This is a genomic window from Kitasatospora sp. MMS16-BH015 (genome assembly GCF_002943525.1).
Taxonomy (GTDB): domain Bacteria; phylum Actinomycetota; class Actinomycetes; order Streptomycetales; family Streptomycetaceae; genus Kitasatospora.
Genome location: NZ_CP025394.1, coordinates 6,958,090 through 7,015,760 on the forward strand (window position 1 = coordinate 6,958,090; position 57,671 = coordinate 7,015,760).

The 57,671-nt window shown below is 73.2% G+C and carries 41 protein-coding genes (2 of these 41 only partly in view); 24 read left to right on the forward strand and 17 right to left on the reverse strand.

Translation table 11 applies throughout. The annotated features are described in order from the left end of the window. Positions 1–1,171, forward strand: partial view of an ADP-ribosylglycohydrolase family protein gene (locus CFP65_RS29660; protein ID WP_104819067.1) — the 3' portion only. Its footprint begins 122 nt before the window's first position; the window shows 1,171 of its 1,293 coding nt (coding positions 123–1,293); its start codon lies off the left edge, out of view; the stop codon is at positions 1,169–1,171. A gap of 16 nt (positions 1,172–1,187) precedes the next feature. Here the strand turns inward: CFP65_RS29660 and CFP65_RS29665 are convergent, their stop codons facing one another. Beyond that, positions 1,188–2,153, reverse strand: a complete 966-nt coding sequence (locus CFP65_RS29665; RefSeq protein ID WP_254552633.1) for a TIGR03619 family F420-dependent LLM class oxidoreductase — start codon at positions 2,151–2,153, stop codon at positions 1,188–1,190. A 211-nt stretch (positions 2,154–2,364) separates the two neighbouring features. Here CFP65_RS29665 and CFP65_RS29670 point away from each other — a divergent pair, with 211 nt between their 5' ends. From CFP65_RS29670 to CFP65_RS29680, 3 genes are all read left to right on the forward strand, one after another. Then, positions 2,365–3,819, forward strand: a complete 1,455-nt coding sequence (locus CFP65_RS29670; RefSeq protein WP_104819068.1) for a glyceraldehyde-3-phosphate dehydrogenase — start codon at positions 2,365–2,367, stop codon at positions 3,817–3,819. Positions 3,820–4,043: 224 nt separating this feature from the next. Next, the gene (locus tag CFP65_RS40285; protein WP_217368201.1) at positions 4,044–11,351 is read left to right on the forward strand and encodes a SpaA isopeptide-forming pilin-related protein; all 7,308 of its coding nucleotides are present in this window, start codon (positions 4,044–4,046) and stop codon (positions 11,349–11,351) included. Positions 11,352–11,582: 231 nt separating this feature from the next. Then, the gene (locus CFP65_RS29680; RefSeq protein WP_158702423.1) at positions 11,583–12,320 is read left to right on the forward strand and encodes a hypothetical protein; all 738 of its coding nucleotides are present in this window, start codon (positions 11,583–11,585) and stop codon (positions 12,318–12,320) included. Positions 12,321–12,324: 4 nt separating this feature from the next. On the opposite strand, the gene CFP65_RS29685 is transcribed toward CFP65_RS29680, so the two are convergent. Continuing rightward, positions 12,325–13,671, reverse strand: coding sequence for a nitrous oxide reductase family maturation protein NosD (locus CFP65_RS29685; RefSeq protein WP_104819070.1), 1,347 nt, complete (start codon positions 13,669–13,671; stop codon positions 12,325–12,327). 198 nt (positions 13,672–13,869) lie between these two features. Between CFP65_RS29685 and CFP65_RS29690 the strand changes: the two genes are divergently transcribed. Then, complete coding sequence (locus tag CFP65_RS29690) at positions 13,870–14,892, forward strand: Dyp-type peroxidase (RefSeq protein ID WP_104819071.1); 1,023 nt, start codon at positions 13,870–13,872, stop codon at positions 14,890–14,892. A 16-nt stretch (positions 14,893–14,908) separates the two neighbouring features. Here the strand turns inward: CFP65_RS29690 and CFP65_RS29695 are convergent, their stop codons facing one another. The 6 genes from CFP65_RS29695 to CFP65_RS29720 form a co-directional block, all read right to left on the reverse strand. Then, a complete protein-coding gene (locus CFP65_RS29695; RefSeq protein ID WP_104819072.1) occupies positions 14,909–17,227 on the reverse strand; it encodes an arylsulfatase in 2,319 nt (772 codons plus the stop codon). Continuing rightward, positions 17,224–18,918 carry an ABC transporter ATP-binding protein gene (locus CFP65_RS29700; RefSeq protein ID WP_254552634.1) on the reverse strand — a complete coding sequence of 565 codons (1,695 nt, stop codon included), beginning with the start codon at positions 18,916–18,918 and terminating at the stop codon, positions 17,224–17,226. Before CFP65_RS29700 ends, CFP65_RS29695 begins: the two co-directional genes overlap by 4 nt. Positions 18,919–18,920: 2 nt before the next feature. Next, a complete protein-coding gene (locus CFP65_RS29705) occupies positions 18,921–19,772 on the reverse strand; it encodes an ABC transporter permease (RefSeq protein ID WP_104819073.1) in 852 nt (283 codons plus the stop codon). Between the two features lie 4 nt (positions 19,773–19,776). Further along, on the reverse strand, positions 19,777–20,721 hold the full coding sequence (locus tag CFP65_RS29710; protein WP_104819074.1) for an ABC transporter permease: 945 nt from the start codon (positions 20,719–20,721) through the stop codon (positions 19,777–19,779). Positions 20,722–20,724: 3 nt separating this feature from the next. Then, positions 20,725–22,314, reverse strand: coding sequence for an ABC transporter substrate-binding protein (locus CFP65_RS29715; protein WP_104819075.1), 1,590 nt, complete (start codon positions 22,312–22,314; stop codon positions 20,725–20,727). Positions 22,315–22,413: 99 nt separating this feature from the next. Further along, complete coding sequence (locus CFP65_RS29720) at positions 22,414–23,364, reverse strand: TauD/TfdA family dioxygenase (protein WP_104819076.1); 951 nt, start codon at positions 23,362–23,364, stop codon at positions 22,414–22,416. 564 nt (positions 23,365–23,928) lie between these two features. On the opposite strand from CFP65_RS29720, the gene CFP65_RS29725 reads away from it, so the two are divergent. From CFP65_RS29725 to CFP65_RS29740, 4 genes are all read left to right on the forward strand, one after another. Next, positions 23,929–25,101: an enolase C-terminal domain-like protein gene (locus CFP65_RS29725; RefSeq protein ID WP_104819077.1), complete on the forward strand. Its 1,173-nt coding sequence runs from the start codon at positions 23,929–23,931 to the stop codon at positions 25,099–25,101. 64 nt (positions 25,102–25,165) lie between these two features. Next, positions 25,166–25,936, forward strand: coding sequence for an SDR family NAD(P)-dependent oxidoreductase (locus CFP65_RS29730; RefSeq protein WP_158702424.1), 771 nt, complete (start codon positions 25,166–25,168; stop codon positions 25,934–25,936). Between the two features lie 62 nt (positions 25,937–25,998). Then, positions 25,999–28,098, forward strand: coding sequence for a right-handed parallel beta-helix repeat-containing protein (locus CFP65_RS29735; RefSeq protein WP_104819079.1), 2,100 nt, complete (start codon positions 25,999–26,001; stop codon positions 28,096–28,098). A 32-nt stretch (positions 28,099–28,130) separates the two neighbouring features. Further along, positions 28,131–28,970: an SMP-30/gluconolactonase/LRE family protein gene (locus tag CFP65_RS29740; RefSeq protein ID WP_158702425.1), complete on the forward strand. Its 840-nt coding sequence runs from the start codon at positions 28,131–28,133 to the stop codon at positions 28,968–28,970. Here CFP65_RS29740 and CFP65_RS29745 read toward each other — a convergent pair. Further along, positions 28,967–30,307, reverse strand: a complete 1,341-nt coding sequence (locus CFP65_RS29745; RefSeq protein WP_254552635.1) for a serine hydrolase — start codon at positions 30,305–30,307, stop codon at positions 28,967–28,969. The two genes, CFP65_RS29740 and CFP65_RS29745, sit on opposite strands and share 4 nt — an antisense overlap. A gap of 434 nt (positions 30,308–30,741) precedes the next feature. On the opposite strand from CFP65_RS29745, the gene CFP65_RS29750 reads away from it, so the two are divergent. After that, positions 30,742–31,683 (forward strand): triacylglycerol lipase, encoded by a 942-nt coding sequence (locus tag CFP65_RS29750; RefSeq protein ID WP_104819082.1) that lies wholly within the window; start codon positions 30,742–30,744, stop codon positions 31,681–31,683. A gap of 10 nt (positions 31,684–31,693) precedes the next feature. Here the strand turns inward: CFP65_RS29750 and CFP65_RS29755 are convergent, their stop codons facing one another. Together CFP65_RS29755 and CFP65_RS39300 are read right to left on the reverse strand one after the other, a co-directional pair. Beyond that, complete coding sequence (locus CFP65_RS29755) at positions 31,694–33,424, reverse strand: alpha/beta hydrolase (RefSeq protein ID WP_158702426.1); 1,731 nt, start codon at positions 33,422–33,424, stop codon at positions 31,694–31,696. Next, positions 33,421–33,744 carry a hypothetical protein gene (locus CFP65_RS39300; RefSeq protein ID WP_158702427.1) on the reverse strand — a complete coding sequence of 108 codons (324 nt, stop codon included), beginning with the start codon at positions 33,742–33,744 and terminating at the stop codon, positions 33,421–33,423. Before CFP65_RS39300 ends, CFP65_RS29755 begins: the two co-directional genes overlap by 4 nt. Before the next feature lie 146 nt (positions 33,745–33,890). On the opposite strand from CFP65_RS39300, the gene CFP65_RS29760 reads away from it, so the two are divergent. The 3 genes from CFP65_RS29760 (at position 33,891) to CFP65_RS29770 (ending at position 36,899) form a co-directional block, all read left to right on the forward strand. Next, entirely contained in the window at positions 33,891–34,418 is a 528-nt protein-coding gene (locus CFP65_RS29760) for a GNAT family N-acetyltransferase (protein WP_104819084.1), read from the forward strand. 127 nt (positions 34,419–34,545) lie between these two features. Beyond that, the gene (locus CFP65_RS29765; protein WP_104819085.1) at positions 34,546–35,916 is read left to right on the forward strand and encodes a peptide ligase PGM1-related protein; all 1,371 of its coding nucleotides are present in this window, start codon (positions 34,546–34,548) and stop codon (positions 35,914–35,916) included. Beyond that, positions 35,913–36,899 carry a zinc-binding dehydrogenase gene (locus CFP65_RS29770; protein ID WP_254552636.1) on the forward strand — a complete coding sequence of 329 codons (987 nt, stop codon included), beginning with the start codon at positions 35,913–35,915 and terminating at the stop codon, positions 36,897–36,899. The genes CFP65_RS29765 and CFP65_RS29770 overlap by 4 nt, the downstream gene beginning before the upstream one ends. An 18-nt stretch (positions 36,900–36,917) precedes the next feature. Here CFP65_RS29770 and CFP65_RS29775 read toward each other — a convergent pair whose 3' ends face one another. The 3 genes from CFP65_RS29775 to CFP65_RS29785 are packed head-to-tail and all read right to left on the reverse strand — an operon-like array spanning position 36,918 to position 39,641. After that, positions 36,918–37,442: a MaoC family dehydratase gene (locus CFP65_RS29775; RefSeq protein WP_104819086.1), complete on the reverse strand. Its 525-nt coding sequence runs from the start codon at positions 37,440–37,442 to the stop codon at positions 36,918–36,920. 42 nt (positions 37,443–37,484) lie between these two features. Continuing rightward, positions 37,485–38,717: an aminotransferase class I/II-fold pyridoxal phosphate-dependent enzyme gene (locus CFP65_RS29780; protein ID WP_104819087.1), complete on the reverse strand. Its 1,233-nt coding sequence runs from the start codon at positions 38,715–38,717 to the stop codon at positions 37,485–37,487. A 60-nt stretch (positions 38,718–38,777) separates the two neighbouring features. Continuing rightward, on the reverse strand, positions 38,778–39,641 hold the full coding sequence (locus CFP65_RS29785; protein WP_104819088.1) for a CoA ester lyase: 864 nt from the start codon (positions 39,639–39,641) through the stop codon (positions 38,778–38,780). A gap of 249 nt (positions 39,642–39,890) precedes the next feature. Here CFP65_RS29785 and CFP65_RS29790 point away from each other — a divergent pair, with 249 nt between their 5' ends. The 9 genes from CFP65_RS29790 to CFP65_RS29830 all read left to right on the forward strand — a co-directional run bounded on the left by CFP65_RS29790 (position 39,891) and on the right by CFP65_RS29830 (position 53,454). Beyond that, positions 39,891–41,621 (forward strand): ATP-binding protein, encoded by a 1,731-nt coding sequence (locus tag CFP65_RS29790; protein WP_104819089.1) that lies wholly within the window; start codon positions 39,891–39,893, stop codon positions 41,619–41,621. A 306-nt stretch (positions 41,622–41,927) separates the two neighbouring features. Further along, positions 41,928–43,010: a scyllo-inosamine-4-phosphate amidinotransferase gene (locus CFP65_RS29795; protein ID WP_104819090.1), complete on the forward strand. Its 1,083-nt coding sequence runs from the start codon at positions 41,928–41,930 to the stop codon at positions 43,008–43,010. Positions 43,011–43,201: 191 nt separating this feature from the next. After that, positions 43,202–43,723: a hypothetical protein gene (locus tag CFP65_RS29800; RefSeq protein WP_254552637.1), complete on the forward strand. Its 522-nt coding sequence runs from the start codon at positions 43,202–43,204 to the stop codon at positions 43,721–43,723. Between the two features lie 343 nt (positions 43,724–44,066). Continuing rightward, positions 44,067–44,156, forward strand: coding sequence for a K(+)-transporting ATPase subunit F (kdpF, locus tag CFP65_RS29805; protein WP_104819091.1), 90 nt, complete (start codon positions 44,067–44,069; stop codon positions 44,154–44,156). Positions 44,157–44,158: 2 nt separating this feature from the next. Next, on the forward strand, positions 44,159–45,820 hold the full coding sequence (kdpA, locus tag CFP65_RS29810; protein WP_104819092.1) for a potassium-transporting ATPase subunit KdpA: 1,662 nt from the start codon (positions 44,159–44,161) through the stop codon (positions 45,818–45,820). Further along, positions 45,820–47,916 carry a potassium-transporting ATPase subunit KdpB gene (kdpB, locus tag CFP65_RS29815; protein ID WP_104819093.1) on the forward strand — a complete coding sequence of 699 codons (2,097 nt, stop codon included), beginning with the start codon at positions 45,820–45,822 and terminating at the stop codon, positions 47,914–47,916. Before kdpA ends, kdpB begins: the two co-directional genes overlap by 1 nt. A gap of 13 nt (positions 47,917–47,929) precedes the next feature. Then, positions 47,930–48,559 (forward strand): potassium-transporting ATPase subunit KdpC, encoded by a 630-nt coding sequence (gene kdpC, locus CFP65_RS29820; RefSeq protein WP_104819094.1) that lies wholly within the window; start codon positions 47,930–47,932, stop codon positions 48,557–48,559. An 87-nt stretch (positions 48,560–48,646) separates the two neighbouring features. Then, positions 48,647–51,277, forward strand: a complete 2,631-nt coding sequence (locus CFP65_RS29825; RefSeq protein ID WP_104819095.1) for an ATP-binding protein — start codon at positions 48,647–48,649, stop codon at positions 51,275–51,277. Positions 51,278–51,570: 293 nt separating this feature from the next. After that, positions 51,571–53,454, forward strand: coding sequence for an amino acid transporter (locus CFP65_RS29830; protein WP_254553147.1), 1,884 nt, complete (start codon positions 51,571–51,573; stop codon positions 53,452–53,454). Between the two features lie 68 nt (positions 53,455–53,522). Here the strand turns inward: CFP65_RS29830 and CFP65_RS29835 are convergent, their stop codons facing one another. Further along, positions 53,523–54,752: an FAD-dependent monooxygenase gene (locus CFP65_RS29835; RefSeq protein WP_104819097.1), complete on the reverse strand. Its 1,230-nt coding sequence runs from the start codon at positions 54,750–54,752 to the stop codon at positions 53,523–53,525. A gap of 121 nt (positions 54,753–54,873) precedes the next feature. Between CFP65_RS29835 and CFP65_RS29840 the strand changes: the two genes are divergently transcribed. After that, the gene (locus tag CFP65_RS29840; protein ID WP_104819098.1) at positions 54,874–55,425 is read left to right on the forward strand and encodes a hemerythrin domain-containing protein; all 552 of its coding nucleotides are present in this window, start codon (positions 54,874–54,876) and stop codon (positions 55,423–55,425) included. Here the strand turns inward: CFP65_RS29840 and CFP65_RS29845 are convergent. Together CFP65_RS29845 and CFP65_RS29850 are read right to left on the reverse strand one after the other, a co-directional pair. Continuing rightward, positions 55,397–56,428 (reverse strand): 2-dehydropantoate 2-reductase, encoded by a 1,032-nt coding sequence (locus CFP65_RS29845; protein ID WP_254552638.1) that lies wholly within the window; start codon positions 56,426–56,428, stop codon positions 55,397–55,399. The two genes, CFP65_RS29840 and CFP65_RS29845, sit on opposite strands and share 29 nt — an antisense overlap. Before the next feature lie 31 nt (positions 56,429–56,459). Further along, positions 56,460–57,293, reverse strand: coding sequence for a class II aldolase/adducin family protein (locus CFP65_RS29850; protein ID WP_104819099.1), 834 nt, complete (start codon positions 57,291–57,293; stop codon positions 56,460–56,462). Positions 57,294–57,462: 169 nt separating this feature from the next. Between CFP65_RS29850 and CFP65_RS29855 the strand changes: the two genes are divergently transcribed. After that, positions 57,463–57,671, forward strand: the start of a protein-coding gene (locus CFP65_RS29855; protein ID WP_104819100.1) for a TetR/AcrR family transcriptional regulator. Its footprint extends 436 nt past the window's final position; 209 of the gene's 645 nt are visible here — the first part of the coding sequence; it begins with the start codon at positions 57,463–57,465; its stop codon lies off the right edge, out of view.

The window sequence follows — 57,671 nt, forward strand, 5'->3', positions numbered from 1 at the left end:
CTTCGTGCCCGAGAACCGCCCCGCCCTGGCCGCCGAGCGGCTGCCCGCCGCGCCCTGGCCGTGGACCGACGACACCGAGATGGCCTGCTCGGTGCTGGCCGGGCTGCACGAGCGCGGGCGGGTGGACGGCTGGGAGCTCGGCCACGCGTTCGCGCACCACCACGACTTCGACCGGGGCTACGGACCGGCGATGAACGGGCTGCTCCGGAAGGTGCGGCAGGGCGGGTCGGCCTCGGCGCTGGCCCGGGCGCTGTTCGACGGGCAGGGCTCGTACGGGAACGGGGCGGCCATGCGGGTGGCCCCGCTCGGGGCCTGGTACGCGGTGGACCTGGCCGAGGCGGCGCAGGAGGCCGCCAGGTCGGCCGAGGTGACGCACACCCACCCCGAGGCGGTGGCCGGCGCGGTGGCGGTGGCCCTGGCGGCGGCCGTCGCGGCCGGCAGCCGGGGGCGGGCGATCACCGCGCAGGAGTGGCTCCGGCCGGTGCTGGCGCTCACCCCGGCGGGCAAGGTGCGGGACTGCGTGGCCGAGGCCCTCGAGCTGACCGTGCGGCCGGACGCGGCCTACGCCGCCCACCGGCTCGGCAACGGGCGGCTGACCAGCGCCGTCGACACCGTGCCGTTCGCGCTCTGGTGCGCCGCCACCCACCCCGACTCCTACGAACGGGCGCTCTGGGCCACCGCCTCGGCGGGCGGCGACGTGGACACCACCTGCGCGATCGTCGGCGGCATCCTGGCCGCCCGGCTCGGCACCGAGGGCATCCCGGCCGCCTGGCGGGCCGCGGTCGAGCCGCTGCCCGACTGGGCGCGGGCGGAGGAGCCGAGCACCGACGCGACCCGGGCGGACCACCCCGGCGCCCAGCCGATCCGGCGCCCCGAGCCGATCCCGGTGCCGGAGCTGCGCTGGACCCCGGGCCAGTGGCAGCGGGTGCGGCACGGCGTCCGGAGCCGCTCGATGGACGACCGCTGGTACTCCTACCTGGACGGCGACCAGCTGCTGCTCCACCGCAGCTGGACCGGCCATGGCATCTACCGGGTCACCGTGAGCACGGCCGGGGGCCGCCCCCGGCCGGTCGCCGCCCTGGTCGAGTCGGACGAGGAGCGCTACCGGCGCGGCGACGACCGGTACGAGCGCGACAACCTCGCCCAGCTGCTCGCCGGCCTCTTCGCCTGACCGTGCCGTTGGGCCGTCAGCCTGCGCTCAGCAGTTCGTGGAACTGCCCGGCCAGGTCCAGGTACTCCTCGGCGGTGCGGGCGGCCAGGTGCAGGTCGATCAGCGGTTCGGCGCCCAGGCTGGTGATGGTCTCGGCCAGGTAGGCGGCCAGCTGCTGGACGGTGCCCCGGTGCGGGACGTGCTCGGCGGGCATCGGGTCGCGGGTGACCACCGGGTTGATCCGCAGCACCAGCCGCAGGGCGGCCGGATCGCGCCCGGCCGCCACGGCCTGGCGGCCGACGCTCTGCCAGAGGCCGCGCAGGGCGGGCAGCGGCAGGCCGGCGCCGAGCCAGCCGTCGGCCCGCCGGGCCACCCGGGCCAGCGCGTCCGGGCTGAAGCCGCCGAGCAGCACCGGCGGGCCCGGCCGCTGGGCCGGCTTGAGCCGCACCAGGGCGTCCGGCACCGTCCAGTGCTCGCCCTTGAACCCGACCTCCGGGCCGTCGGCCCACAGGTGGGCCAGCAGGTCGAGGGTCTCCTCGAGTCGGGCGCCCCGGCCGCGCCAGGGCACGCCGGTGGCCCCGTACTCGTCCTTGGACCAGCCGAGCCCGAGCCCCACGTCGAGCCGGCCGCCGCTCACCTGGTCCAGGGTGGCCAGGGTGCGGGCCAGCAGCACCGGCGGCTGCCAGAGCGCGTTGAGGGTGCTGGTGCCCAGCCGCGCCTCGCGGGTGGCGCCGGCCGCCACGGTGAGCACGGTGAGCGGGTCGAGGAAGGTCTGGTGCTGCACCGGCGGGGTGCCGTCGCCGCCGGGGTAGCGGCTCTGCGGATCGGTGGCCACCAGCAGGCGGTCGCCCACCCAGAGGCTGCGGTAGCCGAGCTCCTCGGCGGCGGTGGCGACGCGGGCCGCGGCGGCCGGATCGGCGAGCGGCCCGTACTGGGGGAGGGCGAGACCGAGCCGGGTCTCGGGGAGCGGATCGCCGGGCATGGCGTACGTGTGGCTGGACATGCGGGCGAGCCTCCCGCACCGCGATCTACAACCGATGAACAACGGCTGAGCGCCCTTGGATGACGGAATCGTATGTGACCCGCGTCTCGGCCGGAGCGCAGTGTTGCAGGTGGGAGGGGGTGTGACCGTGCGACGGTGGTGGGGTGCGTGCATGATCGGAAGGGCCGAAAGCTAGCATGTCGGCTAAACCCTCAGCTCGAAAGATGGACTTGTGACTGTCAACGACGACGTGTTCACGGACTGGATGAACCGCGAGGAGATCGCGGAGTCGATGATCCCGATCATCGGCAGGCTGCACCGGGAGAAGGACGTCAACGTCCTGCTGCACAGCCGCTCCCTGGTGAACAAGTCGGTGGTGAGCATCCTCAAGACCCACCGCTTCGCCCGCCAGATCGCCGGCGAGGAGCTCTCGGTCACCGAGACCATGCCCTTCCTCCAGGCCCTCACCACCCTGGACCTCGGCCCCTCCCAGATCGACATCGGTCTGCTGGCCGTCTCGTACAAGGCCGACTCCCGCGGCCTGTCGGTGGAGCAGTTCACCGCCGAGGCCGTCGTGGGCGCCACCGGTGACAACAAGGTCGAGCGCGCCCAGTCGCGCGACGTCGTGCTGTACGGCTTCGGCCGGATCGGCCGCCTGGTCGCCCGCCTGCTGATCGAGAAGGCCGGCTCGGGCAACGGCCTGCGCCTCAAGGCCATCGTGGTCCGCAACAGCGGCAGCGAGGACCTGGTCAAGCGCGCCTCGCTGCTGCGCCGCGACTCGATCCACGGCCAGTTCCAGGGCACCATCACCGTGGACGAGGCGAACAACAAGATCATCGCCAACGGTCACGAGATCACCGTGATCTACTCCGACGACCCGACCAAGGTCGACTACACGGAGTACGGCATCAACGACGCCATCCTGATCGACAACACCGGTCGCTGGCGTGACCGCGAGGGCCTCTCCAAGCACCTCCAGCCGGGCATCGCCAAGGTCGTGCTGACCGCCCCGGGCAAGGGCGACGTGCCGAACATCGTGCACGGGGTCAACCAGGACTCGATCAAGCCGGACGAGCAGATCCTCTCCTGCGCCTCCTGCACCACCAACGCGATCGTCCCGCCGCTGAAGGCGATGGAGGACGAGTACGGCGTGCTCCGCGGCCACGTGGAGACCGTCCACTCCTTCACCAACGACCAGAACCTGCTGGACAACTTCCACAAGGCCGACCGCCGCGGCCGTTCGGCCCCGCTGAACATGGTGATCACCGAGACCGGTGCCGCCTCGGCCGTGGCCAAGGCGATGCCGGACTTCAAGGCCCGGATCACCGGCAGCTCGATCCGCGTCCCCGTGCCGGACGTCTCGATCGCCATCCTCAACTTGCAGCTCAAGCGGGAGACCAACCGCGAGGAGGTGCTCGACTACCTCCGCGAGGTGTCGCTGACCTCCTCGCTGCGCCGCCAGATCGACTTCATCGACTCGCCGGACGCCGTCTCCAGCGACTTCATCGGCTCGCGCCACGCCTCCATCGTGGACGCCGGTGCGACCAAGGTCGAGGGCGACAACGCGATCCTCTACCTGTGGTACGACAACGAGTTCGGCTACTCCTGCCAGGTCATCCGGGTCGTCCAGTACGTCTCGGGCGTCGAGTACCCGACCTTCCCGGCCCCGGCTCCGGCCATCGGCTGACGCAGCGTCGCGAAGGGCCCGTCCGCACTGCGGGCGGGCCCTTCGGCTTGCCCGGTCGGTTCGTTCCCACACCTTCTGACGTACCGTCCGAGTGAATGAAAAAATGACCTTCGCCGGGCCTGATCGGGGCGCCTCCTCGTGACGGAACGTCACCGGGCCGCATTTTTGGCTGGAGTGTTCCAGCTGAGAGGTGGCGGGCGTTGTTCGGGAGATCGGCGAGACGGGTGGCTTCGGCCGTCACCGTCCTGGCCATGTGCGCGGGCCTGCTCGGCCTCGGCGCCACGGGCGCGAGCGCGGCCGCGGGCGACGGCACCGTCACCGTCCGGGTGGTCCGGGAGGTAAACGGCAACGGCGCCTGGGACGGCGCCGCGCTGGAGCCGGGGATGGCGGGCGTGACGGTCAATCTCACCGACGACGCCGGCACCACGATCAGCGGCACCACCGCCGCCGACGGCACCGTCACGCTGCGCCCGGCCGGCACGGCGCTGGCCGGCGGCAGGTACCGCGTCCAGGTGATCAACCCCAAGCCCGGCGTGCTCTACTCGGCCTTCGCCGACCGGACGGGCCTCACCGGCGCGCCGAACAAGCTCAGCAGCACCGAGGAGTTCGTCGACCTGTCGGCCGGCAAGAACGTCTCGTACACCACCGCGCTCTGGAACCCGGGCGACTACTGCCAGAAGAACGCCCCGCTGGTCACCGCCTGCATCCGCAGCGACGTCACGACCGACACCGGGACGCGGACGCTGGTCTCCTTCCCGTACAACGCCCGGGGCAACGACAACCAGACCACCAACCTGGCCACCGAGACCCAGACCGGCGCGCTCTACGGCATCGGATACAGCAAGCAGCGGAGGTGGATCTTCTCCGGTGCGCACGCCCACCGCGGCTCGAACTACGGCCCCTCCGGCAACGGGGCGATCTACCTGACCGACCGGGCCACCAACGCCACCACGCTCTTCGCCACCGTGCCCAACACGGGCACCACGGCGCACAACATGACCGTGGACATGGACCTCGGCTTCACCCCAGCGGTGGGCAAGGAAGCCCTGGGTGACGTGGAGGTCTCCGAGGACGGCAACGACCTCTGGGTGATCAACCTCGCCGACCGGCAGCTCTACCGCTACGACGCCACCCAGCGGACGGCGACCGCGCCCAAGGCCGTCTACGCCATCCCCCAGCCGACCACGGCCTGCCCCGCCGCCGGCGACTGGCGGCCGTACGGGCTCGGTGTCCAGGACGGCGTGGTCTATGTGGGCGGCACCTGCTCGGGCGAGTCCACGCAGTCGAGGGCCGACCTTCGGGCGATCGTGCGCACCTTCGACCCCGTGGCAGGCGCCTTCGGCCCGGTGATCCTCGACCAGCGGCTGGACTACCCGCGCCCGATCACCTACACCGTCGCGCCCTGCAACGGCGACGGCTGGTACCCGTGGTCGGACACCATCCCGCTCCGGCAGGACGGCACCACCTGCGGGGCCACCTACACCTCCAACCCGGAGCCGATGCTCTCCGACATCGTGGTGGACACCGACGGCTCACTGATCCTCAGCTTCCGCGACCGCTACGGCGACCAGATCGGCAACGCCCAGCGGTACATCGCGGGCAGCGGCCTGCTGGCCACCCCCTCCGCCGGTGGTGCGATGAGCCGGGCCTGCCCGAACGCCGCCGGCATGTTCGTGATGTACGAGAACCTCGGCTGCGGCAACACCAGCACCACCCGGGGCGGCGGCTACTACAACCAGCAGCGCACCGCCTTCCACTACAACGCGCTCTTCTCGGGCATCGCGCTCTCCAAGGTGGAGACCACGATCGCCAGCTCCTCGCTCGACCCGGACGACGTGACCACCTTCACCGGCGGCACCGCGTGGACCAACCGGGACGGCACCCGCCCGGTCGCCGGGCAGATGGGCAACCGGCTGACCAGCGCCTTCGGCAAGGGCGGCTCGATGGCCGACCTGGAGGTGATGTGCGACGAGGCACCGCTCCAGATCGGCAACCGGGTCTGGTACGACAACAACAAGAACGGCATCCAGGACCCGAGCGAGCCGCCCGTGGTGGGCGCCACCGTCCGGCTCTACAACTCCGCCGGCACGGTCGTCGGCACCATGCAGACCACCGCGCGCGGTGAGTACTACTTCGACGACTCCAACGTGACCGGCGGCCTCAAGCCGAACACCGCCTACACCATCAAGGTCGACCTGGCCGCCGACTACGCCCCCGGCGGGCCGCTCTACCAGTGGGTGGTGACCCAGCCGAACGCCGGCAGCAACACCTTCATCGACAACGACGGCGTCGCGCCGGCGGGCAGTCAGTTCCCGCAGTACTCCATCACCACCGGCGGCCCCGGCCAGAACAACCACACCTACGACTTCGGCTACATCCAGCCCACCGGCACGGTGCAGGTCACCAAGACCGACCCGGCGGGCAACCCGCTGGCCGGCGCCACCTTCCAGCTCTGGAAGGACACCAACGGCACCGCCGGCCTCCAGACCACCGGTACCACCCCGGACACCAAGGTTGGCACGGCGTGCACCACCGGGGCCGACGGCATCTGCACCGCGACGGTGGGCGTCGGCACCTACTACTGGCAGGAGACCGCGGCGCCACCGGGCTACCTGCTGCCCAACCCGGCGGTCTTCGGACCGCTCGCGATCACCGTGCTCAACTACCAGACCGCGGCCACCGTCACGGCGATCGACCAGCCGATGACCGGCGCGGTGAGCGTGACCAAGGCGGACCCGGGCGGCAGGCCGCTGGCGGGTGCCGTGTTCCAGCTCTGGAAGGAGAGCAACGGCACCGCCGGTCTCCAGACCACCGGCGCCACCCCGGACACCATGGTCGGCAGCCCCTGCACCACGCCGGCGAACGGCGTCTGCACGGCCACGGTCGGCCTCGGCACCTACTACTGGCAGGAGACGGCCGCCCCGAACGGCTTCCTGCTGCCGACCCCGGCGGTGTTCGGCCCGCTGACCCTCACCTCGGCCAACTACCAGGCGGGCGTGACCACCACGGCCACCGACCAGCCGATGACCGGCACGGTGAAGGTGACCAAGACCGATCCGGCGGGCAAGGTGCTGGCGGGTGCGGTGTTCCAGCTCTGGCAGGACACCGACGGCACGGCCGGGCTCCAGACCGCCACCGACACCCGGGTCGGCCAGCCCTGTACGACGCCCGCTTCGGGTGTCTGCTCGGCGACGGTGGGCCTCGGCACCTACTACTGGCAGGAGACCGCTCCACCGGACGGCTACCTGCTGCCGACCCCGGCGGTCTTCGGCCCGCTGACCCTGACCTCGGCCAACTACACGGCAGGAGCCTCGGCCACCGCCGTGGACCAGCCGATGACGGGTCAGGTGAAGGTGACCAAGGTGGACCCGGCGGGGAAGACCCTGGCGGGTGCGGTGTTCCAGCTGTGGCAGGACACCGACGGCACGGCCGGGCTCCAGACGGCCACGGACACCAAGGTCGGGCAGCCCTGTACGACGGGCGCGGACGGCGTCTGCTCGGCGACGGTCGGGCTGGGTACGTACTACTGGCAGGAGACCACTGCACCGGACGGCTACCAGCTGCCGAACCCGGCGGTGTTCGGCCCGCTCACGCTGACCTCGGCCAACGCCGCCCAGGGCGTCGCCGTGACGGCGACCGACCGCCCGATCCCCGGCGCCGTGACCATCACCAAGCAGGACCCGCAGGGCAAGGTACTCGCGGGCGCCGTCTTCCAGCTCTGGCGCGACACCAACGGTACGGCCGGCCTCCAGACCGACACCGACACGGCCGTCGGCACCCCCTGCACCACCGGCGCCAACGGCATCTGCACCGCCACCGTCGACCCGGGCACCTACTACTGGCAGGAGACCAAGGCACCGGACGGATTCCTGCTGCCGACCCCCGCGATCTTCGGCCCGCTCGTCCTCACCGTCCAGAACTCCCGCCAGGGCGTCAGCGCCACGGCGGTGGACCAGCCGATGACGGGTCAGGTGCGGGTGACCAAGACGAACCCGGCCGGCGCGGCGCTGGCGGGTGCGGTGTTCCAGCTCTGGCAGGACACGGACGGTACCTCGGGTCTCCAGACGGCGAGTGACACCAAGGTCGGGCAGCCCTGTACGACGGGCGCGGACGGCGTCTGCTCGCAGACGGTGGGCCTGGGCACCTACTACTGGCAGGAGACCCAGGCGCCGACCGGCTTCCTGCTGCCCGACCCGGCGGTGTTCGGTCCGCTGACGCTGACCTCGGCCAACTACGCGGCGGGTGTCTCCGTCACGGCGGTGGACCAGCCGATGACCGGTGTGGTGAAGGTGACCAAGGTGGACCCGCAGGGCAAGGTGCTGGCGGGTGCGGTGTTCCAGCTCTGGCAGGACACCGACGGTACGTCGGGTCTCCAGACGGCGAGTGACACGAAGGTCGGCCAGCCCTGCACCACGGGCGCGGACGGTGTCTGCTCGCAGACGGTCGGCCTGGGCACCTACTACTGGCAGGAGACCGCTGCTCCGGACGGATACCTGCTGCCGGACCCGGTCGTCTTCGGCCCGCTCGTCCTCACCCCGGCCAACTACCAGGCAGGCGTGGCGGTTTCGGTCACCGACGTGCCGATGAGCGGCACGGTCAAGGTGACCAAGACCGACCCGACGGGGAAGGCCCTGGCGGGTGCGGTGTTCCAGCTCTGGAAGGAGACCAACGGCACCGACGGCCTCCAGACCACCGGCGCCACCCCCGACACCAAGGTCAACTCGCCCTGTACGACGCCCGCTTCGGGTTTCTGCTCGGCGACGGTGGGCCTGGGCACGTACTACTGGGAGGAGACCGCTGCTCCGGCGGGTTTCCTGTTGCCGACCCCGGCGGTGTTCGGTCCGTTGACGCTGACCTCGGCCAACTATGCGGCGGGTGTGGCGGTTACGGCCGTGGACCAGCCGATGACGGGTCAGGTGAAGGTGACCAAGGTGGACCCGCAGGGCAAGGTGCTGGCGGGTGCGGTGTTCCAGCTCTGGCAGGACACCGACGGTACGTCGGGTCTCCAGACGGCGAGTGACACCAAGGTCGGGCAGCCGTGCACGACGGGTGCCGATGGCATCTGCTCGGCGACGGTGGGTCTCGGGACGTACTACTGGGAGGAGACGGCTGCGCCGGCGGGCTTCCTGCTGCCGAATCCGGCGGTGTTCGGTCCGTTGACGCTGACCTCGGCCAACTACACGGCGGGTGTCTCCGTCACCGCGACCGACCAGCCGATGACGGGTCAGGTGAAGGTCACCAAGACGGACCCGGCGGGCAAGGCCCTGGCGGGTGCGGTGTTCCAGCTCTGGCAGGACACCAACGGGACCGACGGCCTGCAGACCGACGCGGACACCAAGGTCGGCCAGCCCTGCACGACGCCGGCCAACGGCCAGTGCTCGCAGACGGTGGGCCTGGGTACCTACTACTGGCAGGAGACCGCTGCTCCGGCGGGCTTCCTGTTGCCGAACCCGGCGGTGTTCGGTCCGCTGACCCTCACCTCGGCCAACTACACGGCGGGCGTGGCGGTCACGGCCGTCGACCAGCCGATGACCGGCACGGTGAAGGTCACCAAGGTGGACCCGCAGGGCAAGGTGCTGGCGGGTGCGGTGTTCCAGCTCTGGCAGGACACCGACGGTACGTCGGGTCTCCAGACGGCGAGTGACACCAAGGCCGGGCAGCCGTGCACGACGGGTGCCGATGGCATCTGCTCGGCGACGGTGGGTCTCGGGACGTACTACTGGGAGGAGACCGCTGCGCCGGCAGGGTTCCTGCTGCCGAATCCGGCGGTGTTCGGTCCGCTGACGCTGACCTCGGCCAACTACACGGCGGGTGTCTCCGTCACCGCGACCGACCAGCCGATGACGGGTCAGGTGAAGGTCACCAAGACGGACCCGGCGGGCAAGGCCCTGGCGGGTGCGGTGTTCCAGCTCTGGCAGGACACCAACGGGACCGACGGCCTGCAGACCGACGCGGACACCAAGGTCGGCCAGCCCTGCACGACGCCGGCCAACGGCCAGTGCTCGCAGACGGTGGGCCTGGGTACCTACTACTGGCAGGAGACCGCTGCTCCGGCGGGCTTCCTGTTGCCGAACCCGGCGGTGTTCGGTCCGCTGACCCTCACCTCGGCCAACTACACGGCGGGCGTGGCGGTCACGGCCGTCGACCAGCCGATGACCGGCACGGTGAAGGTCACCAAGGTGGACCCGACCGGGAAGGTGCTCGCCGGTGCGGTGTTCCAGCTCTGGCAGGACACGAACGGTACGGCCGGCCTCCAGACGGCGACTGACACCAAGGTCGGCCAGCCCTGTACCACCCCGGCCTCGGGCGTCTGCTCGCAGACCGTGGGCCTCGGTAGCTACTACTGGGAGGAGACCAAGGCCCCGGACGGGTACGTGCTGCCGGACCCGGCGGTGTTCGGTCCGCTGGTGCTGACCTCGGCCAACTACCAGGCGGGCGTGGCGGCCACCGCCGTCGACCAGCCGGCCACGGGCGCGGTCTCGGTGCTCAAGACCAACCCGCAGGGGCGCCCGCTGCCCGGGGCGGTGTTCCAGCTCTGGCAGGAGACCAACGGCACCGACGGGCTCCAGATCGACGCCGACACCAAGGTCGGCCAGCCCTGCACCACCCCGGCCAACGGCCAGTGCTCGCAGACCGTGGGCCTGGGCACCTACTACTGGGAGGAGGTCAAGGCGCCGGACGGGTTCCAGCTCCCGCTGCCGCCGGTGTTCGGCCCGCTGGTGCTGACCATGGCGAACTACCAGGCCGGGGTGAGCACCAAGGCCGTCGACCGGCCGACCGACCAGTTCCCGGTGATGGGCATGGTCTGGGTGGAGAAGAACGACCCGCAGGGCAAGCCGCTGGCGGGTGCGGTGTTCCAGCTCTGGCGGGAGACCAACGGCAAGGACGGGCTCCAGCCGGACGGGGACACCAAGGTCGGTGACCCGTGCACCACCCTCGCCACCGGGATCTGCTCGGCCAAGGTGGGCCTGGGCACGTACTACTGGCAGGAGGTCAAGGCCCCGGCCGGGTACCTGCTGCCGGACCCGGCGGTGTTCGGTCCGCTGGTGCTGACCGAGGCCAACCAGGCGGCCGGTGTGGGCGTCAAGGCGGTGGACCAGCCGCAGGGCGAGTACCTCACCCTGCTCAAGCGGGACGCCGACAGCAAGGCCCCGCTCGGCGGTGCGGTGTTCCAGCTCTGGCGGGAGACCAACGGCACGCCCGGCCTGCAGCCGGACGGGGACACCAAGGTCGGTGACCCGTGCACCACCGACGCCGCCGGCGGCTGCCACCTCGGCCCGCTCCCGGCCGGCGGCTACTACCTCCAGGAGGTCAAGGCCCCCGACGGCTACCTCCTCCCGGAGAACCCGGTCACCCCGGTCACCCTGACCGGCACCGGCGATGCGCCGGCCGTCGTGGTGGAGGACCGTCGCAAGCCGGTGCCGCTGCCGAAGACCGGCGCGGAGGCGATGCTCGCGGCCCTGTTCGGCACCGTCCTGACGGTGGCCGGTGCGGCCCTGCTCCGCACCTCGCGGCGCCGCCGGAAGGTGTAGCCCGGTAGTGACCCGCTGCGCCCGCTGCTCCGGCTGAAACGGAGCAGCGGGCGCAGCGGTGTCCCGGCCCACCCCCGGCGCCCGGAGCTTGGAGCCCGGAGCTCGGGGCGAGCAGCCCGGGGGGTTTGACCTTCGGCACGCCGTCAGAGTGAACTCCCCTGTGGTGCCCGCGTGCTGACCGGGCGCCAGGTGTCCGGGCTGGTGGGATGGGGCGGGACGTGAGGAGGGCTCGTGGTGCGTGTCCGTCGCCGGTCCGTGCTGTTCGCTGTCGCGGTGGTCGCCGTCGGGGCCTGCGGGTCGCTGCGGGCGGCCCGGGAGTGGCTGGGGGAGGTGCCGAGCCGACCGGTCACCCAGGAGGAGGCGGGGCGGCTGGCGCTGTCGCGGCTGACCACCTACGAGGGGAGCCCGGTGGCGGTGGAGCTCAGCGTGCCGGGGGGCACCGAGGTGCGCGGGGTGGTCGACTACCGGGCGCACCACGCGGTGGGCCGGTACGCGGCGGCCGACGGCGGCCAGAGCGGGCTGGTGGCCTGGGACGCGGACGGGCTGGGCGTCGCCCCGGACGAGGGGCGGGCACCCTCCGCCGACGGGATCGCGGTGACCACGGCCAGGATGCCGCCCCAGGCCTGGTCACCCCGGGCCTACACCACCGACCCGTTCGACCTGGCCCTGCGGGTCACCATGGCGCTCGCCGCCGACCGCCCCGACAACGCCCAGCTGCTCGCCCAGTCCGGCGCCCGGTGGCTCCGGGACGAGCGGGTGGACGGCCGCCGCTACACCGTCCTCGCCGGTCCGCTGCCCCGGGGCGGCGCGGCCGACAGCGCCCACCTGACCTACTGGGTGGACGGTGACGGCCTGCTGCGCCGCGTCCGGGTGGAGGTGCCGGGCGTGGCCCAGCCGGTCACGGTGGACCTGACGGCCCGGCAGGTGGCCGAACGGGTGCCGGGCACGCCCTGGGGCCAGGCCGGGTGAGGGGTCAGAGGCCGGTGAGGCCGTCCGGGTCGGTCGGCAGCGGGTAGGCGGCGGGGTCCACCGCGCCGGGGAGGCCGGTGGCCGGGGCGGCCGGGGCCGTCGGGTCGGGCAGGCCCGGGCGGGCCGGGGCGGCGGGCAGGTCGCGGAAGGACACGCCCGGGGGCGGGGTGACGGCGGAGCCGGCGGTGGGGACGGCCTGGCAGGCGGCGGTCGCGGTGCCGGCTGCGGTGTCGGCCGTGGCCTCGGTGAAGCAGTTGCCGGTGCCGGTGGGGGTGGCCAGGGCGGTGTCGGTGGCGTTGGACGCGTAGCGGTTGCCGGTGATCCGGTTGTCCTTGGCCGGGTGGCCCTGCACGTCGGTGACCAGCACGCCGACGGCGGGGTGGCCGGTGATCAGGTTGCGGGTGACCAGGTTGCCGGTGCCGCCGCCGATGCCCAGGCCGATCCCGAAGCCGCCGTCGGCCTGCTCGGGGGTGGCCGGCTCGGCGTTGTCGGCGATCACGTTCCCGGCCAGCACCGCGCCGTGCTGCGGGGTGAGCGCCTCCACGTCGTTGGAGTTGACCGTGATGCCGACCCGGTTGTGCCGGGCCCGGTTGCCCAGCAGGTAGAGCCGCTCCGAGGCGTTGGTGACCTCGATGCCCACCGCGTTCCGCTCGGCCTCGTTGGCCCGCACCACGGTGTCGCAGGGGCGGCACTGGCCCACGTAGATCCCGGAGTCGGCCTGCCCGGAGGTGTAGCTGTGCTCGATCACCCCGGCCCGGGCGTCGAAGGCGTAGATCCCGTACAGCGCGTTGTCGTACGCCGTCACGTAGGAGGCCCGGAAGCCGTCCAACGCGGGGAAGCGGACGGTGTCCAGCGGGTCGTACCCGGCGCCGCCGCCCGCGCCCCGGCCCTGGAGCCGCTCGTCGGTGACACCGGTGAAGAGCAGGCCGTTGGCCAGGTGGCGCCGGACCGTCAGGTTTTCCACCACCGACTGCGCCCCGGTCACGGTGATCCCGTTGGTCCGGCGGAACTCGCCGTCGATCACCACCCCCTGACGGTCCGTGCCGCGCAGCACCACCCGCGCGGTGCGGACCGTCACGCTCTCGCGGTACACACCCGGATGGACCAGCACCAGGTCACCCGGACGGGCGGAGTCCACGGCGGCTTGGATTGACCCGAACCGGCCCGGTACCTCCAGCACGGCGGGCTTCCCGGCCTCGGCCCGATCGGCCGAGGAGCCGCCCCCGGCGCAGCCGGTCAGGGCGGCGACCACCAGGCTGACCAGCGCGAACAGGCGCAGCGGCCGGGCGCGGCGCGGCGGACGGACGGGGGCGGACGGCCTGGCGCGGCCGGGGGAACGGACGACTCGCATGGCTCCCTGTGTAGCGGCTTCAATCACTGCCGTGCAGTCACGACCCGTACCGACCGAACCGCGACCGGCCGCCCAGGGACCCACAGGTGCCCTCCCCGCCCGCCGCGCCCTGCTCGGCCTCTCGGCGATCACCGCGGCCCTCTGGGGGCCGCCCGGCCGGGCCGGGCGGCCGCGCCGGTCGAGCCCGCGCGGGATGCCATGGCGCAGGAGGCCGCCGCGCAGGGCGTGGGCGGGGCAGGGGCGCCGGCGGGGGCTCGCGGCGCGGGGAGCCTGCCGGGGGCGGCGCTCGGGCGCCGGCAGGCCGGGGTGGCCGAGGCCGCCGCGCCCTGCCTGTCGCTGCTCGCCTACGACTTCGCGGGGGCCGACGGGCGGGCGCTGGCGGGGGTGCTGGACCGGTGGGGGGCCGTGCTGGCGCGGCCGAGCGGGGTGACGGTGACGCTGGGGCTCGGGCCGGCGGCGGGCCGGCTGCTGCCGGGGGCGGTGCCGGTGGCGTTCGGGCAGCTGCCGCCGCTGCCGGGGGACCGGCTGGCGCCGGAGCGCGGCGGGGGAGACCTGCTGCTCCAACTGACCGGCGGCACGCCCGAGCGGCTGGCCGCCGTGGCGGCGGGGCTGGCGGCGGCGGCCGAGGGGGTGCTGGTCCGCCGCTGGGCGCAGCACGGCCGCACCGCCCCCGCGCCGCCCGGCGAGACCCCGCGCAACCTGTTCGGCTTCAAGGACGGCACCGCCAACCCCGGGCCGGGCGAGGGCGCCTGGATCTGGCTGCCGGACGGCCCGCACGCGGGCGGCACCTACCTGGTCTACCGCCGGATCGCGATGGACACCGCGGCCTTCGGCGCGCTCACCCCGGCCGAGCAGGAGGCGGTGATCGGCCGCCGCCGGGCGGACGGCAGCCCGCTGGGCGGCACCCGCGAGCACGAGGACCCGGACCTGTACGCGAAGACCCCCGAGGGCCGGTACCTGATCCCCGCCACCGCGCACGTGCGGCTGACCAACCCCCGGCTGGACGGCGGCGCCCGGATGCTGCGCCGGGGCTACACCTACACCGACGGGCCGGGCGACCAGGGGTTGCTGTTCTGCGCGTACCTGCTGGACCCGGCGCTCTTCGTCCGGGTCCAGCAGCGGCTGGCCGCGCGCGACGCGCTGGGCCGGTTCGTCGAGCACCGGGCCTCGGCGGTCTTCTACCTGCCGCCCCGGGGCACCCCGCTCGGCCCGCGCTGGTGAGGCCCGGGGCGGGCGGTTACTCGAAGGCGGCGGCCGCCTCCCGGAGGGCCTGGGCGACGGTCTCCGGGTCGTAGGGGGCCGGGGCACCGGGCAGGTAGGTGACCGAGTGCAGGTCGCCGGTGTAGCGGAAGGTGCCGTGCCGCTCGAAGACCGGCCAGGAGACCGGCGACTTGCGGTCGATGCCGATGCTGATGCCCTGGAACGGCGCCATCCCGATCAGCTGGTGCACCGGGTCGAGCCGGCCGGTCTCGGTGCCGTCCACCAGCAGCCGGAACTCCCACTTGAGGTCCTCGACGGCGGTGGCCGAGACGGTCACCGTGCTCCAGCCGAGCGGCAGTGGCCCGCCGTCGGCCTCGAAGAGCAGGCCGTACTCGTTGTAGGCGAACCGCAGCCGGCCGTCCTCCACGTAGAGGCTGTAGCCGCCGCCCTGGTCGCCGTGCGAGACCAGCACGCCCGCGTCCCCGGCCCGGTGGGCGGCCAGTTCGACCCGGATGTCGAAGGAGCGGAAGGAGATCAGCCGGGAGGAGCGGTACCGCTCCAGCTCGGGGGTGCCGGGCAGCAGGGTGAGCGGGCGGCGCAGCTTGGCGTCCTCCGGGTGCCGCAGGGCCAGCGCGCCGCTGCCGTCGGCCAGCGGGAAGACCCCGTTGCGCCAGGCCGCCGCCTCCCAGGCCTCGGCCAACTCCTTCACGATCTCCGGGTGCTGCGCACTCAGGTCGTCGATCTCGGTCGGGTCGGTGCGCAGGTCGTACAGCGCCCACTCACCGTCCTCGTACGGGGTGCCGGGCCGGTGCAGGGTGACCAGCTTCCAGCCCTCCCGGTAGTAGCTGCGGTTGCCGGTCATCTCGCAGTACTGCTCGCGGTGGGTGCTCTCGGCCGCCGGATCGCGCAGCACCTCGGTGAAGGCGATCCCGTCCAGCTCCTGCACCGGCCGCCCGGCGCGCTCCGACGGCCTCGGCAGACCGGCGAGTTCGAGCAGGGTGGGCAGCAGGTCGGTGACGTACTGGTACTGGGTGCGCAGCCCGTCGTCGCTCTCGGTGCGCGGCAGCCCGGCCGGCCAGGAGAGCAGGAAGGGCACCCGGACGCCGCCCGCGTAGGTCTGGCCCTTGTAGAACCGGAACGGGGTGTTGGAGGCCATGCCCCAGCCGCGCGGGTAGTGCACCAGGCTCTGCGGGCCGCCGATCAGCTCGATCTCCCGGGCCACGTCCGGGTTCCAGTCGGCCGGAAGCCGGGGGTGGTGGACGAAGCGGCTGAAGTAGCTGCGGGTGCCCTCCGGGCCGCCCTCGCCGGTGCCGCCGTTGTCGGAGGTGAAGACCACGATGGTGTTGTCCAGCTCGCCGAGCGCGGCCAGGGTGTCGGTGAGCCGGCCCAGGTTCTGGTCGACGTTGTCGACCATCGCCGCGTACACCTCCATGTAGCGGGCGTACAGCTTCTGCTGGCTCTCGTCCAGGCCGTCCCAGGGCTCGACGTCGTGGCCGGCCTCGTGGTTGCGCTCGGGCAGCCGGGTGCCGGGCGGGAAGTGCCCGGCGGCCAGCTGGCGGGCGAAGCGCTCGGCCCGCAGCTCGTCCCAGCCCTGGTCGTAGCGGCCCCGGTGGCGGGCCAGGTCGGCGGGCTTGGCCTGCAGCGGGCCGTGCACGGCGTTGTGCGCCAGGTAGAGGAAGAACGGCTTCTCGGCGTCGTGCGCGCGCAGCGACTTGACCATGGCGATCGCCTGGTCGGTGAGGTCGTCGGTGTAGTAGTAGCCCTCGGGGAATTCGTCGATGTCCAACGGGCTGTTGTCACGGACCAGTTGGTGCGGGTGGAAGAGGCTGGTCAGGCCCTCGAGCACGCCGTAGTACTGGTCGAAGCCCTTCTGCAGCGGCCAGTTGGCCCGGTCGTCGGCCGCACTGGAGGCCGAGTCCCTGGTCAGGTGCCACTTGCCGACGGCGTAGGTGGCGTAGCCGGCGTCGTGCAGCAGCTCGGCCAGGGTGGGGATGTCACCGGAGACCTCCATGCCGTACCCCGGGAAGCCGGGGTCGGCGTTGGCCACGAAGGAGTAGCCGACCCGGTGCGGGTTGAGGCCGGTGAGCAGCGCGGCCCGGGCCGGCGAGCAGAGCGGCATGGTGTGGTAGTTGGCCAGCTTGACGCCGGTCGCGGCCAGCCGGTCCAGGGCGGGGGTGGGGATCTCGGCGCCGAACGGGCCGATGTCGCTGTAGCCCATGTCGTCGATCAGCACGACCACGATGTTCGGCGCCCCGGCCCGGGCGCGGCGGCGCTCGGGCCAGGCGGGGGTGGACTCGCGGAAGGTGCGGCCGACGGTGCCGGTGAAGTCCTGGTACGGGTCGGGGCGGTGGCTCACGTGGTGCTCCGGGGGGTGGCGGCTGCGGGCTGGTGCGGCGCGGTGGGCTGGTGGTGTGCGGCGGGTGGCTGCGGTGCGGGTGGCTGCGGTGCCTCGGGCAAGTGCGGTACGGCGGCGAGGAGTTCGGCGGTGTAGGGGTGCTGCGGGTCAGTGACCACCTGGTCGGCCGGGCCGGTCTCGACGATCCGGCCGCGGTGCATCACGGCGATCCGGTGGCTCACCTGGCGGACCACGGCGAGGTCGTGCGCGATGAACAGCAGGGCCAGGCCCAGCTCGCGCTGGAGGCGGGCCAGCAGCTCGATCACCTGGGCCTGCACCGAGACGTCCAGCGCCGAGACCGGCTCGTCGCAGACCAGCACGCTCGGCTCGGGCGCCAACGCCCGGGCGATGCCGATCCGTTGGCGCTGGCCGCCGGAGAAGGACCGCGGGTGCCGGGCGGCCACGGCCGGGTCGAGCCCGACCTGCCGGAGCAGCTCCGCCACCCGCCGTTCGCGGTCGGGCAGACCGTGCGCGATCAGCGGCTCGGCGATGATCTGTCCGACGGTCATCCGGGGGTTGAGCGAGGCGTACGGGTCCTGGAAGACCAGCTGGATCTCCCGGCTGCTCTGCCGGTCCAACTCCTTTCCGTGCAGCCGGATCTCGCCCGAGTCCGGCCGGTGGGCCCGGACCAGGGCGCGGGCCAGGGTGGACTTGCCGGAGCCGGATTCGCCGACCAGGCCCAGCGTCTCGCCCGGGTGCAGGGTGAGGCTGACGCCGTCCAGGCCGGTGGTGCGCCGGCGGCGCGGGCCGTAGGTCTTGCGCAGCTCGGTGACGGTGAGCACCGGTTCGGGGCCGGGGGTGCTGTTCGCGGCGGCGGCCGAGCGGGTCTCCAGGCGCGGCACGGCGGCCAGCAGGGCCTTGGTGTACGGGTGTTGCGGGGCGGTGAGCAGATCGGCGGTGCGGCCGCGTTCGACGATCCGGCCCTCGCGCATCACCAGCAGCCGTTCGCAGGTCTGCGCGATCACCCCGAGGTCGTGGCTGATCAGCACCAGGGCGGTGCCGGCCGTCCGGTTGATCCGGGCCAGCAGCCGGAGGATCTGCCGTTGCACCGTCGGGTCCAGTGCGGTGGTCGGTTCGTCGGCCACCAGCACCTCCGGGTCGCCGGCCAGCGCCAGCGCGATCATCACCCGCTGGCGCTGACCGCCGGAGAACTGGTGCGGGTGGTCGCGCAGCCGCCCGGCCGCGTCCGGGATGCCCACCAGGTCGAGCAACTCGATCGCCCGGGCGGCTCGTTCGCTCTTGGTGCGGTGCGACCCGTGGGCCCGCAGGGCCTCGTCCAGCTGGCGGCCGATGCTCAGCACCGGGTTGAGCGAGGACATCGGGTCCTGGAAGACCATCGCGATCCGCCGGCCCCGCACCTCGCGCAGCTCCGCCTCCGGCCGCCCGGCCAGGTCGGCGCCGTCCAGCAGCACCTCGCCACCGGCGATCCGGCCCCCGGCCGGGAGCATCCGCAGCAGGGCGAGTGCGGTGGTGGACTTCCCGGAGCCGGATTCGCCGACGATGCCCAGCGTCTCCCCGGCCCCGAGCTCGAACTCGGCCTCGCGGACCACCGGGGTGCCGCCGAACTCGACGGTCAGCCCGCGTACTTCGAGCTTGGGTACGCTCAGGCCCTCGGCCGCCGGGCTGCCGCTCACCAGGGTCGAATCTGTCACGGTCACTGGCGGATCCCCCTGTTCAGGGCCTCGGCGATCAGCGTGAAGCCGAGCACCAGCGCCGTCACCGCGATCAGCGGGGCGGCCGGGAAGGTGGGGTGGGTGGCGAGGTAGGCCATCGACTGGCTGAGGATGCTGCCGAGGGAGGGGTCCGGCGGGCGGATGCCGACGCCCAGGAAGCTCATCGCGCCCTCGATGAAGACGGCCAGCGAGAGGGCGATGGCGCTCTGCACGATCAGCGGGTCGACCGCGTTGGGCAGCACGTGCCGCAGCAGCACCCGCAGCCGGGAGGCGCCGCCGACCCGGGCGGCCAGCGCGTAGTCGCGCTCGCGCTGGGCCAGCAGGCCGGTGCGCAGCTGCCGTCCGAATCCGGGGATCTCGGCCAGCGCGATGACGATCACCACGGTCCAGCGGCCGGGGCCGAGCACGGCGGTGACGGCGAGGGCCAGGATCAGGCCGGGGAAGGCGAGCAGCAGGTCGAAGACGCGCTGCACGGCCAGGTCGGCCCAGCGGGAGGTGGCGGCGAGCAGGGCCAGCGAGCAGCCGAGCAGGGCGCCGATCGGCACGGCGGTGAGGCTGATCAGCAGATCGGTACCGATGCCGTGCAGCACCCGGCTGAACAGGTCGCGCCCGAGGTCGTCGGTGCCGAACGGGTGGGCCGCGCTGGGCCCGGCCAGGGCCAGCGGGCCCTGGGCGGTCGGGTCGGTGGCGGTGAGCAGCGGGGCGAGCAGCCCGGCCAGGGCCACCAGGCCGACCAGGCCGAGGCCGGTGAGGCCGCGGCCGGTCCGCAGGCCGGCCAGGTACGGGTTGCGGCGCCGGGGTTCGGCTGCCGTGGGGGCGAGCAGGGTGGTCATCGGGTCACTCCCACCTGACTCGGGGGTCCAGCCAGGTGTGCACCAGGTCGGTGAGCAGCTGGACGGCGACGTACGCGGCGACGAGCAGCAGGAGCAGGTCCTGCACCACCGGGTAGTCCCGGCGGGTCACGCCCTGCTCGGCCAGTTGGCCGAGTCCGGGCCAGGCGAAGATGGCCTCCACCAGTACGGCCCCGCCGAGGAGTTGGCCGATCTGGAGGCCGAGCACGGTGAGCGCGGCGGGCAGTGCGTTCGGCAGGGCGTGCCGCCAGACGATCCGGCGGCGGGAGATGCCGAGGGCGGTGGCGGTGCGCACGTAGTCCTCGCCCAGGGCCTGCTCCAGGCTGTCCTTGAGGTAGCGGGCCAGGATCGCGGCGCTCGGCAGGGCGAGGCAGACGGCGGGCAGCAGCAGGTACTGCAGGCCGATGTCCGGCTCGTCGAGGATCGACTCGTGCCCGCCGGCTGGCAGCAGCCCGAGCGTGACGGCGAAGACCAGCACCAGCAGGATGCCGGTGACGAAGGGCGGCACCGCCAGCACCGCGGTGGTGACGGCCCGGACCAGCGCGGCCACCGGCCGGCGCTTGGTGACGGCCCCGGCCACCCCGAGCGGGAGGCCGATGCCGACCACCAGCACCAGCGCACCGATGGTGAGTTCGACGGTGTTGCCGAGGCCCTCGCCGATCAGGTCGGCCACCTGGCCGCCGATCGCGTAGCTGGGCCCGAGGTCGCCGGTGAGCAGCCCGCCGAGCCAGTGCAGGTACTGCGCGGGCAGCGGCTGGTCCAGCCCGAGCCGGGCCCGGACGGCCTCGACGGCGGCCGGTCCGGCGTCGGGGCCGGCCAGGCTGCTGGCGGGGTCGCCGGGGATCAGCCGGAGGATGAGGAAGACCAGGAAGGAGGCGAGCACCAGGACGAGCAGCCCCGAGGGCAGCCGTCGGCGCAGGAAGGCGCGCACCGCTCAGCCCGCCAGGTAGGCGTCGTCGAGGTTCAGGTAGTTGAACTTGTTGAGCGTCGCGCCGCGCACCTTGGCGGTGGCCACCTCGACCTCCCCGGCGATCGCCAGGTCGATCACGAACTCCTCGTCCAGCAGGGTGTCGGTGATCCGCTGGTAGAGCGCCTTGGCCTCGGCGCTGTCGCTGTCGGCCCGCTGCCAGGCCTGCTGGACGATCTGGGTGTAGGCGGGGGAGGAGAAGTGCGAGCTGTTCTTCGCCTCGTTGAACGGGTAGGCGCTCACCGCCAGCGTGGCCGGGTGGAGTTGGGCGAAGCCGTGGCTGAGGGTCCAGAGCGCCGGCATGGTCTGCGAGATGAGCTGCTTCTGCATGGTCGGCGAGTCGGTGGGCTGGAGCACGGTCTCGATGCCGACCTGCCGCAGGTCGTACTGGAGGATCTGCGCCACGGCGGTGGCCCCCGGTGTGGCCGAGTGGGCGAACGGCAGGCTGAGCGAGGTGACCCCGGCCTGCTTGAGCAACTCCCGGGCCTTGTCCGGGTTGTGGGAGTAGTGGGTGGCGCCGGCCTCGCTGTAGGCGGGCGAGGACTTGGGCCAGGGGGCGGAGGAGGCCAGCCCGTACCCGCCGAGCGCCTGCTGCACCAGCCGCTCCCGGTCCACGGCCCAGGCGATGGCCTGCCGCACGCGCTTGTCGCCGACCTGGGCGGCGGTCACGTTGACGCCGATGTAGTACCCGCCGGCGCCGGTGTCGTACGGGGTGATCCGGAACTGCGCGTTGTCCTTGAGGGTGGCCACGTCCTTGCCCTGGACGTCGTAGGAGAGGTGGCTCTGCCCGGTGCGCAGCGAGGAGAGCAGCGAGTCGGCCTGCGGGATGATCCGCACCTCGACCCCGTCCAGGTAGGGGCGGCCCGGGTTCCAGTACTGCTCGTTCCGGCTGAAGCTCAGCGAGGCGCCGGGGCTGCGCTTGGTGAAGCGGAACGGCCCGGTGCCGATCAGCTGCTTGCCCGCCACGGCGTCCTCGACGGTGGCCGGGTCGGCGATGATCATGAACTCGAAGAGGTCGAACAAGTTGCTGACCGGGTGGGCGAGTTCGAGGGTCAGCTCGTGGTCGCCGTTCTTCTTGAACCCGGTGATCGCGGCGGCGGTGGAGCGCAACTGGGCCGAGCGGGCCGGGTTCTGGAGGTTCTTCACCGCGAAGATCACGTCGTCGGCGGTGAACGGGCGGCCGGTGTGGTACTTCACGTCCTCGCGGAGCTTGAAGGTCACCGCCTTGCCGTCCGGCGCGAGCTGCCAGGAGCTGGCCAGCTCGGGCTGCGGCTTGAGCTGGTCGTCGTACCGGGTCAGGGTGTTGAACACCAGCCGCTGCACGAGGGTGTTGGCGCTCTGTGCGAAGAGCAGGCTCGGCGTGAAGTCCACCCCGGCCGCCACCGTCAGCGTGCCGCCCCGGCGCGGCGTCCCGATCGTGTCGGCCGCCGCTTTCGTGTTCAGGTCGGTGGCCGACCGGCAGGCCGCCAGCGTCATCAGACCGGCTCCGGCGACTCCGCCGCGCAGCAGGGCGCGCCGGGAGAGGCGGGGGGACGAGGACGGGGTGGACGCAGCCATGACGGCCCTTTCAGGGTGGGTGGGGTGCTGGTTCGTACGGGGGTGCCGGGCGCGGGTGCGGTTCGGTCCTCGCGCCCGGCGAGGGAGCGGTGCGGTGGGTCAGCTGAGCGCGGCCTCGAGCTGCTCGGCGGGCACCAGGCCCGGGACGGCCGGCGGCTCGGTGGGCTCGATCAGGCGGCTCGGGGTGCCGTCCACGCCGACCGGGAGGTCGCCGTCCAGGGTGATCCGGCGGACCAGGCGGGGCTGGTCGCCGTAGTCGTTGACGGCGTAGTGCTGGGTGGCCCGGTTGTCCCAGATCGCCACGTCGCCGACCTGCCAGTCCCAGCGCACGGTGTTCTCCAGCCGCTCCACGTAACGCTGGAACAGCGCGATCAGGGTCTTGCTGTCCTTGCCGGAGAGCCCCACGATCTTCTGCGCGAAGGCGCCGAGCAGCAGGGTCTTCTCCCCGGTCACCGGGTGCACCCGCACCACCGGGTGCTCGGTCTTGAATGCGGTGGAGACGAACACCTTGCGGAACAGCTCGGCCACCTCGGGGTTGTCCGCCAGCTCGGGAGTCAGCGCCAGGCTCGCCGCGTAGTCGTAGTCGTTGGTGTGCACGGCCCGCAGGCTCTCCGCGAGCACCTTCAGCGGCGCCGGCAGGTCCTCGTACGCGGCGGCCGTGTTGGCCCAGACCGTCGAGCCGCCGGCCGCCGGGAGCTCCAGCGCCCGCAGGATCGAGGCCTTCGGGTAGGAGGGCACGAAGGTCACGTCGGTGTGCCAGTTGTTGGCGCGCACGCCCTTGGTGGCGTCCAGCTCGAAGGTGTACCGCCCGTCCGCACTCGGCACGGTGGGGTGCCCCACCGGGTGCCCGAGGAGCCGGGCGAACGCCTCGTGCCCGGCGTCGTCCAGGTGCCCCTGTCCCCGGAAGAACAGCACCTTGTGCTCGTACAGCGCGGCCTCGATCGCCGCCACGGTGTCGGGGCCGAGCTCCCCGTTCAGTCGGACGTCGTGCACGGTGGCGCCGATCCGGCCGGCGGCCGGGGTGAGGCGGAGCTGGGTGATGGTCGACATGGTGAAGTCCTCAGCTTTCCAGGGAAGTTGGTGCAAGGCATGGCAGCGGCGCGCGGCAACTGGGCCTGACGGGCGATCGGCTGGTGCTGCGGCGGGGGCGGTGTGCGAGGCGCGGACGGGCGTCAGGGGGCCGGGTGCGGCCGGAGCGGACGGGGCGTCAGCGGGAGGAGGAGCACCGGAGACAGCGGCAACAGGTGGGACAGGCGCGGCGGATGGCGTTCATGGCGTCCCTCCCTCTGGGCCTCGACTGTCGCTGTGCGCGCACTCGGTTTCGAGTGGTCGCGCCGGGTGCTGAGCGGCCGGACTCGGTGTCGAGTGCGGCGTGCCAGCTCATCGTGCGAAGGGGACGAGTGCCTTGTCAAACGGCATCTCACCAGGTGGGAGCGGGTGTTGCGGCTGTGTGATGCCCTGTAACGGCCGATGGCGAGCGGGTGTCGATGCCCGCTCGGGGCCTTCGGCGGCCTTGTTCGAGGATCTTCGCGCTGGCTACCGTGCAGAGCCGGCGCCGCCGGGCCGCCACCTGCCGGGCGGCCCGGTGTCGGCCCGGCTGGAAAGGGTGACCCGGTGATTTCCGTCGATCTGCTGCACGCCCGCGTCTCGGCCCGCACCTCCTGGCACCTGGTCCGCCTGCGGGACGCCGACGGCGCCTGCGGCTACGGCGAGTACTCCGACGCGGGGCCGCAGGCGGCGGCGCTCTGGCGCGAGATCGCCGCGCGGCTGGCGGCGGGTGCGGGCGTGGGTGAGGTGGTCGCCGCGCTCGACACGGAGGAGTGGTCGGCGGCGGCCCCGGGCGAGGCGGATCCTGCGGTGGGGCGGGTCGGCCCCCGGGTGCGGATCGCCGGGGCTGCGGTCGGGCCGTTCACCGTGGGCAGGTTCGCCCGGCTGACGGTGCGTGGGGCGCTGGACCAGGCCGCCGCCGATCTGGCCGCGCGGCGGGCCGGGCTGCCGCTCTGGCGCTGGCTGGGCGGTGCGGCGGCGCGGCCGGTCCGGCGGTACGCCAACCTCAACCGGGCACTGCGGAGCCGCACCCCCGAGGAGCACGCCGCCGTGGCCGCCGCCGCGGTGGCCGTCGGATACACCGCCGTGAAGTGCGCGCCCTTCGACGGCCTGCCGCCCGCCGAGCGGCTGCTCGGCGGCCTGGCCCGACTGCGGGCCGTCCGAAGAGCCGCCCCCGAAGCGGAGTTGATGCTCGACGTGCACCACCTGCTCACCCTCAGCCAGGTCTTCGCCGTCTCGGAGGAGCTGCGCGCCCTGGACCTGCGCTGGCTGGAGGACGCCGCCGCCCTCGACGACCCGGCCGGCCTGGCCGTCCTCGCGGCGGCCGAGATCGCCCCGCTCGCGGGCGGCGAATTCGCCACCGATCCAGGTGAGTTGGCGGAGGCGCTGGCCGACGGTCGGCTCGCCTGGGTGCTGCCGGACGTGAAGCACGCGGGTGGCCTGGCCGCCGCCCGCCGACTGGCCACCGCCGCCCAGGCGGCCGGCGCCGGGGTCTCCCTGCACAACCCGTCCGGCCCGATCGCCACCGCCATGAGCACCCACCTGGCCATCGCCTGCGGCCCCGCCGTGGAGACCGAGTTCGCCTTCGGCGAGGCCGACTGGCGCCATGCCACCATCCGGCCCTCCGAAGTCCCGGACGGCCCTTGGCTGTTGCCCGCCGAGGGCCCGGGCCTGGGGGTCGAGCCCGACTCGGAGCAGTGGCACACCATCCCCGTCTGCCCGACCACCACCGGAGCCTGACCTTGGCCAGCACCGACCTGACCGGCCGCCTGCCCATCTGCGAGACCACGACCGGAGTCCGAGTGTGACCAGCACCGACCTGACCGACCGCATCGCGGTGGTGACCGGCGCCGCCCACGGCATCGGCGCCGCCGTCGCGGCCGAACTGACCGCCCGGGGCGCGAAGGTCGTCGCCGTCGACCTCGCCCCGGCGGTCCGAGCACACCGCGAGCAGGGCCGGGTCTCCGCCGCCGTCTGCGGCGACGTGACCGACCCGGCCACGGTGCGGGCCGCCCTCGCGGCGGCCGAGGCGCTCGGCGGGCCGGCCACCGTCCTGGTCCAGGCGGCCTACGCGGGCACACCGGAGCCGCTGGACGGCCAGTCGGAGGAGAGCTGGGACCGGACGGTGGAACTCGTGCTCTCCGCTGCCCGGCGCTTCGACCGGGCCTTCGTGCAGGCCCTGGCCACAGGCCGGCCCCCGGCGGCGGCCATCGTGCACATCGCCTCCCCGCACGCCTTCGGTGCCGTGCCCGGCTTCGCCGCCTATGCGGCGGCGAAGGCCGGCCTGCTGGCCTTGACCCGGGCGGCGGCGGTGGAGTGGGGGCCGCGCGGGGTGCGGTGCAACGCGGTGGCGCCGGGCTTCATCCCGGTCGAACGGAACCGCCACGTCTGGACCGACCCGGCGCTGGGCGAGGCGATGCTGCGGGCCTCGCCGCTCGGGCGGTTCGGCACGGCGGCCGAAGTGGCCCGGGCCGTGGCCTTCCTGGCCTCGCCGGAGTCCTCCTTCGTCAACGGCGCCTGCCTGCCCGTGGACGGCGGGATGACCGCCCTGCTGCCCGAAGCCCTGCTCCGCTGACTCGCAGTCGCACGCGCACCACTGGAGTGATCCATGCCCGACCAGCCTTCCCAGGAGGACAGTTGTACCGCCCCACCCTCGTGGGCCGCACCGCCTTCGCGGTCGCCGCCACCCTCGGCCTGACCCTCCCCACCGGCGCCGCAGCCGCAGCAGCCGCCCCCGCCGCGTACTACGTCGACTGCTCGGCGCCCGCCGGCGGGTCCGGTACGGCCGCCGCGCCGTTCGGCTCGCTCGCGGAGGTCAACTCCCTCGTGCTGAGGCCGGGTAGCGCTGTCTGGTTCAAGCGCGGCACCAGCTGCCCGGGCACCCTCGCGCCGAGCGGTTCGGGCACCGCCGCCGCGCCGATCACCATCGGCGCGTACGGCACCGGGCCGCTGCCCGCGATCAACGCCAACGGCGGTACCCAGGCGGTGCTGCTGGCCAACCAGTCCTACGTCCAGCTCCGCGACCTCGACCTGAGCGCGCCCGGTGACAACACCACCACCCGGCGCGGAGTCTACGTGTACGCCGCCGATGCGGGCACCCTGCCGGGCATCGTGCTGCAGGGGCTGGACATCCACGACGTGCGCGGCAAGCTGCCGGCCACCACGACCACCGGGAACGGCACCGGCAAGTACGCCGGGGCCTCCGGCGGGATCGTGGTCGAGGCCCAGGGCAGCACCACGCCGACCGCCTTCGCGGGGCTGCGGATCCAGGACAACCGGATCCACGCGGTCGACCGGCAGGGCATCTACACCTGGTCGAACTGGTGCCGCAGCCCGCGGCTGGCCGCGTTCTGGAACACCCTCTGCACCGCGCCCTGGGCACCCGCCACCGATCTGGTGGTGAGCGGCAACCGGCTCTGGGACATCGGCGGCGACGGCATCGCTCCGATGACGGGTCAGCACACCCTGGTGGAGCACAATCTGCTCCAGGGGTTCAACGCTCGCTCCGGCTCGCCCAACGCGGGCATGTGGACGGCGAATTCGGTGGACGTCACCTTCCAGTACAACGACACCTCGGGCGGCCGCACCACCAGCGACGGCATGGCCTACGACGTGGACCACTCCACCGACGGGGTCGTCTTCCAGTACAACTACTCGCACGACAACGAGGGCGGCTTCTTCCTGCTCTGCCCGTACAACACGCCCACCAGCAACTTCACCATCCGGTACAACATCTCGGTGAACGACCGGGCGCGCGGCTTCCAGGTCTGCGACGGGGCGTTGAAGAACGGGCAGATCTACGGCAACACGCTCTACCTCGCCGACGGCATCAGCCAGCAGATCGTCACCGAGTCGACCTCGGCCACCCTGGACGTCCGGTTCACCGACAACGTCGTCGCCCGGCACGGCAGCACCGGCACCGTCGGCTGGACGCTCAACGACCCCGCCTGGGTGGTGGACCACAACGTGCTCTACGCCGTCCCCGTCCCGGCCGGGGCCACCAACACCGTGACCTCGGCGCCCCTGCTGGCGGGGCGCGAGCTGGCCGACCCCTGGGGCTACCGCCTGTCGGCGGGGTCCTCGGCCCTCGGGGCCGGTGCGGCGGTGGCCGGCAACGGCGGTCAGGACTACTTCGGCACGGCGGTCCCGGCCACCGGCCCGGTCAACGCCGGCGCCCACCAGGGGCCGGCCGTCACCGCGCCCGCCGTGGCGGAGACCTTCAACTCGGCTGCCCTGCCCACCGGATGGACCGTCTCGGGCGCCACCCTCGGCGCCGATCCGGCCGGTGGGTACGGCAGTGCGCTGCTGTTGAACCGGCAGAGCGCGGCCGATGTCACGGCGGTGCGGGCGTTCACCGCCGCCGGCGGCGACCTCCGGGTGGACGCCCGGCTGCGGGCGGGCCAGACCACGGCGCCGCTCGGCCTCCACGTGCTGGACGCCACCGGGGCGCCGGTGGCCCAGTTCAGCCTGGCGGCGGACGGGTACGCGGCCTACACCGACGCCGGGGCCTGGACGGACAGCGCCTTCGCCTACCCGGCCGGGGTCTGGCTGCGGGTCTCGCTGGTGCTGCACCCCGGCGCGGGGACCTACGAGCTGGCCGTGGACGACGTGCCGCTGGCCACCGGGCGGCTCACCCCGGGGGCCGGCGCTCCCGGGCAGCTGCGGCTGCGGGCCCAGGCGGGTGCGGGTGCGGCGGCCTTCGCGGCGGATGACATCCTGGTGCAACCGCTGGGCTGACCTGCGCCGCCGCCTACCTCAGAGGAGCCACCGTGCACGCCGAGATCGCCGACGAGTACCGCCTGACCCTGGGCGAGGGCCCGGCCTGGGACGCGGAGAGCGGACGGCTGTACTGGATCGGGATCGCCGACCGGCAGGTGCGGTGGCTCGGCGCGGACCAGGGCGCGGTCGAACTGGCCACCGAGCCGGGCACCTTGGCCCCGTACCGGGCGGGCGAGGTGCTGCTGGCCACGGCCGGCGGCTTCGAGCTGCTCGACACCGCGACCGGGGCGACCAGCCTGGTCGCCCCGGTGGAGGCCGACCGGGCGGACCGGCGGATGAACGACGGCAAGTGCGACCCGTCCGGGCGGCTGGTCGCCGGGACGATGCTCCGGAGCGAGCCGCGCGAGCCGGGCCCGCTCTACCGGCTGGAGGCGGACGGCAGCACCACGGTGCTGCTCGACGGCCTGCTCATCCCCAACGGCCTGGCCTGGCCCGAGCCGGACCGGCTCTGGCACATCGACACCCCGACCCGCCGGATCGACCTCTACGAGTACCCCGAGCAGGGCCCGCTCGGAGCCAAGGTGCGCTCGCTCGACGTCTCCCACCTGCCCGGCTCGCCCGACGGCATGACCCTGGACGCCGAGGGCAACCTCTGGGTGGCCTTCTGGGACGGCCGTGCCGTGCACTGCCTGACCCCCGAAGGCCGGCTGCTGGCCACCGTCGAGCTCCCGGTCAGCCGGGTGACCAGCTGCACCTTCGGCGGCCCCGGCCTCGACACGCTCTACATCACCACGGCGAGCGCGCCGGAGGAGAGCTCCTCCGGCATGCTCTTCCGCGTCCAGGGCGCGGGGCTCGGCCACCCGGCCCAACCCTGGTCCGGCCGAAGCTAGTCGGCAGCCACCGGCTTGAGCGCGGGCGCTGGCGCGGGCTTGGCTGCGGGCGCCTGTTCGGGGGCGGGCAGGACGGCGGCGGCCAGACGCTGGATGTACCTGCCCTCCGCGCCCTGCAGGCCGGTCGGGTTGAAGGAGTAGACCATCTTCCGGGCCAGGTCGCGGGTGGCGAACACCCCGCTCACGTAGCCGGGCCGGGAGCCGGTCTTGCCCCAGAGCGTCACCCCGTTGATCTCCACCCGCTCCAGCCCCGTGCTCATGCACGCGCGGCCGGCGTCCGCGGGCGTGTTGCAGTGCGAGCTCGAGTGGTTGGGCACGTCCGGCACGGTGAACAGCGCCTGCTGCTCGGCGGGCGGCAGCAGGCGGCCGCCCAGCAGGGCGGTCATGAAGCGGTCCAGATCGGGCGCGCTGGAGATCAGCCCGCCCTCGGCCCACGGCCACGGGCTCTGCTCGGTCACGTCCACCAGCCGGCTGCCGCCGTCCGGGCCCGGCACCGCGAGGTAGCCGTGTGCCGCCGGTCGGTTCAGCCGGGGGTCGTCCGCGGCCGGGACGGTGGTGTCGCGCAGGTGCAGCGGCTTGACGATCCGCCGCTCGACCTCGTGGGCGTAGCTGTGGCCGGTCAGACGTTCGATCAACAGCCCGGCGACGTAGGTGTTCTGGCCGTTGTACTGCTGGGCGGTGCCGGGGGCGAAGCTCATCGGCTCGCCTTTCATGGCGGCCACCACCTGCTCCGGGGTCAGGCTGTCGTACCGGTGCGCGGCGAACCAGCCGGTGCTGCCGTCGTCCCCGGTCGTGTTCCGGCCGCCGGGCAACCCGCTGGTGTGGTTGAGCAGTTGGCCCACCTTGATCGGCGGGTACTCGGCCGGGAGCAGGCCCGGCAGGTACTGCTGCACGGTGGCGTCCAGGTCGACGCGGTGCTCGGCTGCCAGCTGGAGCAGCACGGTCGCGGTGAACACCTTGGAGATCGACCCGATCCGGAACCGCCCGTCCACGTCCGGCCGTTCGCCGCTCTCCCGGTCGCCGACCCCCGCGCTGGTGGCGAAGCTGCCCGCGCTGCCGGTGATCCGCACCAGCACGCCGTTCACGTTCGCGTCCGGCAGCCCGGCCACGGCCTGCCGGATGGCGGCCGGGTCGAGCGGGGGCAGCGGCGCGGCGGCCCCGGCGCCGACGGAGGCGCTGACGGTGACAGGTGCGGCCGGCGCGGCGAGCGCGGGGGTCGCGGTGCTCACGGCCAGGGCGGCGAGCAGGGTGCCGGCGACGGCCGGCGTGGCCCGGCGGGGCCGGCCGGTGCGCCGGGGGCCGTCGACCGGGTGGGCTGCGCGCGCTCGGGTGTTCACGATGTCCAGGCTCCAGACGTGGTGGGGTGCTGAGGTCTCCGGCCAAGAGTCTGGCCGGAGACCGCCCCTGGTCTCATCCGGGACCGACCCTGACCGGCCCCCGTCGACCAGCCCTGAGTCCGCGTCAGGGTCGGCCCGCCGGGCCGTCCGGGGCGGGCCGGAGCGAGGTCTCCACCCCCGTGCTGCATTCCGGCGCCGAATCGGCCGGCGAGGGGGCGGAAGAATTCCGGAAAGGCGACCCTGGGTCGGGTGCCGACGTGAAATCACTCGCGCGGGTGACAATTCCTCACCGGGGGCGGGGCAATTCTTGGCATCTTCGGAAGAATCCTTCCCGCAGTGCTGCCAGGTGTGTTGACGGCCCATCGGGCGCCACCTAACTTCGGGGAAATCCGGTGCTCAGGGAATTCCGGTACGGCGTGGGAAAGGTCCGATAAATGCGAACGAAGCGTGTGCGCGCGGCCGTGGTGCCGGTGCTCGCGGCGGCCGGCCTGCTGGCCGCCGCCGGGCAGCCCGCCGGGGCGGCCGGCGGCTACCCTGTCGACTACCACTTCGCCACCGGGTTCGTGGCGGGCTTCTTCGGCCCGGGGCAGGCCCCGCCCGGGGCGAACGACTGGTCCTGCCGGCCCACCGCCGCCCATCCGGACCCGGTGGTGCTGGTGCACGGCACCTTCGAGAACCAGAACGACAACTGGCACGCCGCGGCCCCGCTGCTGGCGGACAACGGCTACTGCGTCTATGCCTTCAACTACGGTGCGGCGCAGGGCGATCCGATCCAGGGCACCGGGCCGGTGGCCGTCTCGGCCGGGCAGCTGGCGAGCTTCGTCGACCGGGTGCTCGCCGCGACGGGGGCCGCCGAGGTCGACCTGGTCGGCCACTCCCAGGGCGGGATGATGCCCCGGTACTACCTCAAGTACCTGGGCGGGGCGGCCAAGACCGCCAGACTGGTCTCGCTGGCCGGCTCGCACAACGGCACCACCATCGACGGCATCACCGAACTCGGCCGCCAGATCGGTCTGTTGGAGCCGGCCAACGCCGTGCTCGACCTGGCCTGCCGGGCCTGCGTGGAGCAGGAGGTCGGTTCGCCCTTCCTCGCCGACCTCAACGCGGGCGGCGAGACCGTGCCCGGGGTGGAGTACACGGCGATCACCACCCGCTTCGACGAGGTGGTCACCCCCTACACCAACGCCCTGCTGCCCGCCGCGCCGAACGTCACCGACATCACCCTCCAGGACCAGTGCGCGCTCGACGCCTCGGACCACCTGGAGATCGCGGCCGACCCGATCGCGATGACGGATGTGCTCAACGCGCTCGATCCGGCGCACCCGCGCCCGATCCCGTGCCAGGTGGTGCTCCCGGTGACCGGCCCGCTGCTGTGAATTCGCCCTCTCAGCGAGCAGGTTGAGTGGTGACCCGCTCGTACTGCCCGGTCACGATCCGGCCGATGTTGTCGACGGACTCCAGGGTGCCGGGGGTGTCCGGGCCGTCCAGGTAGTCCGAGTGCGAGGCGAAGGACCCGGCCGGGCCGTCGGCCACCCGGAACCGCCGGGCGCCGAACGCCTCGCCGGCCGGATCGGCGCCGAAGTACCGCTGGTCGCTCTCGCCGAGCTTGGCGGTCAGCACACCGCCGAGCAGCCGCGCGGCGGCGTCCCGGGGCGCGGGCAGGCGGGTGACCGGGTCGTTCTCGGCCTCGCCCACCCAGACGTGGCCCGGGTCGGCGGCCAGCTGGTCGGCCCGGTCGGCGCCGACGCCCGGGCTGCCCACCAGCACCACCTCCTGTGCGGCGATCCCGCCGGGGAGCCGGGCGGCCAGCCCGACGGTGGTGGAGCCGTAGCTGTGGCCGAGCGCCGTCACATGGGCCGGATCGCCCTGGTGCGCGGCCCGCAGCCCGGCCAGGAACCGGGCGTAGGAGGTGGCGCCGCGCTCGGCCCGCTCGGTGCTCAGCACCTCGGCGGGGTCGAGACCCTGCTCGCCGAACCGGTCCAGCCCCGGCGGCGGGTCGTAGCCGAGCCAGACCACCGAGGCCGTGCCGGCCGCCGGATCGGCCCGCTCGGCGGCCTGCCAGACGTGCAGCGCACGGTCGGCGTCCCGCCCGGCCACCGCCGCCACCGTGGTGCCGAGCCCCGGCACGTACGCGCAGGTGTGCCGGGCGGTGTCCGGATCGCCCCAGGAGAGCACGGCCCGGCCCTGGCCCGTCGCCCCGACCCCGAGCAGCAGCAGGGGTGGCCGGCTGCCCGTCGCGGTGGCCAGCCGGTCGCGGACGGCTCGCAGCCCTGCCAGCAACTCCCTTTCTTCCCCGCTCAGTTCGGCCTTCCTGGCATAACCGTCGATCAGCGTGCGGAGGTTGACCCGATTGGCCTGGTCGCGGACGGCGGCCGGCAGGCCGTCACGGTCGCCGAGCAGCTCGGGGTGGGTGCGCAGCAGGTGTTCGCGGCCGACCGGGGTGAGCGAGAGCCACCAGGCGTGCACGGCGGCCGGGGTGGCGTCGGGGCCGGGCAGGGCCTTGCGCAGTGCGTCGAACGGGGCGTCGGCCGGCCCGAGGCGGTGGGTGGCGGCGCTCTGCAGGGTGAGTCCGGCGGCGCCCTGGTGCGCGGTGGCGATGTGGTGCCGCAACTGCCCGTCGGCGGCCCGGTCGGCCCGCTCCGCCTGGGCGCGGGCGGCCGCGATCCGGGCGCGGTACTCCTGGCGCCGGTCCTCGGCGGCGGACCGCTCCTCCAAGTCGTGCTCCTGCGCCGCCGCGAGCCCCTCGGGCAGCTCCGGCCCCGCCACCTCGCCGTCCGCGTCCACGCCGTACCCCGCCTCCCGGGCCTCGGCCAGGGCCTGTCGGAGCTGCGACTGGGCCAGCAGCAGGGCATCGGCCGCACCCCTCAACACCTCGCCCACCATGCCGAGTTCGGCCTGCGCGGCCCGTAGCCGCCCGGTGGTCAGCAGCAGCGCCCGGCCGGCCGCCTCACCCGCCTCGCCCCGCCACCCCGAGGCCCGCACCCGGTCGGCCACGGCACCGTCCCAGGCGTCGGCGTGGCCGCCGAACTCCTCGTGCAGCCGCTCGTACGCCTCGGCGGCCCGGTAGAGCACGGCGAAGTCGGTGTCCCGCAGCTCGGCCAGCCCGATCGCGCTCAACGCCGGCCCGGCCCGCCGAAATCGCCGGCCACCCCGGCCTCGGCCGCCTGGTACGCCCCGGCGCTCTCCGCCAACTTCCGCCCGCCCCGGTCGATCTCCGCCGCCAGTCCGTTGAGCAACTCCTGCCAGGCGTGCGTACAGGTCCCCAGAGCCTCCCCGACCTGCCACCCCCGCACCTCCCGCACCACCCCCTCCACCGGCCCCCCGACCGCCCGCACCTCCTCCACCACCCGCCCGGCCACCTCCTGCGCCGCCACCCCGGCCGCCCGCACCTCCCCGGGCACCACCCGAAACCCGGCCCCACCACTCAGCTCCGCCACCCGCGCACCCTACCGACCCACCCCCACCCCCTTCGCCCCCGAACCGCCCCCACCCCACCGACCTCAGCCGAAGGAGTGAACCGGAGTGCCGAGGGCCCGGCGGTAATTCGCTTGTGGGGCCGACGGGCCGCTGTTAGCAATGTGACATGCTACTGGGAGAGAAGATCACACTGCGGGCCCGGATCGAGTCGGACGCGGCGGTGCTGCGGGACGAGTTGCTGGCGGACGTCAGGACGCGGTCGGCGGGGGACAGCCGGCCGTGGACGCCGGCGAGGGTGACGGAGCCGGTCGGGGATCTGGGGGATTCGGCCGCCTTGTTCACGGTGGCGGAGCACGGGACGGGGGAGGTGGTGGGGGAGGCGCTGCTCTGGGGGATCGACTCGCACAACCGGCTGGCGCACCTCGGGATCTCGCTGCGGCCGGCGTTCCGCGGGCGGGGGTACGGGCGGGAGGTGGTGGAGTTGCTCTGCCACTACGGGTTCACGGTGCGGGGGATGCAGCGGCTCCAGGTGGAGACGCTGGCCGAGAACGCGGCGATGATCGCGGCCGCGACCGGGGTCGGCTTCGTGCGGGAGGGCGTGCTGCGGCGGTCCTCCTGGGTGTACGGGAGCTTCCGGGACGAGGTGCTGCTCGGGCTGCTCGCGGAGGAGTGGCAGGACCCGTACGCCGACTGACGGAGGGCGGCCCGGTTGTTCGGGGTTTTTGTTCAATCGCCGAGCCCCGGGCCCGAACACGGCCGGTGCGCTAGACCTGGGTGCGGTCCGCGGGTCGAGTACCGACAGGTCGGGGAGAGCTCACCAGATGACGACGCTGCACATCGGCAACAACCGCACCGAGGAGATGGTCGGCGACCTCGCCCACCTGGCGCCGCTGGAGAGGGTGGCCGCCGGGTGCGGGGCTCAGCGGATGCTCTGGTTCGCCGCCGACGGGGACGTGCTGGTGCTGCCCTGGGCGCCCGAACCGTTCTACCTGGCCTACGTGACCGGGCTGACCGGCACCCGGCCGGAGAGCCTCACCGTGGTGGTGCCCCCGACGGAGAGCGGGGCGCCGGCCACGGCGGGGGAGGCCGGGAGCGGGGTGCTCACGGCCGCCCGGCTGGCCGATCCGGGCTTCCGGGCCGAGCTGGGCCGGGTGCTGGCGGAGAGGGCGGCGGCCGGGCAGCCGGTGCACCGGGTGCTGGCCATCGCACCGAACGCCACCGTGGCCGGGCTGGCCACGGCACTCGGGCTCGAACAGGCTCTGCCCGGAGCCGAGTTCGTGGCCCAGGGCGGCCTCGCGCTGGTCAACAGCAAGGCGGTGTTCCGGGCGCTGGCCGCCGGCGTCGGGGTGGCGATCTCGCCCGGCACGGTGGCCGGCAGTCCGGCCGAGGTGGAGGCGGCGGTCAACGGGATCCTGGAGAGCGGCCGGAGTGTGATGCTCAAGGTCGAGTACCAGGGCGGCGGCTTCGGCAACGAGGTGCTCACCCGGGCCGAGCGGGTCACCCCGGCCGGGGCCCAGCGCGCGGTGGAGCTGCCCGACCGGGCGGCGGTGGCCGACTACCTGGCCGAGCGCTGGGGCTGGCTGACCGGCGGCAGAGCCCAACGCGTGGTGGTGGAGCGGTACTTCACCGACGCGGTGGCGCTGTACGCGGAGTACGCCGTGCTCGGGGACCGGATCGAGCTGCACGGCTGCGGCGAGATGCTGATGGACCCGGTGGTGGTCGGCGAGATCACCCCGCCGGTCACCCCGGAGCCCGCCGTGCTGGCCGAACTGATCGAGCAGTCGGGCCGGTTGACCGAGGCGCTGCGGGCGATCGGGTACCGGGGCACGCTCAGCGCGGACGCCTTCCTCACTCCCAAGGGCGAGCTCTACTTCAGCGAGGTCAACGCCCGGATCACCGGCTCCACCCACCTGCACGACGCGCTCTTCGCCCGCCTGGTCGGCCCCGAACTGCGCGGCTCCCGCACCATCCTCGAACTGGCCGGCCTCACCGTGCCCTCCTTCCCCGAGGCGCTGGCGGCCGTGGCGGCGGCCGGGCTGGCCTTCGACCCGGTGGCCCGCACCGGCGTGGTGTTCAGCTGCGACTTCGCGGTGGCCGACGGCAGCGTGATGTACTGCGTGATCGCCGAGGACGCCGAACGGGCCCGCTCGGTGGAACGCCGGCTGACGGCGCTCTTCCCGGCCGCTTCATGAGCACCCCGAGCACCCCGAGCGCCGCGAGTACCGCGACCATGCGGGCGGCGGTGATCGAACGGTACGGCGGGCCCGAGGAGTTCGCCCTCCGCGAGCTGCCCGAGCCGGTGGCGGGGCCGGGTCAGTGCCTGATCGACGTGACCTACGCCGGGGTCAACTACGCCGATCTGCACTGCCGCCAGGGCGAGTACCAGGAGCTGCCGCTGCCGGCGGTGCTCGGGGCGGACGTGGTCGGGCGCCGTCGCGGCGACGGTGCCCGGGTCGCCGCGCTGCTGCGCACCGGCGGTGGGTACGCCGAAGTGGCCTGCGCCGAGCAGGCGTTCACGGTCGAGCTGCCGGCCTCCGTCAGCGACGAGCAGGGGATCGCGCTGCTCGAACAGGGCACGACCGCCCTCGGCGCGCTCGACCTGCTCGGGCGGCTGCGCGCGGGCGAGGTGGTGGCCGTGACGGCGGCGGCCGGCGGGGTCGGGCACCTGGCGGTGCAGCTGGCCCGGGAGTCGGGGGCGGGGAAGGTGGTGGGGCTGGCTTCGACCGCCGCCAAACGGGGGTTCGTCCGCTCGCTCGGCGCCCAGGTCACCCTCGACCCGGCCGATCCGGAGCTCGGGGCCCGGCTCGCCGAGCAGCGGATCGACCTGTTCGTGGATTCACTGGGCGGCCCGGTGCTGCGGGCCGGCTTCGCGGCGCTGGCCCCGTTCGGCCGGCTGCTCAGCGTGGGCGCCCGGTCCGACGGACCCGAGGAGTCCTTCGGGGTGGCCGAGCTGGCCGACAACTCGGCCGGGGTGCTGGCCTTCTGGCTGCACCACGTGCTGGCCGACCGGGCGCGGTACACCGGGCTCACCGACCGCCTCTTCCGGCTGGCCGGAGAGAAGCGGCTGGTGGCCCGGATCGACCGCACCGTCCCGCTCGCGGAGGTCGGTGCGGCGCACCGGGCACTGGCCGCGCGCGAGACCATGGGGAAGGTGCTGGTCGACGTCAGGGCCTGAACGAGGGTCGAACGAAGGTCAGTAGTCGGCGAGTTCGTCCAGGCCGTGGCCGCGCAGCGGCACCAGGAAGCTGCGTTCGAAGACCAGCACGGTCGCGCCCTCCTGGTTGGTGCCGGTGGTGCGGGAGGTGACGATGCCCTGGCCGGGGCGGCTCTTGGCGAGCCGCTTGGCCAGGGTCTCGCTGCGGGCGTAGAGGGTGTCCCCGGTGAAGACGGGGTGGGTGAGGCGGATCGACTCCCAGCCGAGGTTGGCGATGGTCCGCCCGCTGGTGGAGCGGGCGGTCATGCCCCCGACGATGCTCAGCGTCACCAGGCTGGAGACGATCGGCCGCCCCCACGGGGTGTGCGCGCTGTACGCGGCGTCGATGTGCAGCGGGGCGTCGTTCATGCTCAGCATGCTCATCAGCACGTTGTCGAGCTCGGTGACGGTGCGGCCCGGCCGGTGCTCGACCAGGTCACCGACGGTGAACTCCTCGTAGTAGCGGCCCACCACCTCGCGGTAGTGCTGCTCGCCGAGCTTGCGGTAGCCGGAGAGCGGCTCCATGCGGGACTCCTCTTCGACGGGACAGTCAGAGCGCGGCGGTGGTCAGAGTGCGGCGGTGAGTTCCTTGACGTGGGCGGCGAACCGGGTGATCAGCGATTCGTCCATGTCGGCCCGCATCATCAGCCGCAGGCCGGCCTCGCCCTTGGGCACGATCGGGAAGAACACCGCCGAACTGTAGAAGCCGCGCTCGAAGAGCTGGGCGGAGAGCTTGACCGCCGCCTCGGCCTCGCCCACGTCCACCCGGCGCACCGGCAGGCCGTTGCCGGCGAAGGCGGTCGGCAGCAGCCGGTCGAAGAGCTCGATGTTGCGGTTCAACTTCGCCTGGAGGTCCTTCAGTTCCGGCGAGCGGTGGATCGCGGCGCTGGCCAGTGAGGCGCCGACCAGCGGCAGCGCCATGTTCTGCGACCAGCCCACCGGCCCGGCGTGCCGGTGCAGGAACTCGAACTGGGCCCGGTCCCCCAGCATCGCCACCCCGCCGCCGGTGCCGAAGCCCTTGCCGAGGCTGGCCACCACCACGGTCAGCGGGTTGGCCCGCAGCCGGGAGCGGACGAAGCCCTCGCCGCGCTCGCCCATGATGGAGAGCGAGTGGGAGTCGTCGATGTAGAGGAACAGGCCGTACCTGTCCTGGAGTTCGAGCAGCCCGTCGAGCGCCGCCGCGCCGCCCATCGAGTACGCGCCGTCGGCCACGTACGCGACCCGCGGGTACTTGCGGCAGACGTCCTCCAGGTAGTTCAGGTCGTTGTGCGGGCAGCTGAGCACCAGCGACTCGTCGGCGCAGATCGGCTTCACGTACGCCATGCAGAAGTGGCAGAACCGGTCGAAGACCATCACCCTGGGCTTCCCCTCGCCGCCCAGGTGGCCGGAGGCGATCAGCGGCAGGATGCCGGCGGTGAGCGAGGTGCAGGAGGCGCCGGGCAGGATGTGCGAGCCGAACAGCTCGCCCAGCTCCTCCTCCAGCCGCACCAGCAGGTTGTGCCGGATCCGGGTGGTGGAGGTGACCAGCCAGGTGGAGCGGGATTCGGTGAGGGCGTCCACCGCGCCGGCCGCCACCGAGGGGTGGTTGTTCAGGCCGAGGTAGGCGCAGGAGACCATGTTGGCGAACTCGTGGCCGGTCTCCCGGACGGTGAGCCGGTTGTTGGACTGGGAGTCGACCTTGATGCCGATCAGCCCGTGTGCCTCGGCGGCCAGCCAGGCCGGGTCGGCGGCGGCGAGCATCGCCTCGGCGTTGCGGTAGCGGCGCGGGCCGAGTACCGGGTCGGCGTCCTGCTGGCTCATCTGCGGTCCTCTCGAACTCGATGGGGGTTGGACTCGACAAGAGATCGGGCGGGGTGCGGGTCAGGGGGCTGCGGTGGGCTCGGGCCCGGGGCCGTACTCGTCGACCAGGCGGCGGCTGGCCTCGAAGAAGGGCATACCGACCATCACGCCGTCGACCACGGTGACGGCGCAGCCGGTCTCCCGGCCGGCCGCGACCACCCGGCGGGCCCGGTCCAGCAGGGCCTCGTCGGGGGTGAAGGTCTGGTTGATCAGCGGGAGTTGGCTCGGGTGGATGGCGATCTTGCCGCTGAAGCCCAGCTCCCGGGCCAGCCCGGCCTCGTGCCGCAGCGCGGCCAGGTCGGCCACCTCGAAGAGCGGGGAGTCCATCGCCTCCACCCCGGCCGCCCGGGCCGCGCAGACCACCCGGGCCCGGGCGTAGGCCAGCGCCTCCCAGGAGAGCCCGGCCCCGACGGCGAAGGCGTAGTCGGCCGAGCCGAAGACCACCCCGCGCAACCGCCCACCGGCCGCTGCCACTTCGGGCGCGCGCTCGATGCCGACCGGCGTCTCCAGGACGGCCAGGAACTCGGTGTCCGGGCAGTCGGCGCCCAGCGCCCCGGCGGCGATCTGCACGTCCCTGGCCGATTCGGCCATCGGGATCAGCACCAGGTCGGGTTTGACCCGGTACCGGCCGACGGCCAGCAGATCGCGCAACCCCTCCGGCCCCGCCAGCGAATTGATCCGCACGGCGCTGCGGGCGAGCTTGGCGGAGGGCAGGGCGAAGAACTCCTCGGCCAGCCGGCGGGCCTCCTCCTTGCGGGTGGGCGGGACGGAATCCTCCAGGTCGACCATGGCGATGTCGGCCCCGGACTGGTGGCTCTTGGCGTACCGCTCCACCGCCGTGGCGGGTGTGGACAGCAGGGAACGGCAGTACCGCGTGTACTTCATGGCGGTCTCCGGAGTCAGCGAGGGCTGCGGCTCCCGGTTCTATCCCACGGTGATTGTTCGGCGCCGAGCGGCTGCGCACTGAACATCGACTCGCAACAACCTGACGATCCGGACGATTGTTTGGCGCCGATCTCCCGGCGCATGATGAATCACCGGGGGAGCACGGAGGGCTGACGATACGTCAGTGCACCGCAAGGCACACGGGGGTGCGCCTGGGATCAGACTGCCGCAACGACGAAGGGGGCCACCGTGCCTCGTCGGGAGACTCCACTCGCCCCGGGCGACGCACCGCTGCTGCGGTTCGCCGCCGACCTGCGGGCGCTCCGCGAACGGGCGGGCACCCCGCCCTACCGGCAGCTGGCCGTCCGGGCCCACTGCTCCGCCGCCAGCCTCTCGGTGGCGGCCGGCGGTCGACGGCTGCCCAGCCTGGCCGTCACCCTGGCCTACGTGCAGGCCTGCGGCGGTGACGTGGCCGAGTGGCAGGAGCGCTGGCAGCTGCTCGCCGCCGAGCTCGCGGCCGAACGCGCCAGCCGGGCCCAGGACTTCGGCCGTGCGCCCTACCCCGGCCCGGCCGCCTTCGAACTCGCCGACGCCGCCCGCTTCTTCGGCCGGGAGGCGCTGACCGACCGGCTCGCGGCCCTGGTCGCCGCCCGCCGCCTGGTGGTGGTCACCGGCTCCTCGGGCGCCGGCAAGTCCTCGCTGGTGCGGGCCGGTCTGCTGGCCCGCCTCGCGGCGGACCCGGCACCCCGGGCGTACGCGCTGCTCACGCCAGGGGACCGCCCGATGGAGGCGTGCGCCCCGGTGCTCGACCGGCTCGCGCGGCGGGCCCGCGAACTCGGCGACGCCGAGCCGGTGCTGGTGGTCGACCAGGCCGAGGAGCTGGTGACCCGCTGCCGCGACGCGGGGGAGCGGCGGCGCTTCCTGGACGCCATCGCGGCGGTCACCGGCTGGGCGGATCCCGAAGCGGGCGACGGGGCGGTGGACGGGCTGCGCTGTCGGGTGGTGCTGGTGGTGCGGGCGGACCAGGAGCGGCTGATCGCCGTGCACCAGGCGTTGGCCGTGGCGAGCCGGGGGGCCAGGGTGACGGTCGGCCGTCCGGCGCCCGAGGAGCTGCGGCGGGCGATCGCCGAGCCGGCCCTGCGGGCGGGCTGCACCGTGGAGGGGGCGCTGCACGCCGTGCTGATCGCCGCCGGCGCCCAGCAGCCGGGCGCCCTCCCGCTGCTCTCGGCGGCCCTCCTGGAGACCTGGCGCCGGCGCAGCGGCAACGCGCTGACCCTGGCCGGCTTCCAGGCCACCGGCGGCTTCGAGGGCGCCCTCGCCCGTACCGCCGAATCCCTCTTCGGCGAGTTCTCCGCCGAGGACCGGGCCCGGGCCCGGGCAGTCTTCCTCCGGTTGAGCTGGACCCCCGAGGGCCCGGACCCGGTGACGGCGCCCCCGGGGCGAATCGGGAGCCCCCGTCCGGACCACGGGCGCCCGGTGCCCATCGCCGAGGGGGTGGCGGTGCGGCCGCAGGCGGCGGTCGGGCGGGTGGAGTTCGAGGAGGCCGGGGTGCCGGAGCTGCTGGAACGGCTGACCAGGGCCCGGTTGGTGGTGCTGGACCGGGACACCGTGGAGCTGGCGCATCACGGGCTGCCCACGGCCTGGCCCCGGTTACGGGCCTGGCTGGCCGACGGGCGGCCCGAGCAGGGGGAGGACCGGCGGCTCACCGAGGCCGCCCGGCGCTGGCTGGCGGCCGGCCGGGATCCGGAACTGCTCTACCGGGGAGCCCGGTTGGAGCTGGTCCGGCGGCGGGTGCGGGCCGAGGAGCTGAGCCCGGGCAGCGTGGAGCGGGCCTTCCTGATGGCCGCCGTCCGGGCGGCCGAGGCCGACCGCCGCCGGGCCCGCCGCCAGAGCCTCGCGGTGGCCACCCTGGCGGCCGCCGGTGGCGCCCTGCTGACCCTGGCGGGCGGCCACACCGTCCGCCGGGCGCTGCGCGGTTGAGCCGGTCGCGAGGTGCTCCCGGCCCGGGTTGATCGAGCTCGGGAACGGGCCGGCTGAACAACCTCTCAGGCCCCGGAAGGCCGCTGATCAGCTGCTTGCGCGGGGTGGGGGCGGCCGGTAGCTTGGCCGAAGATCCGAGCGGGACTGACCACCGAACCACCCTGTCCCGCAACGGAGTTCAGCTGCGAGGTCGATCCGACAGCTCGCCGACAGTTCGCCGGCGGCCCGGCCGTGCCGGCCGCCCGAAACCCCACCCACCCTCAGTCGGCGAGTTCGGCCGGCCCGCGTCCGCCCCAAGGGGGAGTCATGTCCGCTTCGGCCCGTCCGGTGCACAGTTGGGACGAATTCAGCACGCTGCGCGAGGTGGTGGTCGGCTCGGCGCTCGGCGCCCGACTGCCCGCGCAGACCGACCCGTCGGCCTGGCTCTCCTGCTACCCGTCCACCCCCGCCGGGGAGTTGGCGGCGATCCCGGTGGGGCCCTACGAGGCGAGGGTGGTGGAGGAGACGGAGGAGGACCTGGCGGTCCTGGCCGAGACCCTCACCGAGCTCGGGGTGACCGTCCGGCGGCCCGAACCGATCGACCACGCGGCCGAGTTCGCCACCCCGCTCTGGCGGGCCGAGGGCGGGTTCCACTCCTACTGCCCGCGCGACCTGAGCCTGGTGGTCGGCGAGACGGTGATCGAGGTGGCCAGCCCGATGCGGGCCCGGTACTTCGAGGTGTTCGGCCTGCGCCCGCTGTTCCAGGAGTACCTGGCCGGGGGTGCCCGCTGGCTCTGCGCCCCGCGCCCCCGGCTGGCCGACGAGCTCTTCGAGTACGACGCCGAGGGCCTGCCGCTGCTCGGCGAGAGCGAGCCCGTCTTCGACGCGGCGAACGTGCTGCGGCTCGGCCGGGACGTGTTCTACCAGGTCTCCCGCAGCGGCAACGAGCTCGGTCTGCGCTGGTTGGAGTCCACCCTCGGTCTGCTCGGCGACCTGCGGCTGCATCCGCTGCGCGGCATCTACGGCTACACCCACATCGACAGCACCATCGCGCTGCTGCGGCCCGGCCTGGTGCTGCTCAACCCGGAGCGGATCAGCCCCGACCGGGTGCCGGCCGCGCTGCGCGGCTGGGACGTGCTCTGGTGCCCGCCCGCCGAGGTGCCGGTCGGCCCGGCGGACGCCCCCGTGCACGCCCTCAGCGAGTCCTGGATCTCGATGAACCTGCTCATGGTCAGCCCCGAGCTGGCCATCGTGGAATCCGGCCAGCCCGCCTTGGTCAAGATGCTGGAGCACGCCGGGATCACCGTAATGCCGCACCGGCTGCGCCACTCCCGGGTGCTCGGCGGCGGCTTCCACTGCGTCACCCTGGACATCCGCCGGGACGGCGGCCTGGAGGACTACCTGGGCTGACCGCCCGCCGCGGGCCACCGAGTTGCGCCGCCCGGGCGGGTCACCACGACCCCACCCGGGCGGCGCACCGCTGTTTCCGGCCGGTCCGTTCGGGGTCGATGGGGTGGCGGGTACCGGTGGGCGCTGTGGGGATAGGGTCTGCGGGAGGTGTGCGAAGCCACGGGACCAGGTGTGCGGCCGGAGGAGATGAGTTGAGCGACAGCGCGTTCCGGGAGCGGAAGCCCGCGGGCGTGCGTCCCCTGGACGGGGGTGAGCTGGCGGCTCGCTGGTGGAAGTGGGCGCTCTCCGCCCCGGCCGAGAGCTGTCCGGTGCGGGACACCACCGGCAGACACGCCCAGTGGCGCCAGCCCTCCGACGTCTGGTTCCTGGCCGGCACCTACGGCGGCCGCGTGGTGCGCCGCTGCCAGATCCCCTCCGGCCGCCCGGTCTTCTTCCCGGTGATCAACAGCGCCCGCTCCGCGCTCGGCCTCTCCGGCCGCCCCATCCAGGTGGCCGTCTCCTCCGCCGCCGCCGATCTGAACGGCGTGCCGCTGGAGATGTACGAGTACTCCACCAGGCGGTTCTGGGCGGTCGGCCGCCCCCGGGTGGCCTGGGGCCTGTGGAGCGCGCTCTCCCCGCTCACTCCCGGCCAGTACGTGCTCACCATCCGGGCCACCTCGGGCACCTTCCTGGTCGACACCACCTACCACCTGGACGTCGTCCCCACCCTCTAGGGCAGCCCTGGCGCGGGCCGCGCGTCAAGAGCGCGTCAAGGAACCGCAGGGGTCCGTATGGAGGCCGTCAGGGACGGCTTCACGCCGCTGACCGGCTGATTTGCTGCTTGTGCCGGTCCTCCGCCGGTGTCGTACGAGCCCTGCGGGCCCGATACGGCCAGGTACTCGAAGCGCGTTGGTGGAGCCATGCTCGATCTCGTTTTCGTCGGTGTCACGGTCGCCGTGTTCGCCGTCATCGCCCTGATCGCCAGGGGGGTGGAGAAGCTGTGAGTGAGCGTAGCGAACGAACCGTCCAGAGCTGCGCGTTGCGCGAAGCGCTCGCCGAGCGAAGCGAGGAGGGCGCATGAGCGCCGAGAACATCGCAGGTCTCATCGTCGCCGTCGCGCTCATCGGCTACCTCGTCGTGGCGCTGATCCACCCGGAGAAGTTCTGATCATGAGTTCCACTCTTGCCGGGTGGCTCCAGGCCCTCGCCCTGGTGGGTGCGCTGGCCCTGTGCTACCGCCCGCTCGGCGACTACATAGCCCACCTGCTCACCTCCGCCAGACACCTCCGAGTCGAGCGCGGCCTCTACAAGCTGGCCGGGGTCGACGGTGACGCCGACCAGCGCTGGCCGGTCTACCTCCGCTCGGTGCTGGCCTTCTCCGCCGTCTCCGTGCTCTTCCTCTACGGCCTGATCCGGCTCCAGACCCACCTGCTGCTCAGCCTCGGCGTGCCGCAGATGGAGCCGCACCAGGCTTGGAACACCGCGATCTCCTTCGTCACCAACACCAACTGGCAGTCCTATGCCGGTGAGTCGGCCATGGGCCACCTGGTGCAGATGGCCGGCCTGGCGGTGCAGAACTTCGTCTCCGCGGCCGTCGGCATCGCCATCGTGGCCGCCCTGATCCGGGGCTTCACTCGCAACCGCACGGACCGGGTCGGCAACTTCTGGGTCGACCTGACCAGGATCAGCCTGCGCCTGCTGCTGCCGCTCTCCGTCGTCTTCGCGCTGGTGCTGGTGGCCAACGGCGTGGTGCAGAACTTCCACGGCTTTCACGACCTGACCACCGTCACCGGCTCCACCCAGTCGATCCCCGGTGGCCCGGTGGCCTCGCAGGAGGTCATCAAGGAGCTGGGCACCAACGGCGGCGGCTTCTTCAACGCCAACTCGGCCCACCCGTTCGAGAACCCGACGGGCTTCACCAACTGGCTGGAGATCTTCCTGCTGCTGGTGATCTCCTTCTCGCTGCCGCGCACCTTCGGCAAGATGGTCGGCGACCACCGCCAGGGCTACGCGATCGTGGCCGTGATGGGCCTGTTCTGGGTGGCCTCGGCCGCGCTGATCACCTTCTTCGAGCACCAGCACGCGGGCAGCGCGCTGAACGCGGCCGGCGCCTCGATGGAGGGCAAGGAGCAGCGCTTCGGCATCGCGGCCAGCTCGCTCTTCGCCGCCTCCACCACGCTCACCTCCACCGGCGCGGTGAACAGCATGCACGACTCGTACACCCCGGGCGGCGGCGGTCTGACGATCTTCGACATGATGCTCGGCGAGATCGCCCCCGGCGGCACCGGTTCGGGCCTGTACGGGATGCTGATCCTGGCGATCGTCGCGGTCTTCGTGGCGGGCCTGATGGTCGGCCGGACCCCGGAGTACCTGGGCAAGAAGCTCGGCGGCCGGGAGATGAAGTTCGCCTCGCTCTACATCCTGACCACCCCCACCCTGGTGCTGATCGGCACCGGTGTCGCGATCGCCCTGCCGGGCGAGCGGGCGGGGATGCTCAACTCGGGTGCGCACGGCTTCTCCGAGGTGCTCTACGCCTTCACCTCGGCGGCCAACAACAACGGGTCGGCGTTCGGCGGCATCACCGTCAACACGTCCTGGTACGACACCGCGCTGGGCCTGGCCATGGTGCTGGGGCGCTTCCTGCCGATGGTGTTCGTCCTCGCGCTGGCGGGCTCGCTCGCCAGGCAGCAGCCCGTCCCCGCCACCCCGGGCACCCTGCCCACCCACAAGCCGCTGTTCGTCGGCCTGCTGTCGGGCGTCGTCCTGATCGTCGTCGGCCTCACCTACTTCCCGGCTCTCGCTCTCGGGCCGATCGCGGAAGGTCTGCACTGATGTCCACCACGCTCGCTCCCGCCCCGGTCGAAGAGGCCCCGGCCACTCCGCACAGAGTCCAAGGCGGCCTGCTCGACCCGAAGTTGATCCTGGCCTCGCTGCCGGACGCGGTGAAGAAGCTCGACCCCCGGGTGATGGTCAAGAACCCGGTGATGTTCGTGGTCGAGGTCGGCTCGGTGGTCACCACGATCGCCGCCATCGCCAGCCCGTCCGTGTTCGCCTGGTCGATCACCGTCTGGCTCTGGCTCACCACGGTCTTCGCCAACCTGGCCGAGGCGGTGGCCGAGGGCCGCGGCAAGGCCCAGGCCGACACGCTGCGCAAGGCCAAGACCGAGAGCGTCGCCCGCCGACTCGTCAACTGGCCGAGCAGCGAGGCCGAGGAGGAGGTGCCCGGCACCGCGCTGCGCCTCGGTGACCACGTGGTGGTCGAGGCCGGGCAGACCATCCCCGGCGACGGTGACGTGGTCGAGGGCGTCGCCTCGGTGGACGAGTCGGCGATCACGGGTGAGTCCGCGCCGGTGATCCGTGAGTCGGGTGGCGACCGGTCGGCCGTCACCGGCGGCACGAAGGTGCTGTCGGACCGGATCGTGGTGAGGATCGCGACCGAGCCCGGCAAGTCCTTCATCGACCGGATGATCGCGCTGGTCGAGGGCGCGGCCCGGCAGAAGACGCCGAACGAGATCGCGCTCAACATCCTGCTGGCCTCGCTGACCATCGTCTTCCTGGTCGCGGTGGTGACGCTGCAGCCGATGGCGACCTTCGCGGGTGCGCCGCAGACGATGATCGTGCTGGTGGCGCTGATCGTCGCGCTGATCCCCACCACGATCGGGGCGCTGCTCTCGGCGATCGGCATCGCGGGCATGGACCGGCTGGTGCAGCGCAACGTGCTGGCGATGTCGGGGCGCGCGGTGGAGGCGGCGGGCGACGTCAACACGCTGCTGCTGGACAAGACCGGCACCATCACCCTCGGTAACCGTCAGGCCGCCGAGTTCCGGCCCGCAGAAGGCGTCACCGTGTCCGATCTGGCCGATGCCGCCCAGCTGTCCAGCCTCGCCGACGAGACGCCCGAGGGCCGCTCGATCGTCGTGCTCGCCAAGACCGAGTACGGTCTGCGGGCCCGCGCCCAGGGTGAGTTGGCGCACGCCACCTGGGTCCCGTTCACGGCCCAGACTCGGATGTCCGGGGTGGACGTGGACGGCACCCAGGTCCGGAAGGGCGCTGCCGCCTCGGCGGCCAACTGGGTGACGGAGCACGGTGGTTCGGTCGGCGTCGATGTCGCGACGCTGGTCGACGGCATCTCGGCGGCCGGCGGTACGCCGCTGGTGGTGGCCACCAAGGCCGGTGCCGCGCCCGCCCAGGTGCTCGGGGTGATCTACCTCAAGGACGTGGTCAAGGAGGGCATGCGGGAGCGGTTCGACGAGTTGCGCCGGATGGGCATCAAGACCGTCATGATCACGGGTGACAACCCGCTGACCGCCAAGGCGATCGCGGAGGAGGCGGGCGTGGACGACTTCCTCGCCGAGGCCACCCCCGAGGACAAGATGGCCCTGATCAAGAAGGAGCAGGAGGGCGGCAAGCTGGTCGCGATGACCGGTGACGGCACCAACGACGCCCCCGCGCTCGCTCAGGCCGACGTGGGCGTGGCGATGAACACGGGCACCATGGCGGCCAAGGAGGCCGGCAACATGGTCGACCTGGACTCCAACCCCACCAAGCTGATCGAGATCGTCGAGATCGGCAAGCAACTCCTGATCACCCGTGGGGCGTTGACCACCTTCTCGATCGCCAACGACGTGGCCAAGTACTTCGCGATCATCCCCGCGATGTTCGCCACCGTCTACCCGGGCCTGCGCCACCTCAACATCATGGGCCTGCACAGCCCGCAGTCCGCGATCACCTCGGCGATCATCTTCAACGCCCTGGTCATCATCGGCCTGATCCCGCTCGCCCTGCGCGGCGTCAAGTACCGCCCCTCCGACGCCAGTTCGCTGCTGACCCGGAACATCCTGGTTTACGGCCTGGGCGGTCTGATCGTCCCGTTCGTCGGGATCAAGGCGATCGACCTGATCGTCCAGTTCATCCCCGGCCTGAGCTGAAAGGAGTCACGACATGTCCAAGCCTCTGCCCGCCGTCGTGCGGACGTACTCCACCGCCTTGCGGATGCTGCTGGTGATGACGGTGATCCTGGGGATCGCCTACCCGCTGCTGGTCACCGGCGTCAGCCAGGTCGCCTTCGCCGACAAGGCGAACGGCTCGATCGTGCAGTCCGAGGGCAAGGAGGTCGGCTCCAGCCTGCTGGGCCAGAGCTACGACCTGCCGAAGAAGAACCCCGACGACCCGAAGGAGGAGGCGCAGCCGGACCCGCAGTGGTTCCAGCCCCGGCCCTCGGCCGCGAACTACGACCCGCACGGCTCGGCCGCCTCCAACCTCGGCCCCAACAGTGACGATCTGCTGAAGGCCGTGAACGACCGCCGTGCCGCGGTCGCCGCCTTCGACGGGGTCGATCCGGCGAGCGTGCCGCCGGACGCGCTGACGGCCTCCGGTTCCGGGCTTGACCCGCACATCTCCCTCGCCTATGCGCAGGAGCAGGTGGCCCGGGTGGCCAAGGCTCGCCACCTGTCCGCCGACGCGGTGGCCAAGCTGGTCGAGAAGTACACCGAGGGCCGTTCGGTCGGTTTCCTCGGCCAGGCCGGCGTCAACGTGGTGCTGCTCAACAAGGCGTTGAGCGAGCAGAGGTGACGCACCGTCACTGACTGGCAGCCCGGGTGCGCGCGCACCCGGGCCGCCCGCGTACCCTGGACCACTGACCACCGGAGAGCAGCCCGCATGTTCCACGACCGCCCCGCCCGCGCCGGCCGGCTGCGGGTGTACCTCGGCTCCGCCCCGGGCGTCGGCAAGACGTACCGGATGCTGGACGAGGCCCGTCGCCGCCAGGAGCGCGGCGGGGAGGTGGTGGTCGGCTACCTGGAGTGCCACGGCCGCCGGCACACCGAGGCGATGGTGGCCGGTCTGGAGGTGCTGCCCCGGGTCACCCGCACCTACCGGGGCACCGAGTTCCAGGAGATGGACCTGGACGGGCTGCTGGCCCGCCGCCCCGCCGTGGCGCTGGTGGACGAGTTGGCGCACACCAACATCCCCGGCGGTCGGCACGCCAAGCGGTGGCAGGACGTGGAGGAGCTGCTGGCGGCCGGGATCGACGTGATCACGACCGTCAACGTCCAGCACCTGGAGTCGCTGAACGACGTGGTGCAAAAGATCACCGGTATCCCGCAGCGGGAGACCGTGCCGGACGAGGTGGTGCGCCGGGCCGACCAGCTCGAACTGGTCGACATGGCCCCGCAGGCACTGCGCCGCCGGATGGCCCACGGGAACGTCTACAAGGCCGAGAAGGTGGACGCCGCGCTCTCCAACTACTTCCGGGTCGGCAACCTGACCGCCCTGCGCGAGCTCGCCCTGCTCTGGGTCGCCGGGCGGGTGGACGAGGGCCTGCGCGACTACCGGGCCGCGCACGACATCGACCGGGTCTGGGAGACCCGCGAACGGGTGGTGGTCGCCCTGACCGGCGGGCCCGAGGGCGAGACCATCGTCCGCCGGGCCGCCCGGATCGCCGACCGCACGGCGGGCGGCGAACTGCTGGCCGTGCACGTCGCGCGCAGCGACGGCCTGGCCGGCGCCTCCCCGGGCGCGCTGGCCGAGCAGCGGCAACTGGTCGAGACCCTCGGCGGCAGCTACCACGTGGTGGTCGGCGACGACATCCCCACCTCGCTGCTCGCCTTCGCCCGGGCCCACCATGCGACCCAGTTGGTGCTCGGCACCAGCCGCCGCGGCCGGCTCAGCCGGTTCCTCACCGGCCCCGGCATCGGCGAGACCACGGTGGACCGTTCCGAGGACATCGACGTCCACATGGTCACCCACGAGTTCACCGGCCGGGGCCGGCTGCCCGCCCTCGGCCGCCGCCACTCGCGCCGCCGCACCGCCGCCGGCTTCGCGGCGGGCCTGGCGCTGCCCGGGCTGCTCACCGCCGTGCTCTCCCAGTCCAGCCACAACCTCAACCTGACCACCGTCGCGCTGATCTTCCAGCTCGGCGTGGTCGCGGTGGCCCTGCTCGGCGGCGCGCTCTCGGCGCTGCTCGCCTCGCTCACGGCCTCGCTGCTGCTGAACTACTACTTCATCCCGCCGGTGCACACCTTCACCATCGGCGAGCCCAACAACGTGATCGCGCTGGCGGTCTTCGCGGCGGTGGCACTCACCGTCTCCACCGTGGTCGACCGGGCCGCCCGCCAGACCGCCCGGGCCGCCCGCGCCACCGCCGAGGCCGAGACCCTCTCCACCCTGGCCGGCAGCGTGCTGCGCGGCGCGGAGGCGCTGCCCGCCCTGCTGGAGAAGTCCCGTACGGCCTTCGGCATGCGCTCGGTCGCCCTGCTCGACCGCACCAGCGGCGAGGTGCTGGCCCGCAGCGACGCCCCGCCCCCGCAGCCCGGCGCCGCCCAGCCCGCAAGCACCACCCCCGACACCACCCCCGAGTGCACCACCCCCGAAAGCACCACCCCCGAGTTCACCAGCGAACTCCCGGTCGGCGAGCGCGCCCTGCTGGTGCTCCACGGCCGCCGCCTCCCCGCCGCAGACCAGCGCGTGCTGGCCGCCTTCGCCGCGCACGTCGGCGCCGCCCTCGAACGGGACCGGCTGGCCACCGTGGCCGCCGAGGTGGAGCCGATCAAGGCCGCCGACCGGATGCGCACCGCCCTGCTGGCCGCCGTCAGCCACGACCTGCGCACCCCACTGGCCGCCGCCCTCGCCTCGATCGGGTCGCTGCGCAGCCCCGAGGTGGAGTTCTCGCCCGAGGACCAGGCCGAACTCCTCGACCTGGCCGACCAGTCGCTGGTGAAGCTGGCCCGGCTGGTGGACAACCTGCTCGACATGAGCCGCCTCCAGGCCGGGGCCCTCACCCTGCACCTGGCCCCCACCGCGCTGGAGGACGTGCTGCTCCGCGCGGTCGACTCGCTGCCCCACCCGTCGCCCCCCGACACCCTTGCTCGAGACGCTTCGCGTCACCCCGCGTTCTCCGCAGCCCGCGTCCAGCCGCTCGACCTGGACACCGCCCCGCCCGTGCTCGCCGACGGCCCGCTGCTGGAGCGGGTGCTGGCCAACGTGATCACCAACGCGCTGCGCCACAACGCCCCCGGCGCCCCCGTCCTGGTCACGGCCGGCCGGCACGCCGACCGGGTCGAGGTGCGGGTGGTCGACCGGGGGCCCGGCATCGCCCCGGCCGACCGCGACCGGGTCTTCCTCCCGTTCCAGCGGCTCGGCGACACCGACAACACCACCGGCGTGGGCCTCGGCCTCGCCCTCTCCCGCGGCCTGGCCGAGGCCATGGGCGGCTCGCTGGAGGTCGAGGACACCCCCGGCGGCGGCACCACCATGCTGCTCACCCTCCCGGCTGCCGAGACCCCGCGTTAGAGAAGCGTCAAGACTCCGCCGGGGGCAGGGCCCCGGGGGTGCGTCCACGAAGGAGGCGGAGGCCAGGCACCGCAAGGGTTGTTCGAACAGAGAGGTGGCTCCGTGCGGGTGTGGTGCCCGGCGGGGTGCCGGGGTTGCCAAGTACCGGTCACATAGTCTGACCTGGCCGTCCGTCTGACGGTGGCGCAGTTCGGATCTTTGACGGGAGTTTCACGGTGGCCGCTTCAGTTACGGCCGAGAAGGGCGACAGACGGCAGCGCTTGCGCGCGTGGCTGCTGGAGGGCCTGTCCGACATGGCCAAGCAGCACCCGGGCCCGCACGTCCAGGCCCCGACCGAGCACAAGGGCCAGCGCTGGTGGAAGGTCATGTGCCTCACCGGCGTCGACTACTTCTCCACCCTCGGCTACCAGCCCGGCATCGCGGCCCTCGCGGCCGGCCTGCTCTCGCCGATCGCCACCATCGTGCTGGTCGCCGTCACCCTGCTCGGCGCGCTCCCGGTCTACCGTCGGGTCGCCCAGGAGAGCCCGCACGGCGAGGGTTCGATCGCGATGCTGGAGCGGCTGCTCTCGTTCTGGAAGGGCAAGCTCTTCGTGCTGGCCCTGCTGGGCTTCGCGGCCACCGACTTCCTGATCACCATCACCCTCTCCGCGGCCGACGCCACCGCCCACCTGGTGGAGAACCCGCACCTGACCAGCACCCTGGGCGGCCACCAGGTACTGATCACGCTGCTGCTGGTCGCCCTGCTCGGCGGCGTCTTCCTCAAGGGCTTCAGCGAGGCGATCGGCATCGCCGTCGGCCTGGTCGCGGTCTACCTCGCCCTCAACGTGGTCGTGGTCGCGGTGGGCCTCTACCACGTGATCAGCGCGCCCCACGTGATCACCGACTGGTCCAGCGCGCTCACCGCCCAGCACGGCAACCCGATCCTGATGGTCGGCGTGGCCCTGGTGGTCTTCCCCAAGCTCGCGCTCGGCCTCTCCGGCTTCGAGACCGGCGTCGCCGTGATGCCGCACATCGAGGGTGAGGAGGGCGACACCGAGGAGAAGCCCGCCGGCCGGATCAAGGGCGCCCGCAAGCTGCTGACGACCTCCGCCGTGATCATGAGCGTCTTCCTGATCGCCACCAGCTTCATCACCACGCTGCTCATCCCGGCCGACGAGTTCAAGGCCGGCGGCCAGGCCAACGGCCGCGCCCTGGCCTTCCTCGCCCACCAGTACCTCGGTGGCGCCTTCGGCAGCGTCTACGACCTCTCCACCATCGTCATCCTCTGGTTCGCCGGCGCCTCCGCGATGGCCGGGATGCTCAATCTGATGCCCCGCTACCTTCCGCGCTACGGCATGGCCCCGCACTGGGCCCGCGCCGTCCGCCCGATGGTGCTGGTGCTCACCATGATCGCCTTCCTGGTCACCTGGCTGTTCGACGCCAACGTGGACGCCCAGGGCGGCGCGTACGCCACCGGTGTGCTGGTGCTGATCACCTCGGCCGCCATCGCGGTGACCATCGCCGCCCACAAGGCCGGCCAGCGCAACTGGACCATCGGCTTCGGCGTGATCGCCCTGGTCTTCTGCTACACCACCGTGGTCAACGTGGCCGAGCGCCCGGACGGCGTGAAGATCGGTGGCTGCTTCATCGCCGGCATCGTGCTCATCTCGCTGCTCTCCCGGCTGGCCCGCGCCTTCGAACTGCGCGTCACCAGCGTGGAGCTGGACGAGGTGGCGGCCCGGTTCGTCCGGGACACCTCGCACCGCACCATCCGCCTGATCGCCAACGAGCCCAACAGCCGCGACCTCACCGAGTACCGCGACAAGCTGCACCAGATCCGGGCCGACAACGGCATCCCGCCCGAGGACGACCTGGTCTTCGTCGAGGTCACCGTCCGCGACGCCTCCGACTTCGAGGCCGAGCTGAAGGTCCGCGGCGAGGTGCTGCACGACCGGTACCGGGTGCTCACCCTGGAGCACTCCAGCGTGCCGAACGCGCTGGCCGCGATACTGCTGCACGTCCGCGACGAGACCGGCCAGCAGCCGCACATCTACTTCGAGTGGACCGAGGGCAACCCCTTCGCCCAGTTCCTCCGGTTCTTCCTCTTCGGCCAGGGCGAGGTCGCCCCGGTCACCCGCGAGGTGCTCCGCGAGGCCGAGCCCGACCGGGCCCGCCGCCCGCGCGTGCACGTCGGCTGACGCTCCCCGAGCCGCGAACGGCCCGTCCCCTCACCCGGGGACGGGCCGTTCCCGTTCCTGCCGCCGTGTCAGCTCTGGCGGCCGAGCGCGTGCCCGCCGAAGCCGCCCTTGCCGTCGGCCGCCCGCCACCAGCGGTCGATCGCGTCCTGGTCCATGCTCGGCCAGTCCGGCGTCTCGGTCACCTGGGCCCGGCCGAGGCTGCGCCCCAGCGCCTTGGTCGCGTGCCCGACCGGTGTCCGCTCGGCGCTGTACGCCGCCAGCGCCTCGTCGATCGACTCGTGGGTGCGCAGCGCCCGCTCCAGCGCCGCCGCGTCCTGCACCGCCTTGATCGCCCCGCTGCCGGTGTTCGGCCGGGCGATCGAGGCGGCGTCCCCGAGCAGCGCGAGCCGCCCCTCGGCGAACCGCTCCACCGCCATGTCGTACATCGGCTGGACGAAGGTGTTCTCCACCGGCGTGCGGCGCATCACCTCCTGCCAGTACGGCGGGAAGTACGCGTCCACCAGCTCCTGCTGGTACGCCACCAGGTCCTCGGTGATCGCCCGGGGGTGGGTGGTGGTCGGGTCGACGAACCGCTCCCCGGCCGCCGCCGGCGGCACGGCGTAGAACACCCAGTTCACGTCCGTGCCCACCCCGCCCGGCCCCGGGATCCGGTAGACGATCATGTGCCCCTGCGGGAAGGCCACGGTCAGCGCGTCGTGCTCGGGGAAGGCCGGCTGCGGGCCGTCCCCCGGCTCCGGCAGCGTCTCGGCCGGCAGCGTGCCGCGCCAGGCCACGTACCCGCCGTACTCCGCCTGGGTGCCCGGGTGGATCGCGGCCCGCACGATCGACCGGTAGCCGTCCGCCCCGATCACCAGGTCGAAGTGCTCCCGGCTGCCGTCCGGCAGCAGCAGCGAGACCCCGTCCGCCTCGGCCCGCACCCCGGCCACGGTCACGCCAGTCCGGTAGTCCACCCCCTCGGGGATCCGGCTGCGCAGCTCCTGCCAGAGGTTGCCCCAGTTGTACGAGCGGAACGGGAACGGCAGCGCGCCGATCTCCCGCCCGGCCCACCGCTCCCCGTCCCGCACCACCCACGGCCGCCGCGCTATCCGCGCCCAGGGCATCGTCGCGTCCAGGTACCCGGCCTGCTCCAGCTCCGCGTAGCGGTCGGTGTGCAGCGCCAGCCCCACCCCGCGGTCCTGCAGCCGCCCCTCGGCCCGCTCGAACACCACCACCTCGGTGGCACCCGTCCGCGCTGCGGCGAGCGCGGCCGAACACCCCGCGATGCTCCCGCCCACCACGGCGACCCGTCCTCCACGCACGTCCGACCCCTCTCGATGCCCTTCACCCCCGCGGCCTGCCCGCGCGCACCGATTATGACCGGAAACCGCACCTCGTTAGGTCGGCTGACGGCACGTCGGCCCACGCGTACGGTGGAACGCGATGACACCCACCGACGATCACGCCGACGACCGCACCACCGACCGCACGCCATCCCGGGCCACGTCCCGGACCCGCCTCAACGCCCTCGGCGCCGAGCTGCACGCGATCCACCGCGGCCTGCGCGCCGAGCTCACCCGGCTGCGCACCGAAGTCGCCGCCCACCTGGCCGGCCACGGCCCCCGCCCGCGCGAGCTCCGGGCCCACTGCCTGGCCTTCTGCGCCGCCCTCACCACCCACCACACCGGCGAGGACGCCGGCGCCTTCCCGGCCCTGGCCGCCGCCCACCCCGAGCTCCGCCCGGTGATCGCCAAGCTGACCGAGGACCACGGCCTGATCGCCGGGATCCTGCGCTCGCTCGACCAGCTGCTCACCGGCCTCCCGGACCATCCGACCCCGGCCGAGGCCACCCGGATCCAGGGCGAACTCGACGGCCTGGCCGCGATCCTCGAATCCCACTTCGGCTTCGAGGAACGCCGGATCACCGCCGCCCTGGACGCCCTCCCGGCCTCCGCCGGCACCCCGGTCACCCTGCTGGGGGCACCACCTGGCTAGCGGCCTTCAGCTCGGCCAGCAGCGCCGGGCCCGACCAGGGCTCGCGCGCGCCGCGCTCGGCGGCCCGGACCAGCTCCACCAGCCGGGCGTTGGCGGGGGCGGTCAGCCCGTGGGCCGCGGCCAGGGCGACGACCTCGCCCTGCAGTGAGTCGATCTCGGTCGGCCGACCGCGCTGCAGGTCCTCCCACATCGAGGAGCGCGCCTGGGCGTCGATCCGCAGGGTCGCCCCCGCCAGCCGTCGGAACACCCCGTCCGGCAGCCCCAGCACCGCGGGCAGCCGCGCCGGTGGTACCGGTCCGAGCCGGGCCGGCACCACCCCCGCCCGCCGGAAGGCCGCCAGGCCCTCCCGCTGACAGAGCGCCAGGCACCGCCGGTAGGCCCGCTGCCCGAGCTGCTCGCGCAGCGGCAGGTCGGAGAGCGCGTTGACCGCGTTGTTGAGGTTGAGCAGCAGCTTGGCCGCCTGGATCCCGCGCATGTCCGGGTGCGCCGCGAGCTCCAGCCCGGCGGCCCGCCCGAGCGCCACGAACCCGTCCGCCGCCGGCGCCGCCTCCACCAGCACCTGCCCGCCACTGCCCTGGTGCACGGCGGCCGGCCCGGTCCGCACCACGTTGTACGGCACCATCCCGGCCAGCACCCGGTGCCCCGGCAGCCCGGCCCGCAGCACCGCCGCGTTGTGCAGCCCGTTCTGGAAGCTGATCACCACCGCCCCGGACGCCAGGTGCGGCGCCAGCTCCCGCGCCGCCTGCGCCGTGTCCGCCGACTTCACGGTGACCAGCACGTAGGCCGCACCCGCCACCCCGGCCGGCCCGGTGGCCAGCCGGAGCGCCCGCCGCACCTGCGGCCCGCCGCCCCCACCGGTCAGGGTCAGCCCGTGCTCCTCGATCGCCGCCATCGCCGCCGGCCGCCCGATCAGCGTCACCTCGGCCACGGCGCCGAGCGCACCGCCGAGGTGACAGCCGATGCTCCCGGCCCCGAACACGGCGATCCTCGGCCGCTCACTCACGCCCCACTCCTTCGCTCGGATCGCTCTGTGCTCAGTCGAACAGGTCCGGGTCCGAGGCGGTGATCTGGTCCCAGAGCGGCCGGGCCTGGAACCAGCCCGCCAGGTGACTGCCCAACTGCCCACGGGTGAGCAGCGCCGTCTCCCGGTCGATCAGCTTCGGCGTGCCCGCCGCCATCGCGAGCAGCTGCGCCTGGCAGGACCGCTCCATCGTGACGAACCACCAGACCGCCTCGGCCACCGACTGGCCGACCGTGAGCAGCCCGTGGTTCTGCAGGATCACCGCCTTGCCGCCGCCGAGCGCCCCGGCGATCCGCTTGCCCTCCTCGACCTCGTTCACCACGCCCCGGTAGTCGCTGTACACCGCGTGGTCCTCGAAGAACGCGCAGGCGTCCTGGGTGATCGGGTCCAGCGGGATGCCGAGGCTGGAGAACGCCTTCCCGTACAGCGAGTGCGAGTGCGCGGCGGCCACCGCGTCCGGCCGGGCCGCGTGCACCTGGGAGTGGATGACGAAGGCGGCCCGGTTCACCGGCCGGTTGCCGTGCAGCAGCGTGCCCTCGTGGTCGACCAGGATCAGGTCCGAGGCCTTGATCTGGTTGAAGCTCATCCCGAACGGGTTCACCCAGAACCGGTCCGGGTACTCGGGATCGCGCACGGTGATGTGCCCCGCCACCCCCTCGGAGAAGCCGAACCGCCCGAACAGCCGGAACCCGGCCGCCAGCTGCTCCTTCCGGTACTGCCGCTCGGCCTCGACGGAGTCGAAGGTCGGCGGCATCGGCACGGTGACGTTCGCGGGCACCGGCCCGACGGCCCCCGCCAGCGCGGGGTCCAGGGCCTGGGCGTCGGTGGGCGGGGGAGTGGCGGTCATGGCGAGCCTCCTGGCAGCGGTGCGGAGTGGTGCCCGTGCTGGACGCTTGGAAAGATACAGCGGTGTATCCGATACGTCGATGCATCCGATCGGGCGATCTCCCGCCGCCCGCTGGGTAGGGTGAGCGACGAGGAACCGCACGGGCGGACGGACGAGGGGACGGTGCACGATGCCCAAGGGAGTCACCAGCCGACGCCCCCGCACCCGGGCCGCGCTGCTCACCGCCGCCCTGGCCGCCTTCGCCGAGCACGGCTTCCACGCCACCTCGATCGAGCAGGTCTGCGAGCGGGCCGGCTACACCCGGGGCGCCTTCTACTCGAACTTCAGCAGCAAGGAAGAACTCTTCCTCGCCCTCTTCGACGACCACAGCAAGCGGAT

Bases quoted from the DNA above. Each gene is read 5' to 3' on its own strand.
- CFP65_RS29705 (WP_104819073.1), bottom strand. From the start codon at position 19,772: ATGACCACCCTGCTCGCCCCCACGGCAGCCGAACCCCGGCGCCGCAAC.
- CFP65_RS29825 (WP_104819095.1), top strand. From the start codon at position 48,647: ATGTTCCACGACCGCCCCGCCCGCGCCGGCCGGCTGCGGGTGTACCTC.
- CFP65_RS29690 (WP_104819071.1), top strand. From the start codon at position 13,870: ATGGCGCAGGAGGCCGCCGCGCAGGGCGTGGGCGGGGCAGGGGCGCCG.
- CFP65_RS29720 (WP_104819076.1), bottom strand. From the start codon at position 23,364: ATGTCGACCATCACCCAGCTCCGCCTCACCCCGGCCGCCGGCCGGATC.
- CFP65_RS29760 (WP_104819084.1), top strand. From the start codon at position 33,891: ATGCTACTGGGAGAGAAGATCACACTGCGGGCCCGGATCGAGTCGGAC.
- CFP65_RS29830 (WP_254553147.1), top strand. From the start codon at position 51,571: ATGGCCAAGCAGCACCCGGGCCCGCACGTCCAGGCCCCGACCGAGCAC.
- CFP65_RS29785 (WP_104819088.1), bottom strand. From the start codon at position 39,641: ATGAAGTACACGCGGTACTGCCGTTCCCTGCTGTCCACACCCGCCACG.
- CFP65_RS29795 (WP_104819090.1), top strand. From the start codon at position 41,928: ATGTCCGCTTCGGCCCGTCCGGTGCACAGTTGGGACGAATTCAGCACG.
- CFP65_RS29715 (WP_104819075.1), bottom strand. From the start codon at position 22,314: ATGGCTGCGTCCACCCCGTCCTCGTCCCCCCGCCTCTCCCGGCGCGCC.
- CFP65_RS29770 (WP_254552636.1), top strand. From the start codon at position 35,913: ATGAGCACCCCGAGCACCCCGAGCGCCGCGAGTACCGCGACCATGCGG.
- CFP65_RS29775 (WP_104819086.1), bottom strand. From the start codon at position 37,442: ATGGAGCCGCTCTCCGGCTACCGCAAGCTCGGCGAGCAGCACTACCGC.
- kdpC (WP_104819094.1), top strand. From the start codon at position 47,930: ATGTCCAAGCCTCTGCCCGCCGTCGTGCGGACGTACTCCACCGCCTTG.
- kdpA (WP_104819092.1), top strand. From the start codon at position 44,159: ATGAGTTCCACTCTTGCCGGGTGGCTCCAGGCCCTCGCCCTGGTGGGT.
- CFP65_RS29850 (WP_104819099.1), bottom strand. From the start codon at position 57,293: ATGACCGCCACTCCCCCGCCCACCGACGCCCAGGCCCTGGACCCCGCG.
- kdpB (WP_104819093.1), top strand. From the start codon at position 45,820: ATGTCCACCACGCTCGCTCCCGCCCCGGTCGAAGAGGCCCCGGCCACT.
- CFP65_RS29765 (WP_104819085.1), top strand. From the start codon at position 34,546: ATGACGACGCTGCACATCGGCAACAACCGCACCGAGGAGATGGTCGGC.
- CFP65_RS29750 (WP_104819082.1), top strand. From the start codon at position 30,742: ATGCGAACGAAGCGTGTGCGCGCGGCCGTGGTGCCGGTGCTCGCGGCG.
- CFP65_RS29780 (WP_104819087.1), bottom strand. From the start codon at position 38,717: ATGAGCCAGCAGGACGCCGACCCGGTACTCGGCCCGCGCCGCTACCGC.
- CFP65_RS29665 (WP_254552633.1), bottom strand. From the start codon at position 2,153: ATGTCCAGCCACACGTACGCCATGCCCGGCGATCCGCTCCCCGAGACC.
- kdpF (WP_104819091.1), top strand. From the start codon at position 44,067: ATGAGCGCCGAGAACATCGCAGGTCTCATCGTCGCCGTCGCGCTCATC.
- CFP65_RS29840 (WP_104819098.1), top strand. From the start codon at position 54,874: ATGACACCCACCGACGATCACGCCGACGACCGCACCACCGACCGCACG.
- CFP65_RS29685 (WP_104819070.1), bottom strand. From the start codon at position 13,671: ATGCGAGTCGTCCGTTCCCCCGGCCGCGCCAGGCCGTCCGCCCCCGTC.